The organism is Natronobacterium haloterrestre (assembly GCF_900112205.1).
In the GTDB taxonomy this organism is placed as follows: Archaea; Halobacteriota; Halobacteria; order Halobacteriales; family Natrialbaceae; genus Natronobacterium; species Natronobacterium haloterrestre.
The window spans coordinates 57057-113399 of sequence record NZ_FOKW01000012.1 but is presented as its reverse complement, the minus strand read 5'-3'; the positions used below and the strand labels follow the sequence as shown (position 1 = coordinate 113399).

Annotated in this window: 55 protein-coding genes, 1 tRNA gene and 2 pseudogenes (2 of these 58 running past the window's edge); 28 read left to right on the top strand and 30 right to left on the bottom strand. The window is 64.1% G+C overall.

Annotation, left to right across the window (positions count from 1 at the left end; translation table 11 throughout):
- The 3 genes and pseudogenes from BM113_RS19170 to BM113_RS19165 form a co-directional block, all read right to left on the bottom strand.
- Positions 1–1744, bottom strand: a pseudogene (locus tag BM113_RS19170) (Eco57I restriction-modification methylase domain-containing protein) (its annotated part extends 1160 nt beyond the left edge of the window); the annotation flags it as partial.
- Positions 1745–2371: 627 nt separating this feature from the next.
- Positions 2372–2518: a hypothetical protein gene (locus BM113_RS22450; RefSeq protein WP_177209227.1), complete on the bottom strand. Its 147-nt coding sequence runs from the start codon at positions 2516–2518 to the stop codon at positions 2372–2374.
- A 1056-nt stretch (positions 2519–3574) separates the two neighbouring features.
- On the bottom strand, positions 3575–3820 hold the full coding sequence (locus BM113_RS19165; RefSeq protein WP_089789613.1) for a helix-turn-helix domain-containing protein: 246 nt from the start codon (positions 3818–3820) through the stop codon (positions 3575–3577).
- 285 nt (positions 3821–4105) lie between these two features.
- Between BM113_RS19165 and BM113_RS19160 the strand changes: the two genes are divergently transcribed.
- Both BM113_RS19160 and BM113_RS22035 read left to right on the top strand, forming a co-directional pair.
- The gene (locus BM113_RS19160; protein WP_089789612.1) at positions 4106–4669 is read left to right on the top strand and encodes a hypothetical protein; all 564 of its coding nucleotides are present in this window, start codon (positions 4106–4108) and stop codon (positions 4667–4669) included.
- 95 nt (positions 4670–4764) lie between these two features.
- Complete coding sequence (locus tag BM113_RS22035) at positions 4765–5337, top strand: hypothetical protein (RefSeq protein ID WP_143095861.1); 573 nt, start codon at positions 4765–4767, stop codon at positions 5335–5337.
- Positions 5338–5391: 54 nt separating this feature from the next.
- On the opposite strand, the gene BM113_RS19155 is transcribed toward BM113_RS22035, so the two are convergent.
- From BM113_RS19155 to BM113_RS22445, 3 genes are all read right to left on the bottom strand, one after another.
- Complete coding sequence (locus BM113_RS19155; protein WP_089789611.1) at positions 5392–6558, bottom strand: tyrosine-type recombinase/integrase; 1167 nt, start codon at positions 6556–6558, stop codon at positions 5392–5394.
- Positions 6559–6614: 56 nt separating this feature from the next.
- A tRNA-Leu gene (locus BM113_RS19150) sits at positions 6615–6699 on the bottom strand.
- Positions 6700–6751: 52 nt separating this feature from the next.
- Entirely contained in the window at positions 6752–6925 is a 174-nt protein-coding gene (locus BM113_RS22445) for a hypothetical protein (protein ID WP_006674019.1), read from the bottom strand.
- A gap of 234 nt (positions 6926–7159) precedes the next feature.
- Here BM113_RS22445 and BM113_RS19145 point away from each other — a divergent pair, with 234 nt between their 5' ends.
- A complete protein-coding gene (locus BM113_RS19145; RefSeq protein ID WP_089789610.1) occupies positions 7160–7468 on the top strand; it encodes a transcription initiation factor IIB family protein in 309 nt (102 codons plus the stop codon).
- A gap of 128 nt (positions 7469–7596) precedes the next feature.
- On the opposite strand, the gene BM113_RS19140 is transcribed toward BM113_RS19145, so the two are convergent.
- Positions 7597–8067 carry a phosphopantetheine adenylyltransferase gene (locus BM113_RS19140; protein ID WP_089789609.1) on the bottom strand — a complete coding sequence of 157 codons (471 nt, stop codon included), beginning with the start codon at positions 8065–8067 and terminating at the stop codon, positions 7597–7599.
- A gap of 136 nt (positions 8068–8203) precedes the next feature.
- On the opposite strand from BM113_RS19140, the gene BM113_RS19135 reads away from it, so the two are divergent.
- The 3 genes from BM113_RS19135 (at position 8204) to BM113_RS19125 (ending at position 12538) form a co-directional block, all read left to right on the top strand.
- Entirely contained in the window at positions 8204–10459 is a 2256-nt protein-coding gene (locus BM113_RS19135; RefSeq protein ID WP_089789608.1) for an NADP-dependent malic enzyme, read from the top strand.
- An 85-nt stretch (positions 10460–10544) separates the two neighbouring features.
- Positions 10545–11963: an outer membrane protein assembly factor BamB family protein gene (locus BM113_RS19130; protein ID WP_089789607.1), complete on the top strand. Its 1419-nt coding sequence runs from the start codon at positions 10545–10547 to the stop codon at positions 11961–11963.
- Between the two features lie 197 nt (positions 11964–12160).
- On the top strand, positions 12161–12538 hold the full coding sequence (locus tag BM113_RS19125; RefSeq protein ID WP_089789606.1) for a 30S ribosomal protein S8e: 378 nt from the start codon (positions 12161–12163) through the stop codon (positions 12536–12538).
- A gap of 115 nt (positions 12539–12653) precedes the next feature.
- On the opposite strand, the gene BM113_RS19120 is transcribed toward BM113_RS19125, so the two are convergent.
- Together BM113_RS19120 and BM113_RS19115 are read right to left on the bottom strand one after the other, a co-directional pair.
- Positions 12654–13097 (bottom strand): hypothetical protein, encoded by a 444-nt coding sequence (locus BM113_RS19120; RefSeq protein WP_245758112.1) that lies wholly within the window; start codon positions 13095–13097, stop codon positions 12654–12656.
- A gap of 95 nt (positions 13098–13192) precedes the next feature.
- A complete protein-coding gene (locus BM113_RS19115) occupies positions 13193–14194 on the bottom strand; it encodes a phosphate signaling complex PhoU family protein (protein ID WP_089789604.1) in 1002 nt (333 codons plus the stop codon).
- 434 nt (positions 14195–14628) lie between these two features.
- Between BM113_RS19115 and pstB (BM113_RS19110) the strand changes: the two genes are divergently transcribed.
- The 6 genes from pstB (BM113_RS19110) (at position 14629) to BM113_RS19085 (ending at position 21977) form a co-directional block, all read left to right on the top strand.
- The gene (gene pstB, locus BM113_RS19110) at positions 14629–15495 is read left to right on the top strand and encodes a phosphate ABC transporter ATP-binding protein PstB (RefSeq protein ID WP_089789603.1); all 867 of its coding nucleotides are present in this window, start codon (positions 14629–14631) and stop codon (positions 15493–15495) included.
- 348 nt (positions 15496–15843) lie between these two features.
- Positions 15844–16821: a PstS family phosphate ABC transporter substrate-binding protein gene (locus BM113_RS19105; protein ID WP_089789602.1), complete on the top strand. Its 978-nt coding sequence runs from the start codon at positions 15844–15846 to the stop codon at positions 16819–16821.
- Positions 16818–17741, top strand: a complete 924-nt coding sequence (gene pstC / locus BM113_RS19100; protein ID WP_089789601.1) for a phosphate ABC transporter permease subunit PstC — start codon at positions 16818–16820, stop codon at positions 17739–17741. The genes BM113_RS19105 and pstC overlap by 4 nt, the downstream gene beginning before the upstream one ends.
- Entirely contained in the window at positions 17741–18691 is a 951-nt protein-coding gene (gene pstA, locus BM113_RS19095; protein WP_089789600.1) for a phosphate ABC transporter permease PstA, read from the top strand. Before pstC ends, pstA begins: the two co-directional genes overlap by 1 nt.
- Positions 18692–18698: 7 nt before the next feature.
- Complete coding sequence (pstB, locus tag BM113_RS19090; protein ID WP_089789599.1) at positions 18699–19562, top strand: phosphate ABC transporter ATP-binding protein PstB; 864 nt, start codon at positions 18699–18701, stop codon at positions 19560–19562.
- A gap of 138 nt (positions 19563–19700) precedes the next feature.
- Positions 19701–21977: a PAS domain S-box protein gene (locus tag BM113_RS19085; RefSeq protein WP_089789598.1), complete on the top strand. Its 2277-nt coding sequence runs from the start codon at positions 19701–19703 to the stop codon at positions 21975–21977.
- Positions 21978–22009: 32 nt separating this feature from the next.
- Here BM113_RS19085 and arsB read toward each other — a convergent pair whose 3' ends face one another.
- The 3 genes from arsB to BM113_RS19070 all read right to left on the bottom strand — a co-directional run bounded on the left by arsB (position 22010) and on the right by BM113_RS19070 (position 24367).
- Positions 22010–23212: an ACR3 family arsenite efflux transporter gene (gene arsB / locus BM113_RS19080; protein WP_089789597.1), complete on the bottom strand. Its 1203-nt coding sequence runs from the start codon at positions 23210–23212 to the stop codon at positions 22010–22012.
- Positions 23213–23324: 112 nt separating this feature from the next.
- Positions 23325–23783, bottom strand: coding sequence for a RidA family protein (locus BM113_RS19075; protein ID WP_089789596.1), 459 nt, complete (start codon positions 23781–23783; stop codon positions 23325–23327).
- A gap of 173 nt (positions 23784–23956) precedes the next feature.
- On the bottom strand, positions 23957–24367 hold the full coding sequence (locus BM113_RS19070; protein ID WP_089789595.1) for an ArsR/SmtB family transcription factor: 411 nt from the start codon (positions 24365–24367) through the stop codon (positions 23957–23959).
- A 161-nt stretch (positions 24368–24528) separates the two neighbouring features.
- On the opposite strand from BM113_RS19070, the gene phoU reads away from it, so the two are divergent.
- On the top strand, positions 24529–25200 hold the full coding sequence (gene phoU / locus BM113_RS19065) for a phosphate signaling complex protein PhoU (RefSeq protein ID WP_089789594.1): 672 nt from the start codon (positions 24529–24531) through the stop codon (positions 25198–25200).
- A 70-nt stretch (positions 25201–25270) separates the two neighbouring features.
- Here phoU and BM113_RS19060 read toward each other — a convergent pair whose 3' ends face one another.
- The 10 genes from BM113_RS19060 to BM113_RS19020 form a co-directional block, all read right to left on the bottom strand.
- A complete protein-coding gene (locus tag BM113_RS19060) occupies positions 25271–25579 on the bottom strand; it encodes a HalOD1 output domain-containing protein (protein ID WP_089789593.1) in 309 nt (102 codons plus the stop codon).
- 46 nt (positions 25580–25625) lie between these two features.
- Positions 25626–26279: a helix-turn-helix domain-containing protein gene (locus BM113_RS19055; RefSeq protein ID WP_089789592.1), complete on the bottom strand. Its 654-nt coding sequence runs from the start codon at positions 26277–26279 to the stop codon at positions 25626–25628.
- Between the two features lie 71 nt (positions 26280–26350).
- On the bottom strand, positions 26351–26740 hold the full coding sequence (locus BM113_RS19050; protein ID WP_089789591.1) for a DUF8055 family protein: 390 nt from the start codon (positions 26738–26740) through the stop codon (positions 26351–26353).
- Positions 26741–26746: 6 nt separating this feature from the next.
- Entirely contained in the window at positions 26747–28429 is a 1683-nt protein-coding gene (locus tag BM113_RS19045; protein ID WP_089789590.1) for an FAD-dependent monooxygenase, read from the bottom strand.
- On the bottom strand, positions 28426–30063 hold the full coding sequence (locus tag BM113_RS19040; protein WP_089789589.1) for an electron transfer flavoprotein subunit alpha/FixB family protein: 1638 nt from the start codon (positions 30061–30063) through the stop codon (positions 28426–28428). The genes BM113_RS19045 and BM113_RS19040 overlap by 4 nt, the downstream gene beginning before the upstream one ends.
- 2 nt (positions 30064–30065) lie before the next feature.
- Positions 30066–30950, bottom strand: coding sequence for an electron transfer flavoprotein subunit beta/FixA family protein (locus BM113_RS19035; protein WP_089789620.1), 885 nt, complete (start codon positions 30948–30950; stop codon positions 30066–30068).
- A gap of 244 nt (positions 30951–31194) precedes the next feature.
- Positions 31195–32721, bottom strand: coding sequence for a sensor histidine kinase (locus BM113_RS19030; protein ID WP_089789588.1), 1527 nt, complete (start codon positions 32719–32721; stop codon positions 31195–31197).
- 62 nt (positions 32722–32783) lie between these two features.
- Positions 32784–33644, bottom strand: coding sequence for a polymer-forming cytoskeletal protein (locus BM113_RS19025; protein ID WP_089789587.1), 861 nt, complete (start codon positions 33642–33644; stop codon positions 32784–32786).
- The gene (locus tag BM113_RS22715; protein ID WP_245758111.1) at positions 33572–33973 is read right to left on the bottom strand and encodes an alpha-glucosidase C-terminal domain-containing protein; all 402 of its coding nucleotides are present in this window, start codon (positions 33971–33973) and stop codon (positions 33572–33574) included. Before BM113_RS22715 ends, BM113_RS19025 begins: the two co-directional genes overlap by 73 nt.
- Positions 33921–34346, bottom strand: coding sequence for an alpha-amylase family glycosyl hydrolase (locus tag BM113_RS19020; protein ID WP_245758110.1), 426 nt, complete (start codon positions 34344–34346; stop codon positions 33921–33923). Before BM113_RS19020 ends, BM113_RS22715 begins: the two co-directional genes overlap by 53 nt.
- A 389-nt stretch (positions 34347–34735) precedes the next feature.
- Here BM113_RS19020 and BM113_RS19015 point away from each other — a divergent pair, with 389 nt between their 5' ends.
- Positions 34736–34933 (top strand): DUF5800 family protein, encoded by a 198-nt coding sequence (locus BM113_RS19015; RefSeq protein WP_089789586.1) that lies wholly within the window; start codon positions 34736–34738, stop codon positions 34931–34933.
- A 336-nt stretch (positions 34934–35269) separates the two neighbouring features.
- The gene (locus BM113_RS19010; RefSeq protein WP_089789585.1) at positions 35270–36058 is read left to right on the top strand and encodes an SRPBCC family protein; all 789 of its coding nucleotides are present in this window, start codon (positions 35270–35272) and stop codon (positions 36056–36058) included.
- 18 nt (positions 36059–36076) lie between these two features.
- On the opposite strand, the gene BM113_RS19005 is transcribed toward BM113_RS19010, so the two are convergent.
- Positions 36077–37219, bottom strand: coding sequence for a saccharopine dehydrogenase family protein (locus tag BM113_RS19005; protein ID WP_089789584.1), 1143 nt, complete (start codon positions 37217–37219; stop codon positions 36077–36079).
- Between the two features lie 68 nt (positions 37220–37287).
- On the bottom strand, positions 37288–37842 hold the full coding sequence (locus BM113_RS19000) for a DUF7097 family protein (RefSeq protein WP_089789619.1): 555 nt from the start codon (positions 37840–37842) through the stop codon (positions 37288–37290).
- A 135-nt stretch (positions 37843–37977) separates the two neighbouring features.
- Between BM113_RS19000 and BM113_RS18995 the strand changes: the two genes are divergently transcribed.
- From BM113_RS18995 to BM113_RS18985, 3 genes are all read left to right on the top strand, one after another.
- Positions 37978–40518: a methyl-accepting chemotaxis protein gene (locus tag BM113_RS18995; RefSeq protein ID WP_089789583.1), complete on the top strand. Its 2541-nt coding sequence runs from the start codon at positions 37978–37980 to the stop codon at positions 40516–40518.
- A 90-nt stretch (positions 40519–40608) separates the two neighbouring features.
- On the top strand, positions 40609–40962 hold the full coding sequence (locus BM113_RS18990) for a DUF192 domain-containing protein (RefSeq protein ID WP_007141644.1): 354 nt from the start codon (positions 40609–40611) through the stop codon (positions 40960–40962).
- Positions 40963–41170: 208 nt separating this feature from the next.
- Complete coding sequence (locus BM113_RS18985) at positions 41171–42703, top strand: (R)-citramalate synthase (protein ID WP_010546741.1); 1533 nt, start codon at positions 41171–41173, stop codon at positions 42701–42703.
- A gap of 109 nt (positions 42704–42812) precedes the next feature.
- On the opposite strand, the gene BM113_RS18980 is transcribed toward BM113_RS18985, so the two are convergent.
- The 4 genes from BM113_RS18980 to BM113_RS18965 form a co-directional block, all read right to left on the bottom strand.
- The gene (locus BM113_RS18980) at positions 42813–43010 is read right to left on the bottom strand and encodes a hypothetical protein (RefSeq protein WP_089789582.1); all 198 of its coding nucleotides are present in this window, start codon (positions 43008–43010) and stop codon (positions 42813–42815) included.
- Between the two features lie 155 nt (positions 43011–43165).
- The gene (locus BM113_RS18975) at positions 43166–44587 is read right to left on the bottom strand and encodes a 4Fe-4S ferredoxin N-terminal domain-containing protein (protein WP_089789581.1); all 1422 of its coding nucleotides are present in this window, start codon (positions 44585–44587) and stop codon (positions 43166–43168) included.
- Between the two features lie 735 nt (positions 44588–45322).
- The gene (locus BM113_RS18970) at positions 45323–45817 is read right to left on the bottom strand and encodes a hypothetical protein (protein WP_089789580.1); all 495 of its coding nucleotides are present in this window, start codon (positions 45815–45817) and stop codon (positions 45323–45325) included.
- Between the two features lie 453 nt (positions 45818–46270).
- Positions 46271–47098, bottom strand: coding sequence for an undecaprenyl-diphosphate phosphatase (locus BM113_RS18965; protein WP_089789579.1), 828 nt, complete (start codon positions 47096–47098; stop codon positions 46271–46273).
- Positions 47099–47475: 377 nt separating this feature from the next.
- Here BM113_RS18965 and BM113_RS22440 point away from each other — a divergent pair, with 377 nt between their 5' ends.
- The 10 genes and pseudogenes from BM113_RS22440 to BM113_RS18920 all read left to right on the top strand — a co-directional run bounded on the left by BM113_RS22440 (position 47476) and on the right by BM113_RS18920 (position 53881).
- Complete coding sequence (locus BM113_RS22440) at positions 47476–47652, top strand: hypothetical protein (RefSeq protein WP_177209226.1); 177 nt, start codon at positions 47476–47478, stop codon at positions 47650–47652.
- A gap of 326 nt (positions 47653–47978) precedes the next feature.
- Positions 47979–48980: a dihydroxyacetone kinase subunit DhaK gene (gene dhaK, locus BM113_RS18960; RefSeq protein ID WP_089789578.1), complete on the top strand. Its 1002-nt coding sequence runs from the start codon at positions 47979–47981 to the stop codon at positions 48978–48980.
- A gap of 38 nt (positions 48981–49018) precedes the next feature.
- Positions 49019–49747 carry a dihydroxyacetone kinase subunit DhaL gene (gene dhaL, locus BM113_RS18955; protein WP_089789577.1) on the top strand — a complete coding sequence of 243 codons (729 nt, stop codon included), beginning with the start codon at positions 49019–49021 and terminating at the stop codon, positions 49745–49747.
- Positions 49744–50124, top strand: coding sequence for a dihydroxyacetone kinase phosphoryl donor subunit DhaM (gene dhaM, locus BM113_RS18950; protein ID WP_089789576.1), 381 nt, complete (start codon positions 49744–49746; stop codon positions 50122–50124). Before dhaL ends, dhaM begins: the two co-directional genes overlap by 4 nt.
- Positions 50125–50447: 323 nt before the next feature.
- Positions 50448–50708, top strand: coding sequence for an HPr family phosphocarrier protein (locus BM113_RS18945; RefSeq protein WP_089789575.1), 261 nt, complete (start codon positions 50448–50450; stop codon positions 50706–50708).
- On the top strand, positions 50705–52390 hold the full coding sequence (gene ptsP / locus BM113_RS18940) for a phosphoenolpyruvate--protein phosphotransferase (protein ID WP_089789574.1): 1686 nt from the start codon (positions 50705–50707) through the stop codon (positions 52388–52390). The genes BM113_RS18945 and ptsP overlap by 4 nt, the downstream gene beginning before the upstream one ends.
- A gap of 220 nt (positions 52391–52610) precedes the next feature.
- Positions 52611–53009 carry a DUF7344 domain-containing protein gene (locus BM113_RS18935; RefSeq protein ID WP_245758109.1) on the top strand — a complete coding sequence of 133 codons (399 nt, stop codon included), beginning with the start codon at positions 52611–52613 and terminating at the stop codon, positions 53007–53009.
- Complete coding sequence (locus BM113_RS18930; RefSeq protein WP_089789618.1) at positions 52996–53247, top strand: HalOD1 output domain-containing protein; 252 nt, start codon at positions 52996–52998, stop codon at positions 53245–53247. Before BM113_RS18935 ends, BM113_RS18930 begins: the two co-directional genes overlap by 14 nt.
- A gap of 174 nt (positions 53248–53421) precedes the next feature.
- Entirely contained in the window at positions 53422–53601 is a 180-nt protein-coding gene (locus tag BM113_RS22030) for a hypothetical protein (RefSeq protein ID WP_143095860.1), read from the top strand.
- A gap of 71 nt (positions 53602–53672) precedes the next feature.
- Positions 53673–53881, top strand: a pseudogene (locus tag BM113_RS18920) (helix-turn-helix transcriptional regulator).
- 179 nt (positions 53882–54060) lie between these two features.
- Here the strand turns inward: BM113_RS18920 and BM113_RS18915 are convergent.
- Positions 54061–55401 (bottom strand): MATE family efflux transporter, encoded by a 1341-nt coding sequence (locus BM113_RS18915; protein ID WP_089789571.1) that lies wholly within the window; start codon positions 55399–55401, stop codon positions 54061–54063.
- A gap of 192 nt (positions 55402–55593) precedes the next feature.
- Positions 55594–56343 carry the 3' portion of a M28 family peptidase gene (locus BM113_RS18910; protein WP_089789570.1) on the bottom strand. 606 nt of this gene lie beyond the right edge of the window, so 750 of the gene's 1356 nt are visible here — the last part of the coding sequence; its start codon lies beyond the right edge, outside the window; it ends in the stop codon at positions 55594–55596.

The following is a 56343-nucleotide window of genomic DNA, read 5'->3' as shown; positions in this document are numbered from 1 at the left end:
CCGTCTCCGCGACCTCATCTTCGTCCACTTCGACCGGGAGCGGCACGGGAATCCGAACGTCCTGGTCGTCTTCGGTCATCGCGTCGAAGGTCATCTGACGCGTACTGTCGTCACCGATATCGACCCCAGTCAGTTCCCGCTCGTTACGGAGCGTGTCAGTGCGGTAGATTGGGAGCCGGCGAATGGTGTAGGAGGCATTCTGCTGCTTCGCTTTCCGATACGCCGGGAGAATCGCAACCACGAACCGAATCTGGGCCATCAACACGGCGAACGGGTGGATGTCCAGCCCGACGATTCGCGGTCGCGTACAGAGGTCACGCAGATGTTCTTCCCAGTCCGGGTCGTCCTCGTAGTTCTCAACGTCAGCGATGTATCGCTCGACGGCTTCCACGAGGAACGTGCCAGACCCACAGGACGGGTCGATAAGTCGCTCATTCGAGACACCGCGGTTGTAGTCCACACCGTCCATGATGTAGTCGATGACCGGCTGCGGCGTGTAGAACTCACCCAGAGCTTTGCGCGTCTCGGGGTCGAAGTATCGTTGATAGAGGTCACCGAGGAGGTCACCCTCTACGTCTGCGAAGTCGAACCGCAGGACGTTGAAGAAGACCTCGGCGACGGCTCGACTGAAGCGGTCCCGCGTGGCTTCGCTGATTCGCTCGACTTCGCCTGTCCCCTCTGCGACTGCCTCGAACTGGTTCGGACCGCTTTCGTGGCCACGCGACAGTTGCTCGACGTAGCCGTCGGTCCACCACACAAAGATGTCGTCCTGGAACAGCCCCTCGACCAACTTCTCCTGCATATCGTCGATGAGGTTGTCCGCCGCGACCGGGAACGCATCGAGGTTGATGCTGTCGCTGAAGCCCTGGAGGCCACGGAAGTAGTCGTCCATCCCGTTGTAGCCTGTTCCGGCGAAGAAGTCGTGGTCCTCGGTGGCTTTGGCCAGCAGGAGCCGAGCGAGGAGTGCGTGCCCACTCTCAAGACAGAACATGAAGTCTCGAAGCGATTGCTTGCCGTCGATGAACGGCTCCCACGAATCCGGGATGTTGTCATCATCGGGTACATCGGCGTAGGTTGCTTCCCAGAAGTCGTATGCACCTTTGACGAACTTCGCCTCCCGTTCATCACGGAGTTCCTGAAGCAAGTCCATCATCCCGATGACGAGGTCGGCGAAGGGACTGTCCTCCTCAAGCCGGAAGGTATCGAAGAAGTGTTCCTGGCCGAGTTCAGCCTGCTCGTCCAGCGGAATCGGTTCGAGCCGTTCCAGGAACTGATTCACGTCCTCGGGGTCGGTCAGCTCGAACTCTCGCTTCTGGAGGGCACTGACGAGGTCGCGAGCCTCGCTCTCGGTAACGGCCCCGAGAGAGACGGCGAGCATCGGACGGTCCTCACCGCGGCGATAGAGCCGAAGCGATTCCCCGTTGGTGAGGACACCGTACTCCGCTCGGAGATGGTCCATGTAGTGGAACAACTGGTCCTCGTGCGGCGGGAGGTCACGCCCGGTCGTCTTGAACTCGTAGACCGCGGTGACCGCCTCGTTGGTGTCAAGCGTGATGTAGTCTGGCCGGCGGTCGTCCGGGAGCGTAAACTCGCTCCGCAGGTCTGTTCCCGTTCCCTCGTAGTCGAGCGCGTCGTAGAACCCTTGCTCCAGAAATAGGTTCTCGACATCGCGCTCGCTCATATCCTCGTTCGCCTGGTCGGCAATAGCATGGAGAGAGTCGTGGACAGCGTCCGCGTCTGGCATTACCAGACCCAATTCAGTGACCCGTCAAAAAAGTACGCAAAGTACAACGTTCGGGTAGCTGTATCGTCGCGTTGCTCGTAAATCAGTACCGTCTCCGATGACGGCGGGAGTAGTACACGCAGTGTTCTACGCAACGGTATCGGTGAGTTCCGGGCTTCGCACTCCGCGCCTCATCGGCGCTGGAACTCAATCGTGTTGTAACTCGCGGTGTCAGTACCGCAGCCATCGCCCGCAAGCCGCCGCTGTTGCGACGACTCTAAACTGCCTACCAGAAGTGGTCGTGCGCTGAGAATCACTCTGGTAACTGCGTTGAGGTGGTTACCTTGGAGTGCTTCCTTGCAAGGAAGCTGCACTCTCCCCCCATATCTCAGGATTGTGTCCCTTGGCCGCACTTGCGTCGGGCTACTGCCGAAGGCCTGTCAGTCCCGCGTTGGAAACGCTCGCACATCGACGGCGTCCGTAGGTTGTGTTCCCTACTTCTGCCTCCATGCGAGGCCGGCCACCACCCAAAGCAGCGGTGCGAGAGCCGTACCCGTAGATACGGCCCTTGACCTAAGCGGACACGCTTGCTCAGTCGGATTTTCACCGACTGCTCCCGGAGGAGCCTCCGCGATTGCTTGTATCTCGTTACTCGTCGGTGTCAGTCACTTGTTCGACCAGTTCGCTTACCACGGCACCGTATGGTACTTCCTGGGTTCCGAACAGCTCGATTGCTGCTTCCTCAAGCAGTTCCTTCTCCTCGTGGCTGACGCTGATAGTGGTTTCTCGGAGCATGGACGAAGACGAGAGAACACGGACGGCTGTTTCCGTCTCGTCACTACTATGAAAGCACACGGGTTTATATAGGTAGGGGGGTGCCCTAACCGTACGTTGGTGGTCCTCAAATTCAGTAAAATCCGACTCGTTCTGTAATTTCGGGGTGCCCCTCGAACACCCCCGGTGGGGTCGTTCAGGATATCGGGTCGAGACGCCGACCGCCGAAATTCAGGTCAAATCTGCAAACTGCGCGAGCGGGGTTACCAAACAAATGGCGCACGAACCCCGCTCGTGTGCTAACCCCGAAGGGGTTTGGAAACCGACATTGACTTCATGACCTCAGATGGCTTTCATTGCTCCACTTCACTCATCTTCCAGACAATAGGCGTCACCGATTGGTCCCTCACTGCCATCAACTCGGCCGGTAGCAGTCTGGTCAGCTTACTGGTGGCTCTGAGGTGGCTCTGAGACGGCCCTGAGGCGCTTCTCTCAACAATTGTCCCAGTTCTAGGTGGTCTTGGTTGTCTTGCTGTTGGAAGGCGCTCAGCAGACTCTCAGCGCTGTCAGAGCGAACGGTGGTTACTGCGGTAGTTGGGCTACCGGAGAGGCTCCTTGTCGGTCCAGCAGAGCGGTGTAACGCCATGGTGTTGAACATCGAGAGTACAGCCAGTGGTTCTAATACCGTGGTTCTAACACCGATGAGCCGGTTGATGTTACACTCAATTAGTGTTGTACCTTAGGTACCACAGTAGGGGACAGCCCAACGGGGTTGAACCTCTTAGGTTACCTCCTCTGTAGGGTCATCCCCTATAGGTGGTCCCCGTAGGACATCCCCAGTTGGTCATCCCCAGTAGGGGGCAGGCCAGCATGAAGTCACGAACTGATACAAGTTCATGACCTCACGATGGCTTTCCACACATACCTACCATTCTACATAGTATTATTAAAATCTGCTAATTTTGTGTTGGGTGCCTCTCTGGTGTTGGCGTACTTGTCGGAGGTATTACTCTGGAGAATACCCTCCATAGGCTCAGTTTGATTTTCTATTGTATCTGTGAAATTCGAGCGGTTCGGTTACCCATTGGGCAGATACCATACGAGACTTTGACCCGCCTTCTTGGACTCGACTTTCCCAGCATCTTCTAAGGATTTCAGCCGACGATAGGCGTTATCCGAAGAACATCCGACCACTTCCCCGACCTCGCTTGTCGAAGCGAGTGACTGCTCCTTCACCGCCTGTATAAACGCCTCATCGGGATACTTCTGCGTGATTTTTCCAGTTTCTGAATCTTGGTTGAAGTAAGGTGAGTCCTCAGTCATGCGTAACACTACGTGAGCGACTCCTATCAGTTTGTCCCTACACTACGGAGAGAAGGGTAAAGTCTAAGTCCCTACACTATGTAGCGCAGGGTAGAAGGTCACAGTCCCTTGGGGCGTAGCTCTCCGAGAGAACGCCCGTGCGTTAGGGCCGCACGGACGGTGGCCTTCTGGGCACCAGAAGACCATGCGAACATCAGCAAGCCACCGACTTGAGCGTGTCGAACAGCACAACGTAAGCAACGCCGCTCCTCTCGCAGATACCGCCCGTCATCGGGGTGAGGGCCGATGACAGAGCGCGAGGAACACGAAAACGAGGAGCGAACGGTGAAGTGTCCGGTCGAGGGCTGTGACGAAGAAGTCCTGGCGCGAGGTATCCACCTCCACGTCCGCCAGAGTGCAGACGACGGACACGGACCGCAGGGCGAGGTCCCTGACGGCGTCACGTTCGACGGCCTCGAAACCGTTGGTAGTCAATCTGTACGGATGAAATACCCAACCGAGCGGGATAGTGAGGAAGTAGCGCGACTCTGTCCGTACTGCTCCGAGGTCTTCACCGGCAAGGAAGGAGTCCGCATCCACCTCGGGCAGACTGCTGGACGGAAGAACCATCCACCGAACGCCAACGAACTACACGAGCCGGAAGACTTCCCCCAAGTCACCGTTGACGCACACGGTAACGTAGAGGGAGTCCTGAGCAAGTGGGCTGATGACGGCGAAGACCTTCCGACAGGTCCCCGTCTACCAGCGACCAGGGTCTATCGGTACATCGCTCAACTTCTGGCAGAGGACAAGTACCAGGAAGCTCAGCGAGCGCGTCAGATGCTTCTCGGTAACAGCGAATACGAATAGTGACCTGAGGTCGGTGAGTAGGTCAAATTCGCACTCGTTAGTGTAAGGCGTTCTACTGCCATCAGGTATTTGCCACCACAGAACATGGCAATAATATGGAATTTAACCAGATAGTACCAATACTTGGCCTTCCGATGCTTCTGATGACGACTGGGGTGGCATATGATGCACACAAACGGAATAAGTACGCCACGCCCTGGTTTCTCCTCGTCAGTGTAATCGGACTGTTTGGGGTCCTATTTTATTATATCACAATACGGACAGAGGAAAGAGCTGAATCATTACCAGCACCGCCGAAGACAGTCCGGTATCTAACCCCCGGTCTTGCTGTACTTGGGGCTGTACTTCTGATTCCATCACTGGCAGTAATAGCAGCGGAGACAAGTGAGTCCGGTCTTGGATACCTACTATTCGTGTTTCCAGCGATTGCTATCGGGATAACGCTCTCTCTGGAACTCAACCACGAAGCACTGAAGAAACAACGGCTGTTCGCTGAGTTCGTTTATATCCTCTCACTGGGAGTTTTCACCCTGCTCGTTGCGATTCTCGCTATATTCAATCAACCAGCAGACTGGATGCTCCTCATCCCTGTCCTCATAGTGGTTGCGCTACTGATTGGATGGTATCGTTCTCGGACACCACGTATTCTCTCTACAATAGTTGATTAAGGGTTGTAACGCGACTAACTACGCGCCGCGCTTTTAGCAGTCTGGACCTTGCTGCTACCCCATCCTGTCGAGCGCGTCTTTTCGGTCTTCGACCGGCACAGCGTCGTACTTCATCGTAGTCTTCGGATTCTTGTGCCGGAGTTGGGCTTTTGCCGCGGCGAGGTCGCGCTCTTTCGTCATGTAGGTCCCGACGGAATGCCGAATCGTGTACCAGCTCATCTTCCTGTTCGCTGTCTCGATACCGGCCTCATCGCAGAGTCGGTGAAGGAGTCGGCGAAGGCTGTTCGAACCATACCGATTGCCGCGCGCGGTCAACCAGAGCGCATCTGTCTCCTCGTAGCGGTCGTAGCGGTCGCGCTCCTCAAGCCAGCGTTCGAGGTAGGCGACCGTCTCGTCTTTCAGACCAACCGTCCAGTTGCCGACGTTCTTCGAGGACTCCTCTTTCGGGATTCGGAGGACGCCGTTCTGTACGTCCACCCACTGTGTCGAGGCGCGGCGGACCTCATCGGGGCGAAGGCCGGCGTCGAGACTCACACTGACCAGGGACGGGACCTTCCACCCCTCGACTTGTTCCCAGTCGTCAGCGTTAATCGCGTCTCGGGGCTTGTTTAGCAGGTGGCCAATGTGGGTGAGCCACCCTTCCTTTTCCTCCCCGCGAACGTCGCCCGGTGATGGAATCTCACCGCGGCGAAGTGCAGCCTGTCGGATTTGCTGGCGCTCCTCGCGCGTGAGAAAGTCTTGAGGTTGGTGGTTCCCGCCGGAGCTGTCGAAGTTGTAGTCGAACTCCCACTCATCGCGGTTCTTCCGGTGTTGGAGCCACTTTCCGTAGCGTTGAACGCCCTCCTGTAGCTTCCCTTTCGCCGTTTCGGACTCCTCGTAGTCGAAGGCCAGCCACTCGATGAACGCCTTGGCTTCGTCCTCGGTCGGCGGCATCGAGTAGCCGCCGCAGTTCTCCCATCGCCACTTATCGAACTTCGCAGTCCGGTACGCAGTGCCGTAGACGGTGTGGGGAGAGTACCCTTTGGCCTTGGTTGGGTCCTTCCCAACGTTCAACAGCCATGACAAGAATTTCACTCGGTGTTCTTTGTAGTTGATAGATTGCTTGTCAGTCAGCACGTCGTCGTGCGTTTTCGGTATTACCACGATGCCACGGTTGAGGTCGATTTCCTCCCCCACGCTTTCGGTACAGCGTGAGAGTGTCAGCGGTAGCTCATATTCCATGTTTGACTTGCCGGGCAGAAAACGGACGAACGAGGCCGCAACGCGGCCGATGTGAGTGCGCGGGACCGGATTCGAACCGGCGGACCCCTACGGGACAGCGTCCTAAGCGCTGCGCCGTTGGCCTAGCTTGGCTACCCGCGCGCACTCCCGCCTTTTCACGAATCGAGTAAGAACCTGTCGATCCGACGCGTCGTCACTGGTGCTTGACCGGCTCCTCCGGTGACCAGTCGGGCGGGACGATAAACGTCACGTGCTCCGGATCGCGTAGCTGGTGGAGCTCCGCCGCTTGCTCGGCCAGCGAGCGGTCCCGGTACGGCATCTCGAGGCCGCAGCCGGTACAGACGAGTTTGCAGGTTGGTTCCTTCATGTAGTGGTCCCGATGAGACCGCCGGTCGGGAAGTCACGTCGACTGCTCGTTTGTCGTCCCCCCGCTTTAGTAGTTGTCTCCTAGTGAAACCGCGGGAGAACGGCCGGTTCGCATAGTCGTTCGTAGCTGTACGTTGGATCGAGTAGCACCGTATTGGCGATCCACCCTACGATCGTTGCGATCGTTTCCGGTCCGTGGCCGCGGGTTTATTTCCGATGAGGCGATAGTCCCGGTATGCACAGCGCGCGGGACCGGATCGAGTACCGATCGTGGCTCGAGGACCTCGAGCGGATCGCCGATCGGCTCGACCTCTCGACGGAAGCGCGATCCACGGCGACGGACCTCTTTCTGACCGACGTTCCGGACGACGATCGCTCGAAGCGGGCAGTCCTTGCCGCGAGCGTCTACGCAGGATCGCTCGTCGCCGGCGAGGGACGCACGCAGGGCGAGGTCGCCGAGGCCGCGGACGTCTCCCGGCTCTCGATCCAGTCGCGCTGGAAGGACGTCCTCGAGCGGGCCGGCCTCGAGCCGCCGGGCTGGTAGCTCGACCCAGAACCGATCACTGTCGTCGGTAACAATCGATTAGGGCGGTGTTATGTCCTGCTGACGATCGGGTAGCGGTCGAAAGACGATATTAGGCGGCGAAAACGGTGCGAAAACGGGACTGACCCTCACTCGGCGTCGTCCAGCACGTTGCCGTGTTCGTCGATCTCCCCCTGGACGATACGCGTGCTCGAGATGATGTCCCCGTCTTCCGCGCGAACGTGGGGGACGACGACGACCTCGAGTGGATCGTGCCCGTGGTCGCGACGAATCTCGTTGATCCGTTCGCCGCCCTCCCGGGTCTCCGGGGAGACGACCAGATAGTCGAACTGTGGTTCGGTTGCGATACCGGTCGGTTTCTCGAGGGTTCGGATCTCGAACTCGCGGTCGTACTCCTCGGCGAACGTCTCGAGGGTCGCCTCGAGATCGGCCTCGCGTTCCTCGTAGCTCCGTACGGGGCGATCCACCTGCCGCGTTTTCGGCGCGAGCTCGTCGCTCGTCAGTCCGACGGTCACGTCCCCGAGTTCGAACGCCCGTTCGAACAGCTTGCGGTGGCCGTCGTGAACGGGGTCGAACGTCCCACCAAGCGCGACGTCCATACCCGACCACACTTGCGCGCCCCGTATAAAACGGTCGAATCGGGGGACCGACCGGCCGACGGCCCGCAGAACGGTTCGACGTCCGTCGAAACGACCCTTCGCATTGTTTTTAGTGGTGGCCCGCACTGTCCTCCATATGGGACTCGACGAGGATTCACTGGACTACCACCGGACCGATCCACCCGGAAAGATCGAGATTTCGACGACGAAGCCGACGAATACACAGCGTGACCTCTCGCTCGCGTATTCGCCCGGCGTCGCCGCGCCGTGTATGGAAATCGACGAGGACGCCGACGAAGCCTACACTTACACTTCGAAAGGGAACCTCGTCGGTGTCGTCTCGAACGGGTCCGCCGTACTGGGGCTCGGTGACATCGGCGCACAGGCGTCCAAGCCCGTCATGGAGGGGAAAGGCGTCCTCTTCAAGCGGTTCGCGGACATCGACGTCTTCGACCTCGAACTCGACGAGTCCGATCCCCACAAGTTCGTCGAGGCCGTCAAGATGATGGAGCCGACGTTCGGCGGGATCAACCTGGAGGACATCAAGGCCCCCGAGTGTTTCACGATCGAGGAACGGCTCCGCGAGGAGATCGACATCCCGGTCTTCCACGACGACCAGCACGGGACCGCGATCATCTCCGGCGCGGCGCTGCTCAACGCCGCCGACATCGCCGACAAGGACCTCGAGGACCTCGAGATCGTCTTCTCCGGCGCGGGTGCGAGCGCAATCGCGACCGCGAAGTTCTACGTCTCGCTTGGCTGCAGGAAAGAGAACATCACGATGTGTGACTCCTCGGGGATCATCACCGAGGCCCGCGCCGAGCGTGGCGACGTCAACGAGTACAAACAACAGTTCGCCCGCGACGTGCCGGAGGGCGACCTCGCGGATGCGATGGAGGGAGCCGACGTTTTCGTCGGCCTGTCGATCGGCGGGATCGTCGACGGGGAGATGGTCCGGTCGATGGCCGAGGATCCGATCATCTTCGCGATGGCCAATCCCGACCCCGAGATCGGCTACGAGGAGGCCAAGGAGGCCCGCGACGACACCGTCATCATGGCGACGGGTCGGTCGGACTACCCGAACCAGGTCAACAACGTCCTCGGGTTCCCGTTCATCTTCCGCGGGGCGCTCGACGTCCGTGCAACCGAGATCAACGAGGCAATGAAAGTCGCCTGTGCCGAGGCGCTTGCGGACCTCGCCCGCCAGGACGTCCCCGACGCGGTCGTCAAGGCCTACGGCGACGAACCGCTCCAGTACGGTCCCGACTACATCATCCCCAAGCCGGTCGACCCGCGGGTGCTCTTCCGCGTTGCCCCGGCCGTCGCCGAAGCAGCGATGGAGTCCGGCGCCGCCCGAACCGAGATCGACCCCGACGCGTACGAGGAGGAACTCGAGGCCCGCCTCGGCAAGTCCCGCGAAATGATGCGGGTCGTTCTCAACAAGGCCAAGAGCGACCCCAAGACGGTCGCCCTGGCTGAGGGCGAAAACGAGAAGATGATCCGCGCGGCCTACCAGATCCAGGAGCAGGGGATCGCCGCTCCGATCCTCATCGGGGACGAAAGCGAGATCCGCCAGACTGCGGCGAACCTCGGACTGGACTTCGATCCGCAGGTCGCGGACCCCTCCGTCGGCGACTACGAGGAGTACGCCGCACGACTTCACGACCTCCGCCAGCGCAAGGGGATCACCCGGACCGAGGCCACCGATCTCATCGAGAACGACTCGAACTACTTCGGGAGCGTGATGGTCGAACAGGGCGACGCCGATGCCCTCCTGACCGGCCTCTCGCATCACTACCCCTCGGCACTGCGGCCGCCCCTGCAGGTCATCGGCACCGCAGACGACGTCGACTACGCCGCGGGTGTCTACATGCTGACGTTCAAGAACCGCGTCGTGTTCGTCGCGGACGCGACCGTCAACCAGGACCCCGACGAGGAAGTGCTCGCAGAGGTCACCAAACTGACCGGCGACCTCGCACGCCGGTTCAACGTCGAACCCCGCGCGGCCCTGCTGTCGTACTCGAACTTCGGCAGCGTCGACAACGAAGGCACCCGCAAACCGCGCCGCGCCGCGAGCATGCTGCAGGACGACCCCGAAGTCGACTTCCCGGTCGACGGCGAAATGCAGGCCGACACCGCCGTCGTCGAGGACATTCTCGAGGGAACCTACGGCTTCTCGGAACTCGACCAGCCCGCGAACGTGTTGGTCTTCCCGAACCTCGAGTCGGGTAACATCGGCTACAAACTGCTCCAGCGACTCGGCGGCGCGGACGCCATCGGTCCGATGCTCGTGGGCATGGACAAGCCGGTCCACGTGCTCCAGCGTGGCGACGAGGTCAAAGACATCGTGAACCTGGCGAGCGTGGCGGTCGTCGACGCCCAGCAGGACTGAGGACGTCGGCGGGCACCCGGCCGACCGCCGTCGAACATCGGGACCATTTTGAAGAACCGGTACGCGAGTTCCAGCAGACCCCCGCATGTCCGATCGATCCCCGACCTCGCGAACCGGAGACGGAACCGAGCGTAGCCGACGGCAGTTCATCCGTGCGGCCGGCGTCGCGTCGGCCGCCGGACTGGCCGGCTGTGCGACCCCGTGGACGTCGACCGACGGAGACGGATCCCCGTCCACGTCCATGTCCGACCGCGACGCGGCCGATACCGTCTCCGCGTACGCGAGCCACCCCGACGACGACGTGCGGATGTTCCAGCGCGGGCTTCGCCGACTCGGCTACTATCCCGACGAGGTCGTCCCGGACGAGGTCAGCGTCAACTGGTCGTTCCCGATCAACAACGTCGGTCACACCGCGGCCAAGTCCAGCCCCGTTCCGACGCCCGACGGCGACACGATGGTGATGGCGGGCGATACGGGCTGGGTTCACGGCGTCGAGCCGTCCGGTGAACCCCAATGGCTCACGGAGACCGGCGCGACCAAGCTCGGTTTCCACGGTTCTCCGGCTATCGTCGACGGAACCGCCTACATCGGGGGGTACGACGGCGACCTGTACGCGATCGACGTCGAGACGGGAGAACTCGTCTGGCGGACCCGCTCGAGCGAACTCGACGGCACGCTCGCGATCGGCTCGAGCCCCGCCTACTACGAGGGTACTCTCTACGTGATCGTCGAGTACGGGAGCCCGTCCTCCGGTGCACTCTGGACGTTCGACGCCGAAACCGGCGAACCGACCTGGAGCGACGATCGGATCTGGGGGCAGTCCCACCCATCGCCGACGATCGACCTCGAGACCGGGCGGATCTGCGCCGGGTCGAACGACGGCGCCGTCTACTGCTGGGAGTTCCCCTCCCTCGAGTTCGCCTGGAAGTTCCAGACCGGCGGCGAGGACGGACCCGACGGCGAATCGAAGGCGGACGGCGAGTTCAACCTCGGCGCGGAGATCAAAGGGACCATCGCGGCTCACGACGGCTACGGCTACTTCGGATCCTGGGACGAGCACTTCTACTGTCTGGACCTCGAGGACGGAACCGAGCAGTGGTCGTTCGAGACCGACGGCCGGATCATGGCGAACCCGGCGCTCGATCCGGAGGCGGACGTCGTCTACACCGGCAGCAACGACGGATACGTCTACGCCCTCGACTGCGACACCGGCGAGGAACTGTGGGCGACGGACGTCAACGGATCGATCATCGGGGCACTGACGGTCACCGCGGGATCGGTGCTGGTCGGCTCGTACGACTCGTATCTGTACGCGCTCGACGCCGAGACGGGAACCCGGCGGTGGCGCGTCGAGAACCGCGGCCACGTCACGAGCGCCCCGGTCCCCCACGACGGGCGGATCTACTACGCCGAACGCGGCGTCTTCTCGAACTACTGGGACGACGAGGAGGAGACGATCCTCGAGGAACCCGGCCACGCGTACTGTCTGGTTTCGGACGAGTGACTCGCTTCCTCCCACGGCTAAAGCCGGTGGGCTTCCGCGCTGTTACCGCTGTGACGCGTCCGGGGATCGCGACGACCGAAGCCGCAGTCGGAACCGGACCGGACCGGACCGCAACCGCCACGGCGGACCCCGAACGGGCCGTCGATCCGCCGGCGTGAAAGCGTGCATTCAAGTAGGCGCCGGGCTTTCTCCCGGATATGCAAGATCAGGGACGCTCTACGCGCAAGCGTACCGGCGGTCGACTGAAGAACGTTCGAAAGCGCCGAAAGAACGAACTCGGCCGACTCCCGACCGAGACGCAGGTCGGCGAGCCCCGGTTCCGGACCGTCGACGTTCGCGGGAACGATACCAAGACCCGCGCGCTGGCGACCAACGTCGCGAGCGTCAACAAAGGCGAGGAAACCGTCACGGCCGAGATCGAGGACGTCGTCGAGAACGAAGCCAACCCGAACTACGTCCGCCGAAACATCATCACGAAGGGCGCGGTCATCGAGACGTCCGAAGGCACGGCGCGCGTGACGTCCCGTCCCGGCCAGACCGGACAGGTCAACGCCGTCCTCGAAGCGGACGAGTAACGCCTCCCTTCCCCTTTTCCGACGTTCAGGGCCGCCCAGCCGACGGCTCGCTTCTCGAGGTGTCGTTCGGTTTCGCGGCGGTTCCGGCCGAACCGACGAACAAAACCCGATCCGTTCAGGTCGGAATGCGCGTCCGACGCTCGAACGCCGACGTCTTCCGGATCTCGTACTCCTCGAGCAGTGTGCGTTCGTCCGCTTCGAGGAACTCGGCGAGATCGGCCCGTTCGTACGCCGCCTCGTCGTCGAACTCGTTTTTCGCCTCGAGCTTGTTCCGGGCGGCTCTGGCATGGAGCCGGGCCAGTTCCCGGGCCTCGTAGCTGAACGTCTTCGCCTGTTCGGTCTCCGAGGCCTCGTAGGCCGCGTCGAATCGCTCGGCGGCTCGTTCGTACTCCTCGAGTGCACCCTCGAGGTCGCCGTTCGATCTGGCCTCTTCGGCAGCCTCGTACGCGTCGTCGCCCTTGATGTAGTAGTCGACCGCCTCCATATTCGCCGTCACACACCCGGCAAGGGAGAGAACGGTGGTGCCGGTCCACGCGAGAAACTGCCGCTTCGATAGCATGCGGATCACTTTCCACTACCCGCAAATCTACTTTCCGGCCCGGCGATTCACAGGTCGAATCGCCGACAGCTCTGTGCGACCCGCTCGAGGCGGGCTCAGGATCGCGGGCGAGGCGCTGCCTTCTGGAGCGCGGTTTCGGCGATGTTCCCGCCGTAGTCGGCGCTCCGGGACAGCGAGTCGACGATCAGCCCGAGCGACTGGGCCTGGACCGGCTCCTGCTCGCGGAGCATGTCGTCAATGTGACGTGTGTGTTCGTCGATCTCGAGGACCGCCTCGCGTGCGGCATGACCTAGGGCGTTTGCCTCGTCGGTCTCCTCGACGAACAGCGCGTCCATCGCCTTCTCGAGGACGTCGGCGGCGTCGTCTTGCAACGCGACGAGCGCCTCGGCGACGCTTTCGGGGATCTCCTCGAGTTTCAGCGCGAGCTGGCTGATCTTCGCGGCGTGGTCTGCGACGCGTTCCAGTTGGCGGGCACTCGAGTGGAAGTCGAAACAGTCCTCGCGGGAGACGCCGAGTTCCTCGGCCGCCCGCGGGGAGCGAAGCGTTGCCCGAAAGATCCGCGAGACCACGAGCCAGAGCCGGTCGACGTCGTCGTCGCGTTCGATGACGTCGTGAGCGATGTCGTCGTCGTTCTCGACCAGCGCCGTCACCGCGTCCTCGAGCATCGACGTCGCGATCAGGCGCATCCGGCGGACGGCGTTGACGATCGACAGCTCCGAAGAGTCGAGCAGATCCTGGATGACGACGCTGTCGGTCGTCTCCTCCAAGACTTCGACGCCGACCAGGCTCTGGGTTGCCGACCGAATCGCCCGCCGCTGGTCGGTCGTAATCCGGCCGGCCTCGAGTCGAATAATGTCGAAGCCGCTGACGTACATCGTCATCACGGCTCGCGTCAGACGTTCGCCCTCGAGATCCGAGACGTCGAGTGTCCCTTCCTCGCGTTCGCTCTCGCTGTGTGGTGTCAGCAGTAACGCTTCGTCCTCCGGGTACAGTTCCACCGTCGACCCGGAGCTGACGCCGTTCTCCGTCGCCCACTCCTTCGGGAGGGAGACAGTGTACGTCGATCCGCCCGTCACCTGTACCTTGCGCGTCTCCATGTCCGCGCGTTGACGGTCCGAACGTAAATCGGCTCCTATCTATAGACCCCCGATCCGACGGGTCGGTGACCGGTCGTCCAGTCAGGGAGACTCTGATTCGAGCGTTGCCGACCCGTTCTCCGTGCGACGGACGCGGCCCGATACGTAGTCCGCTCGAAACCGCCAGAGACGCCTGCCTCGAACGGGCTGTACGGTCCTCGCCTCGGCCCGGCTCGGCGATGGTGGCCGAGAAATACGTAGCGATATGTAGCCCACAGTTGGGAGACGTACCGCTCATAGCGGGCTACTTGTTCGCCGAGTTCGTTTCCCGAGTCAATGACGGAGCGTCTCCCGTCCTCGTACGGTCTCGAGACCAGCGCGAGCGACACGGTCCGAACCGCTCGAACGAATCCGGAACAGGTAACTGCCGGAGCCACAACGCCTAGGTACCTCGCATGACCGCGAACGGCGGCGGCCCAGGAACTGTATCGACGTCCGAGACCGGCCGTCCGGAATCCGGAATCGGGTCGGTTACCGACGAGGATTCTCGCCGCGACGCCGACCCGGCCGAGACGATCATCGAGTCGCGGGACCTGGACGTCTACTACGGCGACGACCAGGCGCTACAGAGTATCTCGATGGAAATCCCGGAACAGCAGGTGACGGCGCTGATCGGCCCGTCGGGCTGTGGGAAGTCGACGTTCCTGCGGTCGATCAACCGGATGAACGACCTCATCGACGTCGCCCGCGTCGAGGGCGACCTCTTCTTCCGCGGGAAAAACGTCTACGACGACGACGTCGATCCCGTCGCTCTGCGCCGGAAGATCGGCATGGTCTTCCAGAAACCCAACCCCTTCCCCAAGTCCATCTACGACAACGTCGCCTACGGCCTCCGCGTCCAGGGCGAAGACGACGGCGACCTCGACGAACAGGTCCACACCGCCCTCGAGCGGGCCGCCCTCCTCGACGAGGTCGAGGACCAACTCGAGACGAGCGGGCTAGACCTCTCCGGCGGGCAACAACAGCGCCTGTGCATCGCGCGAGCGATCGCACCGGACCCGGAAGTGATCCTGATGGATGAGCCGGCATCGGCGCTCGACCCCGTCGCGACCTCGAAGATCGAAGATCTGGTCGAGGAACTCGCCGAGGAGTACACGGTCATCATCGTCACGCACAACATGCAGCAGGCGGCCCGCATCTCGGACAAGACGGCCGTCTTCCTCACCGGCGGCCGCCTCGTCGAGTTCGACGACACGGACAAGATCTTCGAGAACCCCGAACACGACCGCGTCGAGGACTACATCACCGGCAAGTTCGGGTAACGCCGTCCTCGGTACGGTTCCGATCCGGCTACGTATCGTTACCTCGACGGACTGCGGGACCGGCGTTTCATCCGTCGAATACGACTGCAAGCGGAGGCTCTCCGTTTCCGTGATCGCTTTCCGAACGCGTTCGCCTTCTACGTACCCGTCACTCGAGCCCCTGGCCGGGCCAACGGCCTCGCGCTGATCGATCGATTCAGCGTCTTTTCTTCCCATAACGGGCAGTTCGTAGCCCATACCGAGAGATAACCGTTGGCTCCGTCTCGAGGTCGCGTTTTCCCATGTCTACGTACCACTATATATCCATCATAGTATGGTACTTATCCGGCAGTTGGCCATCCCCTAGTGATGTCGAAAGACTCCACTGGCGAACCGTCGTCCGGACTCGGACGGCGGAGTTTTTTGGCCGGGTCGGCCGCGGTGGCGTCGACCGGGCTCGCCGGCTGTGCCGGCACGCTCGCGGACAGGGCACGGGAGGTAAACGTCGCCGGGAGTTCGACCGTGTTCCCCATCACCGAGGTGGTCGCGTCCGAGTTCTCGAAGGAGCGAGACGACGTGACCGTCTCGATCAGTCAGACGGGGACCGGCGGCGGCTTCTCGAACTTCTTCTGCCCCGGAATGACGGATATCAACAACGCGAGCCGCGGAATCGCCGACGTCGAACGGGAACAGTGCGGAGAGAACGGAATCGATCCGATCGAGTTCACCGTCGCGACGGACGCGCTGACTGTCGTCGTGAGCCCGGACCTCGAGGAAGTCGACTGCCTCACCGTCGAGGAACTCCGGGAGCTCTGGCGCGAAGGCGGTGCCGATCGCTGGAGCGACGTCCGTGAGGAGTGGCCCGACGAAGAGATCGAGTTCTTCGGCGCGGACACGACCTCGGGGACCTTCGACTACTTCGCCGAGACGATCCTCGAGGAGGACGACACCCACCGGACCGACTACCACGCCACCGAACGTGATCGGACGATCGTCCAGGGGATCCAGGGCAACCGGTACGCCATGGGCTACTTCGGGTTCGCCTACTACGACGAGAACCCCGAGCAGGTAAAGGGCCTCGAGATCGACGACGGCGACGGCTGTGTCGGTCCATCGCTCGAAACGGCTCGCGAAGGCGAGTACACGCCGCTCTCGCGGCCGCTGTACATCTACGCCGCACGGGAGTCGCTGGAACGGCCCGAAGTGCGGGACTTCGTCCGGTTCTACCTCGAACGGAGTTCGACCGATCTCATCAACGAAGTCGGCTACGTCCCGGTCTCCGAGGAGGTACGCGACGAGAACCTCGAGAAGTTCGAGGAGGTCGTCGAGGAGGTGGTCGACGAATGAGTACTGACGCGCCCGATCTCACGAACGACGGCGCTCGCTCGTTCAGAGGCATCGCGTTCAAGACCTTCTTCGCGGTGTGTGCCTTCCTCTCGATTCTGACGACCCTGGCGATCATCGGCACGCTGCTGTACGACGCCGTCGACTTCTTCGCGGCCGTTCCCCCGCTCGAGTTCTTGACCGGGACCGAGTGGACACCCTCGAACGAAGTGTACGGTGTCTGGCCACTGATCTCCGGCACGCTGATCATTACCTTCGGCTCCGCCGCGATCGCCCTGCCGATCGGGCTGCTGACGGCGATCTACCTCTCGGAGTATGCCACCGAGCGGAGACGCGCGTACCTCAAGCCCGCGCTCGAGGTGCTCGCGGGTGTCCCGACAGTCGTCTACGGCTACTTCGCGCTCGTCTACGTGACGCCAGTACTCGACCGCATCCTCCCGCTGGGAACCTTCAACGCGCTGTCGGCGTCGATCATGGTCGGGATCATGATCATTCCGATGGTCTCCTCGATCAGCGAGGACGCGATGAGTTCGGTGCCGGACTCGCTGCGCCAGGCCAGTTACGGGCTCGGCGCGACGAAGTTCACCGTCTCGACGTCGGTCGTCGTCCCGGCCGCGCTGTCCGGGATCCTCTCGTCGTACATCCTCGCGCTCTCGCGGGCGATCGGCGAGACGATGATCGTCGCCATCGCTGCGGGGATGACCCCCCGGATGATCGACCTGACCGATCCCGGCGGGATGTTCCTCGAGTCGGTCCAGACGATGACCGCCGCGATGGTCCAGATCGGGGCCAGCGACGTCGTCGGACAGTCGACCGAGTACAAGAGCCTGTTCGCGGTCGGGTTGACGCTGTTCGTCATCACGTTCGCGATGAATCTCTTCAGCGAGTGGGTCTCCTCGCGCTACCGGGAGGTGTACCGCTAATGTCTTCGGAAACGGACTCGACAACGAAAACGGATCTCACTGACGCATCGGAATCGTCACGACAACCGTCGTTCGAACAGGTGAGTCGGACGAAAGACGTCGCGTTCCGCTGGCTCACGCTGGCGGCGGCGCTGGTCGGCATCGTCGCGCTCGCGGCGTTGCTCCTCAACGTGCTCGTCGACGCGCTGGCGATCTTCGACCCCGCGAACGGGCCGTGGGTCGACTGGCAGTTCCTCACGAACCCGCCGAGCTTCAGCAACCCGTACGACGCCGGCTTCTTCCCAGCGATCGTCGGCTCGATCGCGCTGATGATCCTGATCGCGCTGATCACCTTCCCGCTGGGCGTCGGCGCGGCGATCTACCTCGAGGAGTACGCAAGCGACGGGCCGCTGACCCGATTCATCCAGCTCAACATCGCGAACCTCGCCGGTGTCCCCTCGGTCGTCTACGGGCTGCTCGGGCTCGGCCTGTTCGTAGGGCTGCTCAATATCGGATTCGGGACGTTGCTGGTGGCCGGCTTCACCGTCTCCCTGCTCATCCTGCCGATCGTCATCATCTCGGCCCAGGAGGCGATCCGTTCGGTGCCCGACTCGCAGCGCCAGGCCAGCTACGGGATGGGCGCGACGAAGTGGCAGACGATCCGCAACGTCGTCCTCCCGCGAGCGATGCCCGGCATCCTGACAGGGACGATCCTCGCGCTCGGGCGGGCGATCGGCGAGACCGCGCCGCTTATCATGATCGGCGCACCCACGGCGGTCTTCGGCGTTCCGAACAGCCTCTTCAGCAAGATCAGCGCGATGCCCATGCAGATCTACACGTGGGCGGACCTCCCCGAGACGGAGTTCCAGTACGGCGTCGTCGCGGCCGGCGTGGTGACGCTGCTCGTCATCCTGCTGTCGATCAACTCGATCGCGATCGTCATCCGCAACCGATACCAGACCCAGGAGTGATCACCCGATGACCCAACGCACGACTACCCAGACTCCGACCGACCGTACCGACGACCGACCGACGAACGAGCAAGCGACGGACGCCGAACCCGCAACCGACCGTTCGGGTTCGGTCGCCGATCCAGTGATCGAGTCGCGGGACCTGGACGTCTACTACGGCGACGACCAGGCACTCCAGAACATCTCGTTCGAGATTCCGGAACAGCAGGTCACCGCGTTGATCGGCCCGTCGGGCTGTGGGAAGTCGACGTTCCTGCGGTCGATCAACCGGATGAACGACCTCATCGACGTCGCCCGCGTCGAGGGCGACCTCTTCTTCCGCGGGAAAAACGTCTACGACGACGACGTCGATCCCGTCGCTCTGCGCCGGAAGATCGGCATGGTCTTCCAGAAACCCAACCCCTTCCCCAAGTCCATCTACGACAACGTCGCCTACGGCCTCCGCGTCCAGGGCGAAGACGACGGCGACCTCGACGAACAGGTCCACACCGCCCTCGAGCGGGCCGCCCTCCTCGACGAGGTCGAAGGCCAGCTGGATACCAGCGGCCTCGAGCTGTCGGGCGGACAACAGCAGCGACTCTGTATCGCCCGTGCGATCGCACCGGACCCGGAAGTGATCCTGATGGACGAGCCGGCGTCGGCGCTCGACCCCGTCGCGACCTCGAAGATCGAAGATCTGGTCGAGGAACTCGCCGAGGAGTACACGGTCGTCATTGTCACGCACAACATGCAGCAGGCGGCCCGCATCTCGGACAAGACGGCCGTCTTCCTCACCGGCGGCCGCCTCGTCGAGTTCGACGACACGGACAAGATCTTCGAGAACCCCGAACACGACCGCGTCGAGGACTACATCACCGGCAAGTTCGGGTAACCCCGAAGATTCGGTTCGATCTACGGGCCGCCGGTTGACGGTCTCGGGTCCGTACGGCTCTATTGGGTGCGCACCGCTGTCACCTCGTTGTCACGGGCTACCACAAAGCATTACTGAGAAAAATCACAAGGCGGTGGTATGGCTGACCCGATTCGGGTCCTGCACGTCGACGACGATGCCGAATTCGCGGAGCTCGCGGCGACGTTTCTCGAGCGAGCGGACGATCGGCTCTCGGTCGTCACCGCGACGGACGTCGAGACGGGCCTGGATCGACTCGAGGCCGGCGGGATCGACTGCGTCGTCTCCGACTACGAGATGCCCGGTCGAAACGGTCTCGAGTTTCTCGAGGCCGTCCGAGCGGCGTATCCCGACTTGCCGTTCATCCTCTTTACCGCGCAAGGCACCGACGAGGTCGCAAGCGAGGCGATTTCGGCCGGCGCCACCGACTACTGTCGGAAGGAAACCGGGACCGCCCAGTACACAGTCCTCGCGAACCGGATCGAGAACGCGGTCGAACGGCGGCGAAGCGAGCGGGACGCAGATCGGTTTCGACGACGGTTGGCGGATCTCACCGAAAACATCCCGGACTGTGTCTGGATGTTCGACGCCGAGTGGGAGGAACTGGTGTTCGTCTCCGGCTACGAACGAGTCTGGGGACGCTCCCGGGAGGGCCTCGAGGACGACCCTCTGGACTTCCTGCAGGCCGTTCATCCGGCGGATCGGGACCTGGTCGAGGAGGTGATGGAAGCGGCCTCGAACGGCGAGGCGAACGACGTCGAGTACCGCATCCGCCGGAACGGGGAGACGGGCTGGGTCTGGGTGAAGTGCGAACCAGTCGTCGACGAGGAGGGGAACGTGGCCCGAATCGTCGGGTTCACCCGCGACATCACCGAGCGAAAGACCCAGGAACGGGAACTCGAGCGTCTCACCCGTCGCTACCGGGCCTATATCGAGAACGCGATGGACGTCATCACCGTCCTCGAAAAAGACGGAACGATATCGTACGAGAGTGCGGCCATCGAACGGGTGCTCGGCTACGAACCCGACGAACTGATCGGGGAGAACGCGTTCGAGTATATTCACCCCGACGACCGGGACCGAGTTCTGGAGACGTTCCGCTCGCTGACCGAGAAACCGGCCGACGCCGAACCCGACAGGAAGCGCATCGAATACCGGTTCCAGCACGCCGACGGCTCGTGGGTCTGGCTCGAGTCGGTCACCAGCGGCGTGATCGATACCGCCCTCGACGGCTACGTCGTCAACTCTCGAAAGATCTCGGAGCGCAAGGATCGCGAACGGACGCTGTCAGCGCTCCACGCCGCGGCCAGACGGATCGGCGGCGCGGACGAACCCGCGGCCGTCTACGAGGCGCTCACCGAGACGGCCGAACGGATCCTCGAGTTCGACCTCGTGGCGGTCGACGTCGAGCGGGACGGCCACCTGATCCAGGAGGCCTGGACGCTCGAGGTCGACGACCGCCAGTATCACGCCCGGACCTCACTAAAGGACGATACCTTCGCCACGAGGGCGTACAACCGCCAGGAGACGATCGTCGTCGACGACCTCCGCGAGAGCGAGATCACCCCGGCGGATCCGGAGTACCGCTCGGCACTGACGATCCCGATCGGCGAGTTCGGCACGTTCCAGACCGTCTCGAGCGACGTCGAGGCGTTCGACCGTCACGACCGCGAGTTCGCCGAACTCCTCGTCGGCCACGCGACGGTCAAACTCGCCCAACTGCAGGACAAGCGGGCGCTCCGCGAGCGAACCGACCAGCTAGAGCGACAGAACGAGCGGCTGGACGAGTTCGTCAGCGTCGTCTCCCACGACCTCCGTAACCCGGTTTCGGTCGCGAAGGGGAACCTCGAGTTGGCCCGTTCCGACGGACCAGAAACCGACGAGGAGCACCTCGAGGAAGTCGACTGGGCGCTCGACCGTATCGACGGACTGATCGAGGACCTGCTGTCGCTCGCGCGCAACGGGGAGGAGATCGGCGAACGGCAACGCATCGACCTCGAGTCACTGACCGAGCGCTGCTGGCGGAGCGTCGCCACGGCGGATGCGACCCTCGAGGTCGAGTGCGATCGGGAACTGGAGGCCGACGCCGGGCGACTCCAGCAACTCTTCGAGAACCTCGTCCGAAACGCGATCGATCACGGCGGTAACGACGTGACAGTCCGGATCGGCGATCTCGAGGACGAGGGGTTCTACATCGCCGACGACGGACCGGGAATTCCGGAATCCGATCGGGACAGCGTGTTCGACGTCGGCTACTCGACGTCCAGCGACGGAACCGGGTTCGGCCTGTACATCGTGAAACAGATCGTCGACGCCCACGGCTGGGACCTGCGCGTGACCGACAGCGCCGACGGCGGCGCCCGGTTCGAGATAACGGACGTGGAGTTCGCCGGCTAGCTCGCTTGACCCTCGACGAGGACCGACGACGCTCAGTCGTCGGTTTCGGTCGTCCGGTCGGGGTCGAGGTCCGTGCCGACGTCGGGTTCGGTCGGTCCCAGGGAACCGGTCTCGTAGCCCGCCCAGTCGAACCGTTCCTGGAGGCGGATCGCGACGTGGACCAGCGCCAGCAGGACCGGGACCTCGATCAGCGGGCCGACGACCGTCGCGAAGGCGACCCCGGAGCCGACGCCGAAGACGGCGACGGCGACCGCGATCGCGAGTTCGAAGTTGTTCGACGCGGCGGTAAAGCCGATCGCCGTCGTCGTCGAGTAGTCCGCACCGATACCACGGCCCATCGCGAAGCTTACCAGAAACATCACGACGAAGTAGATCGTCAGCGGGACTGCGATCCAGAGGACGTCGGTCGGCTGTGCGAGGATGTTGTCGCCCTGTGTGGCGAACATGACGACCACCGTAAACAGCAGTGCGATCAGGGTGAGCGGGCTAATTGTCGGGACGAACTCCTCGTTGTACCACTCCGCACCCCTGGTGCGAACCCCGCCCAGGCGGGTGAGGACGCCCGCGGCGAACGGAACGCCGAGGAAGAGCGCGATCGCGCGGAAGACCTGTTCGACGGTGATTTCGAACGCACCGATCCCAGCCACGAGAGCGTCCATTCCCAACAGTGGCGGGAGAAACAGTGCGAAGAACCAGACGTACACCCCGTAGGTGAGGATCTGAAACACGCTGTTGAACGCCACCAGCCCGGCGGCGTACTCGCTCGAGCCATCCGCAAGGTCGTTCCAGACGAGTACCATGGCGATACAGCGGGCCATGCCGATGAAGACCAGCCCGAGGAAGTACTCGGGATGAGCCGGAAACGGTGGGACCAGTCCGCTGAAGAATATCACCGCGAGCAGGAACATCAGGGTCGGACCGATGAGCCAGTTCTGGAGCAGGCTGAGACTGAGCACCCGCCACTTCCGGAAGACGGTCGGCAGCCGCCGGTAATCGACTTTCGCCAGCGGCGGGTACATCATCAGGATCAGCCCGATCTCGACGAGATGGTACTCCTGGATCGGCGCGACGACGCCGGGCGCGACGTAGCCGAGTCCGACGCCGACCGTCATCGCTGCGAAGATCCAGACGGTCAGGTACTTGTCGAGAACGTCCATCGACCGCGGATCACCGCAGTTCGGACAATCACAGTCCGGTCCGTGATCGTGCTCGTCGTCACCTTCGCGGCCGGTCATCGATGCCGCCCCGCCTTTCGGCCGGTCGTCAGTCCAGCGCGCTTTCCTGCCGATCCGACGCCTCGTGTCGTGTATATCGAGTTCATGGAACGAAATCTCCGTCTCCGGCGTCTCATTCGTCGGCCGCGATCGCCTCGAGCTGAATCCGGGCGTCGCCCGGCAGTTCACAGACTCCCTCCACCGTCCGCGGCGGGAATTCGCAGTCGAACCGCCCGACGTAGGCGTCGTCGACCCGCTGGCGAGTCTCCGCGTCCAGGTCCGTTATCGCGACCCTGACACGCACCAGATCCTCCAGGCCGAGGCCGTATCCCGCGAGGACCTCCTCGAGCCGATCGAGGCAGCGTTCGGTCTGGCGCTCGATCGGTTCCTCGCCGACGCGTCCGGCCGCGGCGGGGAGGACCCCCTCGAGAAAGAGGAGATCCGACCGCCCGGTTCGCTGGCCGAACGCGCCGGTCGAGTCCGTCGACTCGCGTTGCCGGCAGGCGGCGGAACTCGGTCGGCTTCTGTCGGTGCCAGGCCCCTCCTGTGATTCGTCCGGTTCGGTCCGTCGACCGACATTCGATTCAACCATAGCTCAAATGAGAAAGACCAGATATGTATATCTACTCATTCCTGAGAGTTAAATACGTGTTACAACGGCCCGTCTGGGGGCAGGGACGGAACGGTGAGCTAGACTGGGGTCAGATACGAATGAATGGTTCGTGTTCTGTATCGGCCCCGCAACGAGTCGGGACGGCCGGGCGACTACGATCGAGTACGGCTCCGACGGCGCGTCCCGTCCAGCGCGGTGACGAGGGCGATCGCTCGCTGTGTCGGCCCGTACTTGCGCCACTTCCCGTCTTTCTCCCGGGAGACCAGCCCCGCATCGTGGAGCTGGGAGAGCGCGTGACTGATCGCGCTCTGGCTGACGTCGAGCAACGGCGACAGTTCACAGACACAGAGTTCGCTATCGGCTTCGACCAGCAGCCGAACGATCCGGTACCGGGTCCCGTTCGCCAACGCGGAAAGGACTGTGACGTCGTGATCGAGCGTCGATCTCTCGACCGCATCGTCGAGGGACTCGAGTTCGTCGAGTCGCTTCTCGAGGTCGTCGTCGCGACACTCGCCCAGTTCGTCGGCCAGGTATCGCTCGAGCCGACCCGTAGCGTCGGTCATTGCCCCTCGTTTTAGCACCTGGTCAATTAATGCTTTCGCAGACGGAATCGCATCGAGACGGGTGGAACGGTCGCGAGAGCGGACCGCGACGAGGGCGACGACCGCCCCCGCCAAATACGGTGAGCACAAGCTATATTTCCGCCCGGGAAGGTGAATTGACCATGGCTCGGAAATCTTATCAGGAGCAACTCGCGGAACTCCGCGAGGACATCCTCTACATGAGCGAAGTCGTGATGGAACGGTTGCGGATGGGGCTCGACGCCCTAGAACAGAAAAACGAGGACCTCGCCCGGGAAGTGATCGAGGGCGACGGCGAGATCAATCGCATGTATCTCGACCTCGAACAGGAGTGTATCGACCTGCTCGCGCTTCAACAACCCGTCGCGAGCGACCTCCGATTTATCGCCGCCTCGTTCAAGATCATCACCGACCTCGAGCGGATCGGCGACCTCGCGGTCAATCTCGGGGAGTACACCCTCGACGCGACGCGGGATCTCTTCCCCGACGTCGACGTTCAGTCGATGGGCGAAATCACCCTCGAGATGGTCGAGGACGCGATGAACGCCTACGACACCGAAAACACCGACAGGTGTCGGGAACTCGCCGATCGCGACGACGACCTCGACGAACTCGCCGAACGGGCCAGCGAGATCGTCGTCCGGGACCTGATCGAGCGCGAACTCGAGGCCGCCGACGAGGTCGAACAGCTCCTCCAGGACGTCTCGCGGCTCCTGTTGACGGTCCGGGATCTTGAACGGGTCGGCGATCACGCGGTCAACATCGCCGCACGGACACTGTACATGGTCGAGAACGACGACGAGCTGATCTACTGACGAAAGACGGCTCCGTTACCTTCGGCTGACGAGGTTCGTTCGGCGCGCTCGAGCGGTCTCGAGCGAGAACTTAGGCGCGAGAACGGAGAACGACGCGTCCGGTCGAGTCGACCTCGACGCGGCGATTCGCATAGCTAAAGGAGACGCTCCCGCTCCGGTCCGGCGTTCCGGAGGAATCGAACAGCGAATCCAGCGCACCGGGATCGATCGCGTCGTATAGCGGGCCGTACTCCCGGGCGACGGCCGTTACGTCGTCTGTCCCGTCGTCCGCCGCGACCGCGGCGACGACGGCCTCGCTGAGCGGCCGGTCGTCGTCCCCTCGGTAGACGAATCGCCCGTCGTTCGGTTCCGGCTCCGTCGACAACTGTTCGGTACTCATGTTTTCAGGAACGGGAACGAACGGGGAAAGGAACCGGGTTGGCTGCTCAACCCTTCATATCGGGTCCGCTTTCTCGTATGGTGTGCTCCAGAAGGTTCGCCTGGCCCCGACGGAGCCGCGCGGACAGCGCCTGGTCCGAGATGCCGAGTTCGGTCGCCAGTTCCGAGAGGGTCGTTCCGCGCGGGACCTCGAAGTAGCCCGCCTCGAGCGCGGCCTCGAGGGCCTCCCATTGTCGGTTCGTGATGCCGTAGCGGTCGGTCGTCCAGTCGTCCTCGCGGTAGATGCGTTTGAGTCGGAGTTCGATCCCCCGGTTCGCACACTCCTCGCGGTACGAGAACAGGGCCGTACGGTTCGGTGCCCTCGCCCGGACGACCGTCGAGTCGGTAACGACGGCCTCGAGTAACACGACGTCGTGCTCGGCCGCGACGGGGTAGGTGAATCCCTCTTCCGCCTCCTCGGTCATGACGACGCTGTACAGCCGCCGCTCGTCGGCATCGTCCAGCAGGGAGACGCTCGCGACGTTCGGGTCGTCCGCCAGGGCGTCCCGCAACGACTCCAAGCCTTCGCCGGTCGCCCAGAAGAGGAGTTTCAGTCGGTCGGCGTCGGTGCGATAGATCTCCTCGAGTCGGATCCGTGCGGGAGCTGTCTCGACCGTGGCGAGTACCGGCGTCCGGAGTTCGTACTCGACGATCAGTGCCACGTGTTCGGTACGGGACGAGTGAGGATTACTGTTCGGGACGGTTGCCGTTCGACGGCGCCAGCGGCGATCGTCTACGTTCTCGCCGGAACCTGCGTCAACAACTGCGCCGTGTGGATCACGTTTCGCGTCTCGAGTAGCAGTTCCGCCGCTTCCCTAACGGTGAACTCGGCGTCGATCTCGACGCCGTGACACAGCGCGTAACACTCGAACCAGTCGTTCATCGCCGACTCGAGGGCCGCGAGTTCGGCAGGCGAGAACTGGACGAATCGCCCGCCGGTTCGCCCCTCGACGTAGAGCCAGATCGCCGGGCCGGCACCCTCCCGGAGGTACTCGCTGGGCTCGTCGGGCCGGAGCACGTCGTCGCCTCGGCCGACGGTCGGGGAATCGGCGCGCTCGAGTCGCCGCCGCTCCCGTTCGGCCCGGCGCTCGAGCGCGGCGATTCGGGGTCCATAGCGGCTCACGCGCGATCACCCCTCGCGGTACTCCACACCCTTCCCCCCGCGGGGGTGTTCCCACGTCGTGTCGGCAACGATCGCGCAGGTCCCACATTCGACGCAGGGCTGGGTGTCGAGGCTGACGACCGTCTCCTCGGAACCGTTGTGTGTGACCTCCTCCGAGCGGTAGCAGCCGCCGCCGAAGTCCTCCGCGCTGACCGGGCAGGCGTAGACCGCCGCCCCGCTCGCGTCGAAGGACTCGTCCTCGAGTTCGATATGGGGGTTGCCGACGTCCGTATCGTAGGTCAACTCGCCGATCCGCTCCTCGAGGGTCGGCGGTTCGATGTCGGTCTCCCACTGGATGGTGCGGCCGTGTTGCTCGCCGATGATCGACGGGACCGTCACGTAGCCCGTCCGCGTGTCCGGCAACATCGAGACCAGGAACGGCGAGTTGTACGCCCGCTCGAGCAGCCGGTTCGAGATCGGGTTCCCGAGCGCGACGCGGCCGACCGGCGAGTCGAGGACGCGTTCGACGGCGTTCGTCACGGTCTCGCGCTCGCCGACTGCGCGGGCGAGTTCGTACCGTCGGGGCCGGAGTTTGTCCATCGTACCCGAGTCCTCGAGTAGCTTGGCGTAGCGGCGGCCGGCGGCCTCGGGATCGGCGTTGCCCCGCGTGACGGCGAAGGCGTCGGCTGCCAGCGCTCCGGCGGTGACGGCGTGGTTCATCCCCTTGATGATCGGTCCCTGGGCCTGCATCTGGCCGGCAGCGTCGCCGACGAGGACGAGCCGATCCTGGTAGGGCTCGGGGTGGGCGACCTTCTTCGAGTCGGGAACGAGCTTCGCGGCGTACTCGCGTTCCGCGTACTCGTCGCCGAGCCACCGGGCCATCATCGGGTGTGTTAGCAGGGCGTCGAGCAGTTGATGGGGCTCTGCCTGCTGCTCGACGAGGCTGTCGAGGTGGAAGACGGTCCCGATCGAAAGCGAGTCCTCGTTCGTATAGAGGAAGCCGCCGCCGCGGACGTCCTCGAACAGGTCCCCCGAGAAGAGGTGAGCGGCCCCTTCGTCCTCCCCCAGGTCGAACCGGTCGTCGATGACGGCGGGGTCCATATCGACGACGGCTTTGACGCCCTGGAACCACTCCTCGGGTTCTTCCCAGTCCATCAGACCCGCATCGCGGGCGAGTTCGGAGTTGACGCCGTCGGCGGCGACGATCAGGTCCGCCCCGATCGGGTCGAGTTCGTCGCAGGTGACGCCGACGATTTCCCCGTCTTCGCGAAGGAGGCCGTTCACCCGGACGTTCGTCAGCACGCCGCCGCCCGTCTCGCTCGTCTTCTCGTGGACGCGCTGCTCGAGCCACGAGTCCATCCGTCGCCGGAGGACCGCCTCACACCAGTCGGTATCGTGCTCGTGGAGGTCCCTGAGGTCGTAGGTCTTGACGCTGTTGCCCGCGACGTTGTGAATCCGATAGTCGGTGACCGGCCGCTCGGCGGCTTCCTCGCGGAAGCCGTCGAAGAGGTCGTCGATCGTGTACGGCGCCGAGTCTTCGGCGTAGATCAGCCCGCCGGAGACGTTCTTCGAGCCGGCCTCCGTGCCCCGTTCCAGGACGAGCGTCTCGACGCCGTGTTCCGCGAGCCGTGCTGCGGCCGCCGCGCCGCCCGGTCCGCAGCCGACGACGACGGCCTCGTAGTGTTCGCGATCGGCGGTGTCGGTGCTCATCGGCTCTCACCCCCGTTTTCGCTCTCCTCGCCGCTGCCGTCCGCGATCGCCTCGAGTTCGGTCCGGCCGGACTCGATCGCCTCGGTCAGTTCCGGGAGCACCTCGAACAGGTCGCCCTCGATGAAGTAGTCCGAGAAGTCCCGGATCCGGGCGTCGGTGTCCGTGTTGATCGCGACGATCGTATCCGACTCGTCCATCCCGACCTTGTGCTGGACCGCGCCGGAGACGCCGGCGGCGATGTAGAGATCGGGTGCGACGACCTGGCCGGTCTCGCCGATCTGTCGTTCTTCCTTCGAGTACTCCTCGACGTGGCCCTCGAACTGGTAGGAGGAGGTGACGATGCCCCGGGTGATGCCCAGTTCCGCGTCCTCGAACGCGTCGACCAGGTCCAGCCCGAGTTCCATCCCCTCGGTGGGATCCTCCGCGATACCCCGCCCGAGACAGACGATCACCTCGTGACCCGTGAGGTCGATGCCCGCTTCGAGCCGGTCGTGTTCGGTGATCTCGACGCGGAACCAGTCGTCCTCGAGGGCCATCTCGTGTTCGACGACCAGCCCGTCCCGATCGTAATCCGGCTCGATCGGCTCGAAACTCCCAGGAATCACGGACGCGCCCTGCGGGTGGAACTCCCGACCCGGGTTGTCGAGACAGAGGATGGTCGAATACTCGAAGCCCGAGAAGTCCGGACGCTTCATATGAAGGACCTTCTCGAACGTTTTCTTGACGCCGGGTTCGCCCGTCTTGACGGGGTTCGAGACCTCGTTCTCCTCGATGAACAGGTCCGAACAGTCCGAGGCGAGCCCGGAGTCGAGTTCGGCCTGCACCTTCGCCGAGAGGTCCCGGCCGTTGTTCGTCGCCGGGAACAGGATGTAACGGGGCTGGTCGTAGTCGCGCCACTCCGTGCTCTCGATCGACCCTTCGCCGCGGGCCATGTGAGCCGAGATTTCGGTGTAGGGCTTGTGCAAGAACCGCTCGAGTCTGTCGTCGTCGTGGTAGACCGCGACGTCGGCCCCGTAGGCGATACACTCCTCCGCCAGCCCCTCGCAGTCGTCGCCCATCAGGAAGGCGACGACGTTCTCCTCGTCGCCGGAAGCCGTCCCGTCTTCCGAGCCTCCGCTCTCTTCGCTCGCGGAGACCCCATACTCCTCCGCGAACTCGTCCATCAGGCGACGGGCCTTTCCGAGCATCTCCTTCGAGACGTCGATGAGTTCGCCCCCCTGGGTCTCGCAGAACACCCACATGTCGGCGTAGTCGCCGTCCTCGAGGGCGCGGACGTGTCGTTTGTCGCGAGTGGGGTGGGAGAGTTCGTCGTCTTCCTCCTCTTCCTCTCCCGCTTCGTCTTCTGCTTCGGCTACCTCCTCTACCTCTTCGCCCTCCGCCTCCTCGCCGACCGTCTCCTCCGTCTCCTCGTACTCGCCTTCCGTCTCGGTGTCGCCCTCGAGTCCCTCGCTCTCGCTTTCCTCGTCGACCGCACCGACGGCCTCGAGCCGCCGGTGGACCGCCTCGCGGGCCGTCTTTCGGTCCCGGCCCGCCTGCTCGGCTTCCAGGATCGACTGGAGTACGTCCTCGTCGTCGATCGATTCCAGTTCGTCCTCGAGTTCGTCGACCGTGTGTTCGTTCGGATCCATGGTCATGGTCAATCACCTGCCCCCGTGCCGGCGTCCCCTCCCGCGGCGAACGGGTGCATCTCTTCGAGGACTTCGCCCATGTCGTCCTCGCCCGGATCGATCATCGTCGCCTCCCGCTCGGACGGCGCTTTGGGGATCGGGTCGACCGAGGAGACGATCGTCGGCGAGCCGTCGAGCCCGATGTAGTCGGGGTCGAGGTTCAGGTCGACGTGGTCCCACGTGGTCAGGTGCTCCTCGTGGTTGGCCGCCCGCTCCTGGGTCTCCGCGCGGAGTTGCTTGTGGGTCAGCCGGTGAGACGCTTTCCGGTAGGTGGGCTCGAACTCGGGATCGGTGACGACGAAACACGGCAGGGGCGCTTCGACCGTCTCGATCTCGTCGACGTCGCCCTCCACGAGTCGCTTCGCCCGCAGTCGCCGCTCCTCGGAATCGACGTCCAGCGCGATCACGTGGGTGACGATCGGCCAGTCCATCCCCCAACAGGTCTGTGGACCGGTCTGGCCCGTCTCGCCGTCGGCCGTCTTGAACCCCGCGAACACGAGGTCGATCTCCGCGACCTGCTCCTGGTACGTCTCGAGGCCCGCGTTCAGGGTGATCGCCGTCGCCCACGTGTCCGAGGCCGCGAGTTCCCGATCCGAGAGGAGGTAGCTGTCGTCGAGATAGACCGATTCCATCGCCTCCTCGAGTACCTCCGCGTACCCCGGTGGCCCCATGCTCATCCCGCTGACGTGCCCGCCGTGGCGGACCTTCGTCTGGAGCGCCGCCTGGACCGCGAACTCGTCGTTCGGGTTCATCACCGTCGGCGTCTTCCCCCGCTCCAGGTGGCCGTCCTCGTCGAACGACACCGCCCCCTCCGAGAAGTCCGGGACGCCTTTCGTCAGTACGATCGATCGCATGGATACCTCCATCCGCGAAGTGTGTCTTTTATTACCATGCTCGTCTTTCCCTATCGCATTTATCAGTATTAAGAATAGGGGTAAAAATCGCCAGTAGAAACTCGCGCCGATAGCCACGACCCGCCTCGAAAACCTATTTCGGCTATAGTAGCCACTGAAAGTCAATGCACACCCGATCGCACGACAGCTGTGCGATCGGTGTGTAAATCGTTTCAGTTGTGGCCACAGATCCGGAGGGCGGGCGTCACCGACGCGGCCACGAGAGCCAGCGGGAGACGACTCCGTAGAATCCCCCGAGGACCGTCCCCCAGAGAACGTGGGAAACCAGTCCGGCCCGGCTGAGGTTCGGTAGCGGCGCCTCGAGACCGACCAGCGACAGCCAGACCGGCATCACGAAGCCGGCGGCGACCAGCCAGAGGACGACCCCCCAGCCGGCACCGAGCGCGATCCGCTTGCCGACGCCGTCGTGGGACCGGAACGTCGGTCGAACCATTCCGGCGGCGAACAGCAAACCGAAGACGAGGCTGTGGAACAGGTGCGTGACCCACCCGACCGTGGGGTTCTCGACGCCGTACAGCGCGCCGATGACCGGCAACAGCCCCTGGACGACGTCGAGGTACAGCCCCATGGTGACACCAGCGACGATCGAGGCGATGCCCGCGACGAAGAGGTCCCGACGGCCGACCTCGAGCGGCGAGGTCGGCTCCCCGACCGGCGTCGCGCGCGGAAGCGAGACGGTCACCGTCGTTCCGTCGTCGACCTCGACCGAGACGGTCCCCTCGTACCGCTCGACGAGCAGCCGCACCTGCTGGAGACCGAACCCGGAGGAGGGATCGTCGTACTCGGGCAGCGTCCCTTCCTCCAGAAGCCCCCGCGGCCGGGCCGGCAGTCCAGGTCCGTCGTCGATGACCCGGAGATGTACGACCGATTCGCTGGCATCGATGGCCACCCGAACCGGAGGGTTCCCGTCGGTTTCTCCAGCGTCAGTCTTCGTCCCGTGAACGAACGCGTTCTCGAGGAGTTCCCCCACGACGATCCCCAGCCGTTCGTCGGCGACGACGCGAACTGACTCGAGGTCCGTTTCGGCGGGGAGCCCCCGCCCGGCGAGTTCGGCTCGGACGACCTCCTCGATGTCGACAGCCCCGAGGTCCGAGACCGATGGATCCGCGAACTCGCCGATCTCCTCGATCGTGGCCTCGATCCGGTCTGCCGCCTCGCGGATCGCGTCGACCGAGTCGTCGTCCGATCGCTGGGGGAGCAGTTCCGAGTAGCCGCGAACGATCGTGGCGCTGTTGAGGACCTCGTGACGAAGCACGCGATTGATGAGCACTGCCTGGTCGACCTGCCGCTCGACCTCCCGTCGCCGGTGGCGGTTCGCGGCCGATCGGTCGCCCGTGAGCGCACCGCCGACGGCGCCGCCCAGGAGGACGTTCGCGACGAGCACGCTGTTTTCAGAGACGATGACGACGGGGTCGCCCCGAAGCGCGGCCTCGGCGGCGGTCAATCCCAGGACGACCGTCATCGCCGCCGTGCCGAGGACCGTCCAGCCGGCGACGGTGCGAACGTACGAGCGGCGGAACGCACCGACTGCGAGCACGACGCCGAATACTGCGAGGCCGAGGCCGACCACCAGCGGGACGGTTCCGACCACGAGAAACGGAACCGCCGTTTCAGTCCGTAGCGTCTCGGCGACGACGAGTCGCGTGAGTCCGAACCCGAGCAGAGCGACGAGGAGTCCTTCCAGCCGTATCTCGCCGCTCCGGAGTGGCATGTCCGATAATTAAATCCACCCTACAAATGGTTTGTCGCCGATCCGCTTCCGGGCGGTCGGCGCTACTCCCGCTCGCGTTCGGTCGTCTCCATGGTGATCTCGCCGGTCGCCCGAATCGTGCCGTCGACCTCCGCTCCGGGGGCGAGCCGCAGGTTCTCACAGGAGACGTCGCCGAGCACGCGGGCGTCGTCCTCGAGGACGACGTCCCCGTCGCGGGTCGTCAGGTCGCCGTGAATGCGGGTCCCCTCGCCGACCGAGACGTCGTTTCGAGCCCGCAGACTGCCGAAGACGTTGCACTCACGGCCGACCTCGAGGCGCTCGGCGCGGACGTTGCCGTGGAGCCGGCAGTTCGAACCGATGGTCGCGGGCGTCGAGACGCGCCAGGCGTCGTCGCCGAGGGTCGCGTTCCGCGGGATCACGAGCGGGTCGGCGTCGGGTTCGTCGTCGTCCTCCTCCTCGACGAGTTCCGAGATGAGCCGCTGGGCCGTGTCCTCCTCGCCGATCAGCAGGAGGTGTTTGAGGTAGACGAAAAGCAGGACGATCGTCGGCATGGGGTTCCGGATGACGATCCAGCCGTTGGCCTCGAACCCCTCCTCGATGTCGACGTCGTCGCCGATGTCTAGGTCGCCGGCGACTTTCAGTTCGCCGCCGATGTGGACCCGCTCGCCGATGTAGGCGTCTTCGCCGACCAGGACGTTTTCGGCGACGTCACACCACATGTCCAGCCGGCAGTCGCCCTCGGCTTCGATCTCGCCGTCGACCTCGACGCTCTCGCCCGCGAGAACGTTCCGTCCCCGGACGCCGAACTCGATCGTCGCTCTGCTACCGACGAGGACGTCTCCAGCCGTCTCTACGGCGACTTCCTTGACCTCGGTCCCGTCGGGGACGACGAGTTCGTCGAGCGGATCCCTGCTGAAGGCCACACTCGCATCCAATGTGACCCCCCAGTAATAAAGCTCGCGCGTCGTCTGACGCACAGCAGACGGGCACCGGCGGCCCGTCGCGACTCGCGACGAACCGACCGGCTACAGTTCGTACACGCGGGCCTCGTAGGGGCGCAACTCGAGTGCCGCTCCCGGCTCCGATCGTCGCCGGCCCCCTTCTCGTCGCCGTGCCCGTGGGTCCCGAGCAGGAGGTCGGGCGACTCCTCCGTCTCCGCCAGCGCCGGGAGTTCGACCGTCGGCTCGCCGTCGGAGAAGTTACAGGCGACGACCAGCGTCTCGTCCTCGAGCGTCCGCCGGTACGCGAACACCTCGGGGTGGTCCGGCGCCAGCAGTTCGTAGTCGCCGTAAACGAAGACGTCCCGGCTCCCGGAGGTCGATCAACTCCCGGTAGTAGTGCCAGATCGAGTCCCCGTCGGCCCGCGCGGCCGCGACGTTGACCGACTCGTAGTCGTCGTTGACCGGGAGCCAGGGCTCGCCGTCGCCCTCCTCGCCGGTGAATCCGGCGTGTGGCTCGTCGGACCACTGCATCGGCGTCCGGGCGTTGTCCCGGCTCCGGGCCTCGACGACCGACCGGACCTCCTCGTAGGAGTCGTACTCGCCGGACTCGAGGACCGCTTCGACGAAGTTCGCGGCCTCGACGTCCCGAATCTCGTCTGGCGTCTCGAACGTGGTATTCGTCATCCCGATCTCCTGCCCCTGGTGAACCGCCTCGGGGTCAAGTGGTTCGAGACGCGGAGCGTCTCGTCATCACGGAAGACGAAGTCTTCCGTACGACCCCGAGGCACTCGGCCTGCTCAGCCTGTAGACGACAGCTTCCTTCCACCACCGGCGCTCGGGGTCGCGGACGGGGTCACCGGTCGACTCCCTCCCCGAGTCGCTTCGCTTGCTTCGCTCATACGCTCCCTCGGTCGCCCCTCGTCAAAATAATGATGACCTGTTTCCTCAAACTACCCGGTCGGCGCGGTCCGGCTCCCTCCTCGAGTCCAGGACTATCAGAACGCCCGCAGGGAACCGGGGCGGTTGCGTTCCCAGCCGCCCCGTTTTTATTATCCCACCTCGTACGGCCGTTCATGACGACTCTCGCGTTCGACGACGACGGCGTCGACGTCGTGTACGAAGGGACCGAGTTCCGCCTCGAGCGGGACCTCATCGAGGAGGCGACCGAGAAATCCTACCACGACGTCACCGATCACGAAGTGTTGAAGATCGTCGCCGAGCAGTCGAACCTGCAGGGCGAACCGCGCCGGATCGGCGACATCCTCGACTGACGGGGGCTCGCGGCTACCGGGCGTCCTCCCGACTTCCCGACTGGGTTCCCTCCAGCAGTGCGTCCTCCTCGCCCTCGGTGACGGCCGTGGAACCGTGCCGCGGTCGACGATAGCCCTGCGTCTCCATCTGGCTGCTCCCCCGAGCGTGCACTCGCAGCCCCAACCACCATTGGTGATGTTCGCTCGAGTACGTCACGAACCACTAATGCAACCCAACACCCGCTCCCGACGTGTGCGCATGTCGCAGCGTCCGGTGCTCGAGGCGTCGACCGTCGCGACTCCCGGTCACGGCCGGCCTCGCGTCGAACCGACCCGCCGTCCCATCCGGGTCCGACCATGACGGCCGACTCGAGCGAAACCGCGTTCGACGAGCGGACCGCCCCCGCGGATCGGCGCTCCCGGGCCGCCGACGAACCGAACGTCGGCCGGTGGGAGCGCGTCGCGTCGGCGGCGGTCGGCGGCACGCTCGTCGTGCGCGGCCTCCGGGATCGATCGCTCTCCGGCGCGGCGACGGCGGCGGTCGGCGGGGCCCTGGTCGCCCGCGGGCTGACCGGTCACAGCCGCCTGTATCGGCTGCTCGACGCGGACGCTGGCTCCATGGAGGCCATCCCGATCGTGGACGAGGGGCAAGCGCCGACCGTCGAGCGATCGATCATCGTGGGGCGGCCCGCCGAGGAACTCGCCGAGTACTGGCGGGATCCCGGCCACCTCGACCGGATCGCCGGTCGGTTCGCCGACGTCTCCGGCGATCCGGCGGCCGAGGAGCGCCACCACTGGCGTGCAGACGCCCCGCTCGGCCGCTCCCTCGAGTGGGAAGCCCTGCTGGTCGAGGACGAGCCCGGCGACCGGCTCCGCTGGCAGTCGCTCGAGGGCGCGCCGATCGGCTACGAGTGTACGATCTCGTTCGAGCCGGCACCGGGGGATCGCGGCACGCTGGTCGACCTCGAGGTCGAGTACGATCCGCCGGGCGGCGCGCTCGGCGACGCGGTACTGTCGCGCTTTGGCACGCCCGTAGAACTGGTCGCCGGCGAGAGCCTCCGGCGGTTCAAGAGCCTCGCCGAGACGGGCGAGATCCCGTCGACCGAGGCGAACCCGTCGGGTCGGGGGCGCGGCGACCTGGTGTAAGCCGACCGCCGGCGCCGCTCAGGGCGAGGAAACGTCGACCGGCGGCGTCCCGGATTCGGGCGTCGATTCGTCGAAGAACCCTTCGACGCCCTCGAGTTCGAGGACGAACTCGGGGCCGAACGCGCCTGCTGGGGTTCGAAAGCCGGGGTCGACGTCCCCCTCGAGGACGCGTTCGACCGCGGCCACGGCGGCGTCACCGGTCACGACGTAGGCGTCAGGGGTCTGGAGCCGTGAGACCGCACGGGTTTCGGGCTCGTTCTCGTCGGGGTCGCCACCCTCCCCGGCCTCGCTATCGACCCGCGCTTCGCCCCAGACGTACACCGAGCCGCGCTTTCGGGACCACGAGGCCGGCCCCTCCCGGACGTAGCCCGCGAGTTGCTTCAGCGTCTCGCGGACCGGCGGAGCCGTGACGACCGGCGCGAGGTAGCGGTGGGCTTTCAGCGCCGTCGTGACCGGCGGCGGCGCGAGGACGTAGACGGTCACGTCCGGCACGCCGGTCGTGTAGTGGGCCGTCGAGACGTCGCCCGTCGGCATCGTCACCGCCGGTCTGGTTCCCCGGCCGAAGTCGATCCGTCGCGTCCGCCACGCGGCCGGCACGCGCTCGAGGGTTCCGTCCCGATAGACGGCCCCGCCGTCCTCCGCCCCCTCGAGGACGGTCCGGACGGTGCCGATCGAGGGCGGGCGCAGCGAGTCCGCGCCGAGTGCGAGCGCGTCGGCTTCGGGGAGTCGCCGGTCGAGGTGTGCCGCGAGACAGTCCATCGCGACGACCGAGAAGCCGACGGCCGGGAGCAACGAGACGCCGGCGTCGATCGCCGCCGCGTCGCGGTCGGCGATCCCCTCGATGACGGGGATTTCGCCGGTGATGTCGACGTAGTCGGTGCCCGTCCGGAGACAGCCCTCGACGAGGTGGTCGGCCGTGTTCGAGAAGGGGCCGGCGCAGTTCAGCACGCAGTCGACGTCCGCGCCGTCGATCGCTTCGGCGACGACCTCCGGGTCCTCGAGCGCGAACCGCCGGCCCGGCCGCTCGAGGTCGTCGACCTGTTCCCGGAGCCGGTCGCCGTCGCGACCGGCGAGGACGACCTCGAGCCCCCGGTCGATCGCCTCGCGGGCGATCAGGGAGCCGACGAACCCGTACGAGCCGTAGACGAGTACCTGGGACACGTCGGCGGTTCGGGAGGCCGGCAGTTAAGGAGTCTCCCGGCGAGCGCCACCGAACGGGCCGGAACCGGTCACTCGTCGGTCGTCCCGGCGTCGTCGCCCGCGCCCGGATCGTACCGATCCGCCGCCGACTCGAAGCCCAGTTCGTCCTGCTCGCGGCTCCGGCGGCCCTCGAGTTCCGCGATGGCTTCGGGCTCCGGGGCGGCGTCGTCGGTGATCCGCGCCCACGAGTCGTGGACCTTCGAGTGACACCAGCGACAGAGATAGATCGTGATCTCGTGGGAGAGTTCCTCGCCGTCACGGGCGTAGGAGAGGTGGTGTTCCTCGAGCAGCGGCCGCTCGTCGTCGTGGGCCATCCGCTTTTCCTCGAGGCCACAGCGGACGCACTCCCGGTCGCGGTTGCGCGAGCGAAAGTGCGGGCAGTCGGCCCACGTCTCCTCGCGCTCGGGGTCGACCACGGGACACTCGTAGTCCTCCTGAGCGCGCTCGCGCGCGAACTCGGGGTCGTGCTCGTAGTGGTCGAACGCGTACCGGCACGTCCCCTCGCCGGTCAGGTGATCGCAGACGCCCGCGAACTCGTAGGGGTCGTCGACTCCGACCGGCGTCCCCTGGGGCGTTTTTTCCATCCGGCCCGGGATTGGGGCCGCGAGGAATTGAATCCTCCGTCCGTTCGTCGCCATACCTATCAGTAATTATCAGTGATAGAATCCGGAGAAAGATTTTTGAGGTTATCAGAGACAGGAGAATTATACTTCGAACTCATGATCGGGAAGATGCGAGGTCTGGTTCCGGCGGTCATCAGGCGCAGTTACGCGCTCAAGTTCGGCATCGTGCTGTTACTGTTGGCGCTCTCGGTGGGGGCGATCGGCCTGGTCGCGACAGCGAGCGTTACCGACAGCGTCGAGGCGAACGCCCTCGAGGACCAGGAAGCGTTCGCGAGACAGGAGGCGATCACGATCGACAACTGGAACGAGCAAAACGAGCGACGGACCGCGAGTACCGCCAACACGCCCGTCGTCGAGGACGGCGAGGTCGACGAGATCCAGTCGTACCTCAACGACCTGCAACTGGATCTCTCCGGACAGGTCGTCGACGTCCACTACGTCGACCAGGAGACGGGTGATCTCCTCGCGACGACCGCTGACGACGCCGAGACGCTCGAGGACGTCGACTTCCCCGACCGCGATCGGATCGACTCCGAACTGTCCGCGGTCGAGGTCCAGCGCACCGACGCCTACGAAACCGACGGTTCGGCGGCCGTCTCCTACTACGTCAGCACCAGCGGCTCCGACCGGACGGCGATCGTGATGACGTTCGACCTCGAGGACGTGATGACGGACCTCGGCGGGGGCGAGGAGCGAGATTCCGTCACGTTCGCGGTCGATCGCGACGGCCGACTGGTTCTCGACGGCACGTTCACCGGGACCGGGCAGGACGCGCTCCAGGGCGATTTCGTCGGGGACCGTTTCCTCGAGGGGTACGAGAACGACCACGGCCTGCTCGAGGAGGCCCTCGCGAGTCAGAGCCCCACCCACTCCGACGCCATCGCGTACGAGGGGGCGCCCGGCGGCTCGCTCGCGGACGAGCCCTACGAGTTCACACCGGACGGCTACGTCGCGGCCTACCACGGCACGGAGATGGGGCTGATCGTGCTGACCCACACGTCGGCCGAGGACGCCTACGGGTTCGTCGACACGGTCAACCAGTACGGCACGCTGGCCACGGTCGGCGGAGTCCTCCTGATCGGTCTCGTCGGGGCGGTTCTCGGCCGCAATACAGCCGCTTCGATCGACCGGCTCACCCAAAAAGCCGCCCGAATGGAGGAGGGCGACCTCGACGTCGACCTCGAGTCCGAGCGCATCGACAATATCGGGCGACTCTACGACGGCTTCGACTCGATGCGGGCCGAACTCAAGGACACGATCCACGAGGCCGAGCGGGCCCGCGCCGAGGCCGAAGCCGAGCGCGAGGAAGTCGAGCGGATCAACGACCACCTCGAGCGGAAGGCCACCGACTACAGCGACGTGATGCAGTCGGCCGCCGACGGCGACCTGACCGTTCGGATGGACGCCGACGGCGAACACGAGGCGATGACCGAGATCGCCGAGGAGTTCAACGAGATGCTCGCCGAGATCGAGGCGACGATCGACCGGCTCACCCAGTTCGCGACCGACGTCGCGACCGCCAGCGAGCAGGTTACCGCCTCGAGCGAGGAGGTCCGCTCCGCGAGCCGGGAGGTCAGCAGTTCGATCCAGGAGATCTCCGATGGCGCCGAACGGCAACACCAGTCGCTGCAGTCGGTCGATACCCAGATGAACAACCTGTCGACGACGACCCAGCAGATCGCGGCCTCCTCGAACGACGTCGCCGACATCGCCGAACGAACCGCCCGCACCAGCCGCGACGGGCGCGAGGCCGCCCAGGAGGCGATCGACGCCTGTGACGACCTCGAGGACGAGTACCGCGACGTCGTCGCCGAGTTCGACGAACTGCGCGAGCAGGTCGACCAGATCGACGAACTGGCCGATACGATCGCCGAGATCGCCGAGCAGACGAACATGCTCGCGCTGAACGCCAATATCGAGGCCTCCCGCTCCGCAAGCGGCAGCGACACGGAAGGGTTCAGCACGGTCGCCGCGGAGGTCAAGGAACTCTCCCAGGACGTCAAGGGTGCCGCAAAGCAGATCGGCGACCGCCTCGAGGCGGTCCAGACCCAGACCGAACGATCGGCGACCGAGGTCGATCAGACCAGCGAGGAGATCGAACGGGTCAACGACCTGGTCTCCGACGTCGTCACGGCGCTCGAGGACATCGCCGACTACGCCGGCCAGACGAACGACGGCGTTCAGGAGATCTCGGCGGCGACCGAACAGCAGGCCGCCTCGACCCAGGAGGTCGTGGCGATGGTCGACGAAGTGGCGACGATTTCGGAGGAGACGACCGCCGAAGCCGAAACGGTTGCCGCGGCCGCCGAGGAGCAGACCTCCGCGCTGACCGAGGTGTCGAACTCCGCGGACGAGTTGAGCCAGCAGGCGACGGTCCTCTCCGAGGCGCTGGATCGGTTCGATACGGACGCCGACGGCGACCGCGAGGCCGCGTCGCTCGACGACGTCGATGGACTCGAGGGGATCACCGAAGCCGAAGCCGAACCCGAAGGGGACGGAAACGGCGATGAGCCCGGAACGAGCGGAGCGAACTCGACTGCGGGCGACTCCGAGGCCGACACCGATGCCGCCTTCGAGTTCGACGAGGACGGCGACGTGACCCGGATCGAGGACGCCGATCCTGGGTCGCCGGAGTAGTTCCTCGTCGCCGTCGCCGTTGCGTGTCGACGACCGTCATCTCGGTCGGCGGACGTGAGCTTTTTGAGGTCCCGGGATCCACTCGAGGTCGTGCGCGTACGTCACGAACCGGCCGACGGCGAGCCGACGACCCTTGCATCGACGGTCGACCTCGCGGATTCGATCGTCAGCCAGACCCGCGGACTCATGTTCCGCCGATCGCTTCCCGACGACTACGCGCTCGCGTTCCGGTTCGACGCGGCGAAGACCCGGGACGTTCACATGCTGTTCGTCTTCGTTCCGCTCGACGTCGTCTGGCTCGTCGACGGCGTCGTCGAACGGGTCGAACGGCTCCGCCCCTGGCGCGGCTTCGAGCGTGCCCGGGCCGACACCATCCTCGAGTTGCCCGCGGGAACGGCGGCGGGCGTCGACCCCGGCGACCGGGTCGTCCTCGAGGGTGAGTGACCGAACGTTCACTCCTTCCGGAACGTTGCCGTCTCGAGTCCGTGATCGTAAACGCTGCCATAATACGTGGGTTTAAGTCAGGTGGGTTCGATAGGACGAGACACGATGGCACGAGATCCATTCTCATCGCCTGACGAGGATAGAGGAAGTCGGGGCAACCCGGCTGGGCGCGAAATTCCGCGACGAACGTAGTCGCAGTTCATCACTCTTGTCCGTAGATCACACCCCCGAAGAGACGATTCCGTCCGATCGTACCGTCCGCCTGCTCGACACGACGCTCAGAGATGGCGAACAAGCTCCCGGCGTCTCGCTGTCGCCCGACGAGAAAGTCGACGTGGCCCGCTCGCTCGAGCGTGCTGGCGTCTCGGTCGTCGAGGCCGGCAGCGCGTGTACGGGCGCGGGCGAACGCCGCGCGATCTCGCGCGTCACGGATCTGGACCTGGACGCCCGCGTCACGAGTTTCTGCCGTGGGCTGGAACGCGACGTCGACCTCGCGCTCGAGTGTGACGTCGACGGCGTCCACGTCGTCGTCCCCGCAAGCGATCGCCACGTCGAATCGAAGGTGGGCACCTCGCTCGAGGACAACCTCGCGACGACGGCCGAACTCGTCGAGTACGCCACGGACCACGACCTGTGGGTCGAGGTCATCGGCGAGGACGGTTCGCGAGCGGACCTCGACTACCTCGAGGCCCTGGGCGAGCGGGCCCTCGAGGCGGGCGCGGACCGGTTCTGTTTCGCCGACACGGTCGGGCACGCAGGACCGGAACGCACCGCGACGGCGGTAGCCCGGCTCGCGGAACTGGGACCGGTCAGCGCACACACCCACGACGACCTCGGACTCGGCGTGGCGAACGCGCTGGCGGCCGTCTCCGCGGGGGCCGATCTGGTCCACTGTACGGTCGACGGGCTCGGCGAGCGCGCCGGTAACGTCGCCCTCGAGGAGGTCGCGATCGCCCTCGAGCACGTCTACGGCGTCGAGACAGTCGACCTCGAACAGCTGTACGACCTCGCGCAGGTCGTCTCGCGGGCGACCGGCGTCCAGTTGCCGCCGAACAAGGCCGTCGTCGGCGAGAACGCCTTCACCCACGAGAGCGGGATCCACACCGACGGCACGCTGAAAGACGACAAGATGTACGAGCCGTACCCGCCCGAGACGGTCGGCCGCGAACGACGCCTCGCGCTCGGCAAACACACCGGCCGGGCGGGCGTCGAGGCCGCCCTCGAGGAACACGGCGTCGAGGCGACCGACGACGAGGTCGCCGAGATCGCCACCCGCGTGACCGAACTCGGTGATCGCGGCCGCCGGGTTACCGACGCCGATCTGCTGGCGATCGCCGAGGACGTGACGGGTGACGACCGCGAGCGCGTCGTCGAACTGTGCGACCTCAACGCAACCAGCGGCGGGGCGGTTCCCACGGCGAGCGTCCGCCTCGACGTCGACGGCGAGGAGCGGGTCGCCAGCGGTACCGGTTCGGGGCCGGTCGACGCCGCAGTGTCGGCCGTCCGGGAGGCGCTCGGCTCGCAGGCCGACGCGGAACTCGAGTCCTACCACGTCGACGCGGTCACCGGCGGCACCGACGCCGTCGTTACCGTCGAGGTGACGATGGTCCGGAACGACCGCTCGGTGACGGTGGCCCGGAGCGAAGCCGACATCACCCGCGCGAGCGTCGAGGCGATGGTCGACGCGCTCGACCGGCTGCTCGCGAGCGAATCACAGCCGCTCGCGCCGGCAGACGACTGAGACGGGTTACTGTCCGTCAGCTCCGGCGCAACCGTGACCCGGACGGCGGTCGCGCCGGTAACTCGGGATAACGACCCGTCTGAGGTGACGACCACCAGTAGCCGTCAGTTCAATGGAACTGGCGGTTGCTGATCACGTTCCAGGGATCGAACAGGTAGAGTACCGCCAGAAACAGTGCGAGAGCGACCACGAACAGCTGTACGACGCCGACCGCGGAGTCCGGCACGGCCGACTCGAGCGTCGTCGCCATCAGCGCGGCGACGGCGATCCACAGCGTTCCGACGATCATTCGGTCCCGGGTGTCCATACCGGAGCTACGCCTCCGGGGGCAAGAAACGTCCGCATCGCTCCCGGGAGGGGTGGCGCGTGAAAGGCGGACTGCGGATCGACTCGAGTCTCACGACCTCGGTCCGGAGTGAGAACGACGCCCGATCCGGTGGTCGACACGTCGGCCGCCGCCGATCAGAGTCCGAGTTCGCCCCCGACCGTCTTCTCGTCGAGTTCGTCCTTGCGGACGTCGGTCATCCCCACGTCGTCGTAGGCGACCGGTCCCGGGACCTGTTCGGCGTGGGGGCCCGGCTCGTTGCCGATGTAGGTGACGTTCGGGTTGGTGTTGTACTCCTCGAGGAGTTTGAACCGACCGGTGCCGTCGCCGTACTCGTCCTCGAGGAGCCCCTGGGCCTCGTCTTCGGTCATCCCATCGGCGTCCTCGCTCTCGGCGGGTTCCTCCTCGCCCTCGAGGATCGCGATTGCGTCCTGGAGCTCTTCGTCTTCGGGGTCGTGCTCTCTCGCGCGGGCGAGCGCGACGTTCTCGAGGTACTGCTGGGGATCGCTCTCGGGGTCGTGCATGTCGCCGAACTGGATAGCGCCCGGGGGACAGGCTTCTTCGCAGGCCGTAGTCCCGACCATGTCCTCACCCATCTGTCCGTCCTGTCTCGGCGGATCGAAAACGCATTTCTCCATGACCCCCCGGGGACCGGCGCCGCTGACCCAGCGGTCGCGCTTGTCGAACTGCATGTCGCTGTCCATCTCCTGGGCAGTCTCGTTCGGATCGTCCCACTTGAAGTAGTTGACGCCGTACGGACAGGCGACCTGACAGTACCGACAGCCGATACAGACGTCGTAGTCGGTCAGGACGAGTCCGCCGTCGTCGCGGGTGTGGCGGGCAGTCGTCGGACAGACCTTCTCGCAGGGCGCGTCGGTACAGTGCTGGCAGGGCCGGATCAGGTAGTTGAAATCGCGGGTCGACTCGTAGTCCTCGGCCTCCGGGGACTCGACGAGCCCGTCATCGTAGGCCAGGATGTACATCCAGTTTGCCCCCTGGTTCCAGTTGTGTTCGGCGTTACAGGCCACGACACAGGAGAGACAGCCGTCACAGACCTCGAGGTCGAGCGCCATTCCCCACTGGGTGCCCTCCGCCTCGGCGTCGCCGCCCCCGCCGTGGCCGTCGTCTTCCTCTTCCTGGGTCACGCTCGCCGGCGGATCCGGAGACTTGCTGGCCCCGAACGCACCGAGTCCGACGGCGCTGGCACCGGCGCCCATCTTCTTCATCATCTTCCGCCGTGACTCGTCGCCGCCGATCGTCGAGAGCAACTCGCCGACGGCACCGGGGTCGTCCGGCTCCTCCCGGGCCGCCTCGATCCGATCGGCCATCGGCCGTTCGTCCTCGCCGAACTCCTCGAGGACGTCCTCGTGGTAGCGGTCGTAGAACTCCTCCTCGGTGATCTCCCCCTTCGTGAGCCGCATCGCGTCTTTCGCCATCTCCATTCCGAGTTCCGCGTCGTACTCGGTCTCCTCCAGCATCGCCTCGAAATCCGCTTCGGCGGTTTCACCGAGCGGATGGAACGCATCGTCGTCGGTAGCGTCGTCGGGTGCGTCACTCATCGACCGGCCTCACCTCGCGCTCGGCTCCGAACTCGATCGCGATCTCGAGTGCGGGCGGACACAGGCGACACGCGCGCACAGAACGGAGCATTGACAGTCACACCCATGCCGACCACACCCATATCGAAAAACGACAAGCCTGCGAATGACGGGTGGTCGTCAAGAGGAGAAACGACCGCCTGCAGTGCTCGAGAAGGTCGGTCTCGATGAATTGACTCCGCCGTTACAAGTCGCGGCGACCGATCGGTTCGCGTCGGCACGCGTGGCTCGTCGGTTAGTACGCTGCAAAGCGCCGAGAGGGAGAGCGGGAAATTGAACCACGATCGGACGATCTCGCTCACTTCGTTCGCGAACGTGTGACCCCCTGATTCAAATCTCCGGCCTTGTCGAAACTCTCACGCGGTGATAGGTTTCAGTAGCCGTGATGAATACAGGGCGCGAACTTTTTCCGCGTCGGGTTCGCCGGAGGCGAACCACTCGCGCAAAAACTTCGATGAAAAAGGCGGGCTGCTCGGCCTTCGGCCTCGCCGCCCGAGAACCGCGCTCGCTTCGCTCGCGCGGAAACTGGTGCTGAATCTATACTCTGTATCTTGTACGCACTTTCTACCAGTTACTGAATAGGTTGAGCGAAGCGTGTGAAATACTGGGCGCGAACGAGGCACGATGAGATGGGGGGGACATGGGGCAAGACCGGATCAATCATTGGAGGGGACGTCCCGAGCACTAACCCCGCTATCAGTCGGAGATATCGTTTCTGTCTCGGATGTGTCCTGACGTGGAGCGGTTCTGGCGGTGGTCGTAATACTCGACCAGCGTTCGCAGTACCACCGCACCGAATGCGAGCAGGCCGAAGCCAACCCCGTATAACAGCAACCCGATCGCACCCGGGCCGGCGACCTCGCTACCGACCTCGACGATGAGGACGTAGAACGTCCCGGGCGCACCGATAGTGGCGACGACCTCGAGAACCCGGATTGCCGTGTAGAAGGGCCGGCTTCGTAATCGGCCCCTCGAGTCGTCGGCACGGGCGAGACGATAGCCCGCGAGGAGTGTCTCGGTACCCACCACGAGGGCGAGAATCATCGGAAAGAAGGCGATAATAAGGAGGCTGTCAAGTCCCCCGTCAGGGAACAAACCGGCGACTCCGGCGATTCCGAACCCGAGGACTCCGAGGATAGCTCCGAGTTTGAGCGCTTGGAGAGGCTTGGCGTGGACGAACGGTTGGACCATAAGGGCGGATTACGTTTCTAGAGGAACCCCAATAAGCCCCCATGGTTCATTGACAAGTAACATCCCGTATAAGAGCTCCCCCCTCACACGATACAACTCGAGATTGGTCTGTTCACAGACGACGGAACGGATGACTCGTTGGTTTCAGCAGGAAACAAACGGGGCCGTTATGCCTGACTCATCCGCTGGCTGTTGCACGCGTTTTCTCCCAACTGCTGGACAGGATGAACGAACCGTGTGAGATACGGGCCGGGGATGTGGTGCGAAATATGATTCGGGCTACGAAGGCAGTGATCGGTCAGTACAGGGCAAGCACTGAACCAGTAGGACCGATATGCGACCCCCTCTACTGCACTGTGCCTAGGCTCAGTTACGTCTCGACCGGGATTATGACTCGGTACTGGAAACCGTCTCCCCGCAGCGATCCCCGGGAACATGCTACACTGATCCGTGTCAAACGATTACAGTGACGGCACCCCCGCCGACGAGAGCGAGCGCACCCAGTCCGAAACAGACGACCGAAAACGGGATTCGATCGACGATTCGCATCAGAGTTCCGATCGTCAGGTAACCCACCATCGCGCTCACAAGGACCGCGGTGATCGCGGGACCGAGACCGATCCCGGGTAGGCCACCGGCGCCGACGACAGTGAGGGCAGCGGCTCCCAGGCTCGCCGGAATCGAGAGTAGAAACGAGAGTCGAAATGCAGCGGGCGGCTCGTAGCTTCTGAACAGGAGGACACTCGTCGTCACGCCCGACCGAGAGATTCCGGGCAGGATAGCAATCCCCTGGACGGCACCGACAACGATCGAGTCGAATGCCGTTGGAACGTTTCGTCGCCCCATCGAGAGCGACTCCGATGTGCGCTGGAGCACTCCGGTAAGGATGAGCAACAATCCGATCGTCGCGATGAATAGTCCACCGGAAACCTGCCCGGCGAGATCGACCGCAAACACGTAAATCGGGATGCCGACGAGTCCGGTCACAGCACAGGCGACGACGAGGTAAGACGTCACCGCATGATCTTCGCGGTACGCCGAACCCGGACGCCAACTCGAGACCGAGTCGAAAAGCGTCGCGATGTCATCGCGGTAGTACGCCACTGCCGAGAGCGTCGTTCCGACCTGAAAGAACAGTGCGAGCTGGAGCGCCGTTTCCGGGCGAACCCCCATTAGCGTCAACGCGAGCGAGAGGTTTCCCTGACTCGAAACTGGTAACCACTCGACGATCCCCTGTACGATTCCGGCGACGATCGCGATTACGTACTCGGTTACCGACATTCGATGGAGGGAACTCCTCTTGGCACATCTTCCCGCTTTATATGAACGGTATGGCCCGGTACATAGCCATCAGTACGCGAGCGATCCGGTGATCGCCGACGTCCTGGACTGTGGCGGTGACACCTTTCAGCACACATGCCAGCGGTCTACTGAACGGGTGGTCCCTGGCCCTGGTGTGAACCAAACCAAGTCGTCGTGCTGCACTGATCCTCTGTATCTTGCAGGTGCGTTCTGCCAGCTCTACTGAATAGGTCGAGTGAAGCGTGCAAGATACACAGCACGAATGTAGCAGGGACTGAAGACGGATCACTCAGCATAGGCCAACGATCGCTCATGCCAAAAAGAAACAATATTGGAATAATGACGAACAAACGATGATGAACACGAACAACTCGTGGCTCGCCTTCACGGTGATTGGTCTGGTTTTACTCGTCTTTGGACTATTCTTTTTGGCAGAAACACCGTGGTACGTCCAGTATCCTGTACTGATCGGTGCCGTTTTTCTCTCCATAGTTGGTGTTAGCTACGCGAACTCGAATTCGGCGCCATCGTGACGCTCGTAGCTCTACGGATCGGCTGACTCAGCACGAGTCGCTCGTGAGAAATGACGTCAGTTTGCTGCACCCATCCGCTGGATTCAGCAGGCCGCACTTACGACCAGTTCGTCAGTTCCGAATTGGTCTACCCAATACAGGACGTATTCCGCAGGTATTCCGGTCCAGACCAGCCGATTCCCGTCGACACTCGGTGCAGTCATTTTGTGCCAACTGACGCCTCATACCCAGCAATCAAGACCGCCGCCTACGGGCCCGAACAAGACTGGCGAGAGCTAATACCCGTGCTAGTTTAAATACCCAAGACACGAAAGAAAGGATGAGTCATGAAGAAGCTCATCAACGAACCAGAAGACGTCGTCGACGAGATGTTGGATGGCATGGTGGCGGCTTACCCCGACCGACTTCGCCGGCTCGACGATGCGGAAGTGCTCGTACGGAAGGACGCTCCGATCGACGGGAAAGTCGGAATCGTCTCCGGTGGTGGAAGCGGCCACGAACCGACCCACGGCGGCTATATCGGCGAGGGGATGCTCGACGGCGCTGCGGCCGGCGAGGTGTTCACGTCACCGACTGCAGATCAGCTCGAATCGATGATCGAGGCCTGCGACGGCGGCGAGGGCGTCCTCTGTGTCGTGAAAAACTACGAGGGTGACGTGATGAACTTCGATACCGCGGCCGAGATGGCCGAGATGCAAGACGTCGAGGTCTCGCAGGTCGTCGTCAACGACGACGTTGCCGTCCAGGACTCGCTGTACACGACGGGTCGCCGCGGCGTCGCGGGAACGATCCTCGTCCACAAGGCCGCTGGCGCGAAAGCAGCCGACGGTGCCGACCTCGAGGAAGTGACACGCGTCGCCGAAAAAGTAGTCGACAACGTCGGCACGATGGGTATGGCGCTGACCTCCTGTATCACGCCGGACAAAGGCGAGCCGACGTTCGACCTCGGAGCGGACGAGATCGAGCTCGGGATCGGTATCCACGGCGAACCGGGAACGGAGCGAACGGAGAAAGCGAGTGCCGACGAGATCACCGAACACCTCACCGAGCAGGTGCTTGAAGATCTCGAGCTCGACGACGGCCAGGAGGTCCTGACTATCGTCAACGGGATGGGCGGCACCCCGCTAATGGAACTGTTCGTCGTCAACAACCGCCTGCAGGAACTGATGGACGAGCACGGACTGGAGACCTGGGACGCGTGGGTCGGCGACTACATGACGTCGCTGGACATGGAGGGAGCGTCGATCACCGTCTGTGCCCTCGACGACGAACTCAAAGAGCTGTTGTTAGCTCCGGCCGACACGCCGGGGCTGACGGTGACGGAATAAACCTTGCAAACGCTTTGCGTTCTTCTACCCCAATTCAAATGAGCGAAACGGAGCGACAACGAGAGGCGATTGTACAGGCACTCGAAAACGTCACTGTGCGACTCGAGGAGGAGAAGGCCCACCTGACAGAGCTAGATTCGGCGATCGGCGACGCCGACCACGGGACGAACATGGCCCGCGGGTTCAGCGGGGCGAACGAGAAAGTCAAGGATATGGACGAAGCAGAGCCCGCAGAGCTTGTGAAGACGATCGGCGTCACGCTCGTCTCGGAGGTCGGCGGCGCATCCGGACCGCTGTACGGCGGCTCGATTATGTCCGCCAGTCAGGAGTTCGCCGACGAGGGGATCACCGCCGAGACCAGCGTCGCCTTCGCCGAGGCGTATCTGGAAAAGGTTCAGGACCGCGGCGGGGCCGAGGTCGGCGCGAAGACGATGGTTGACGCGCTGACACCGGCCGTCCACACCTACAAGAAATCGATCGAGACTGACGATCTGGCACCCCTCGAAGCGCTGGCGAAGGCGGTCGACGCGGCCGAGCGTGGCGTCGGGTTCACCACGCCCATCCGAGCGAAGAAGGGGCGCGCGTCCTACCTCGGCTGGCGGTCGGTTGGTCATCAGGACCCCGGCGCGACGTCGACGCTTTTCATCGTGGAAGAACTGCTTGCGACCGCACAGACGTATCTCGACGGCGAAGTCGAGGCCACTGCGGAGGCCGAGGAAGCACCCGAGGAGATGCCCGACGAGGTCTCGGAGGGCGAGGGAGAATGATCGGCCTCGTCGTCGTCTCACACAGCGCTCGCGCCGCGGAAGGGATCTGTGAGGTCGCCCTGGAGATGGCCGCTGACGCACAGATCGAGCCCGCGGGCGGCGAGGACGGAGGCCTCGGTACCGACGCGGAACGAATTCGGGACGCTATCGAGGCCGCGGACGACGGAGACGGGGTCGTCGTCCTCGTCGATCTCGGGAGCGCCGTCATGAACGCCGAGCTGGCGATCGAGATGAGCGATGCCGACACGGCAATCGCCGATGCACCAGTGTTAGAGGGTACGGTCAACGCTGGCGTCGAGACGACCAGCGGGAAAGCGACGCTCGATTCGGTCGTCGAACGGGCTGAAGAAGCACGCGAATATCGGAAACTGGACTGATCCGAATCCCGAATAGTAATCGGCGGAGAAGTGAACGACGTAACCGATTCCTGGCCCCTCCCCGAGGGTGATCGGGTAGTGCCGTTCGTCCGACGATACGCGTACACGCTGGAGTGTGGAACCGATCGGCGGAGCGGACGGCGACAGCAGGGAGACGACGCTGTTCGACCGTACGGTCTGTACGACGATACACCTGTCAACAAGAGTATACTGTGGTCACCGTGCTACGAAAGGGTATTACTCTGATCCGGCCTCCTTGAATTAGGGAGTATAGCTGATTGAGTCTCCAGAACGCGATAATTCACCCAACGAAACGATACAGTATGATTCAACGCACCGTAACGATCGTTCCGGAAGACGGCTTGCACGCACGGCCGGCCTCGAGATTCGTCGAGACGGCAAACGAGTACGACAGCGAGGTCACGGTCGCGCCAGTCGATGGTGATCCGGTCAACGCTGCGAGTATGCTCGCAGTGACCGGCCTGAACGCCCCGTCGGGCGAAGACGTCGTTATCACTGCCGACGGCCCCGACGAAGAGGCCGCGCTGGAAGCGCTCGAAGCAGTGCTCACCACGCCAGAATGACCTTTCGAGTATCAGGCGTCGCCGTCACGCCGCTGTCCGGTCTCGGAACGGTTCGCTGGTACCGAACCGGGGGGATACCCGGCGCAGAATCCGTCGAGGCCGACGACCCGGAGACCGAACTGGAGCGCTTCGAGGAGGCCAGAGGGAGCGCCCGTGAGGAGTTACAGCGTGAACGCGAACGGACGGCCGAACGCGTCGGTCGAGAGGAAGCGGCAGTGTTCGACGCCCACCTGCAGTTCCTGGACGATCCACAGATCACCGACAGTATCGAGGAAGCGATCGAAGAGGGGGACGCCGCAGAAGTCGGCGTAGACAGGGCGTTCGGGGACGCTATCGACCAGTTCGAGGGGATGGATGGAATGATGGCCGAGCGTGCCGACGACATGCGGGATATCCGAGACAGGCTCCGCAGGCTGCTCGCGGGCGACGAGCGGATCGACCTATCAGCGGTCCCGGAGGGAACGGTAATTCTCGCCGAACGTCTCACCCCGAGCGATACGGCCCAGCTCGATCCTGCCCGAGTTGCCGGGTTCGCGACGGTGACCGGTGGACGGACGTCCCACGCCGCCATCTTCGCACGATCGCTTGGCATTCCCGCGGTCGTCGGCGTTGGCGAGGAATTGCTGGAAATCGAGGAACAAACGACTGTCGCTATCGATGCCGAGAAGGACGCGGTGATCGTCGACCCTGACGAAGGGACTCGCGAGCGCGTTTCTGCTACTCGAGACGTCGAAATCCGGACGGAGCCCGTCGAGACGACAGACGGCACGGAGATCGAAGTCGCTGCAAACGTGGGTACCAGTGCGGAACTCCAGGGAGCGACCCGGCAGGGGGCTGACGGAATCGGCCTCTACCGGACCGAGTTCCTGTTTCTCGACCGCGAGCAGCCGCCCGACGAGGACGAACAGCTCGAGGTATACACTGACGCACTCGACGCGTTCCCGGACGGTCGGATCGTCGTCCGCACGCTCGATATCGGCGGTGACAAACCGATTCCGTATCTCGACGCTGACGAAGAGGAGAATCCGTTCCTCGGCGACCGTGGGATCCGCCGCTCGCTCGATGCGGACGCGGACCTCTTCGAGTCCCAACTCCGGGCGCTTTTGCGCGCTGCTACGGAAGGGGCCGGTCGTCTCTCGGTGATGTTCCCGCTCGTTACGACCGTCGAAGAACTCGATGGCGCCCTCGACACGGTCGATCAGGTCGCGACGACCCTCGAGAAAGAAGGTATTCCCTACGCCGTCCCCGAGATCGGGGTGATGATCGAAACGCCAGCGGCCGTTACGATGGCCGAAGAACTCGCCGAGCGCGTCGACTTTTTCAGTATCGGTACGAACGACCTGGCCCAGTACGTGATGGCTGCCTCCCGGGAGAGCGACGCCGTCGCCGACCTGCACGACCCCTTGCATCCGGCGGTCCTGCGTTCGATTCGTCGGAGCGTCGAGGCTGCTCACGACACCGACGCCTGGATCGGAATGTGCGGCGAGATGGCTGGCGACCCTGATCTGACCGAACTGCTCGTCGGTCTCGGCCTGGACGAGTTGAGTATGAGTGCGGTGACGATTCCGACGGTCAAAGCCGAGGTGACAGCCACCGAGAGCGAAACCGCTCGAGAACTGGCGGACCGCGTACTCAGTGCCAGTACGAAAGCGGAAGTTCACGAGTATCTCGAAGGCGAGTAAGCCCGTGCGTGTTCAGTTCGGATCAGGCCGGCGAACATGTTCACTGCCGTCGTCGTGGGACAACCGAGGCTCTCGTGACGAACTCATCCGCTGTATTCCGCAGGGGTCTTCTGACGGAGTCTGAGGAAGACGGTCGCTTTCTGCTGAATACAGATAGTTGGTCTTTCAAGATAGCCTGGCTGCTATAATGTTTAACTTACCTCACACCCCTATGGAGGACATGGAAACCGATCCATCCAGCCCGGAGGGATCCGCAATCGATCGATGGGATCAACTCCACGAGATCCTTGCCTCACAGGAACGCCGAATGATAATCTACTCGCTAAAGGACGCACCAGAGGAGAGGAGACTTCCACTTCCGGAAGCCGCGAAGGCACCCGACTCGTCGTGGGATTCAGAGAGAGCGGCCATGCGACTTGAGCACAGCCACCTCCCGAAACTGGCCGACGCTGGCTACGTCCGATGGGAGCGCGACCCGTTTTGCGTCCAGCGTGGCCACCACTTCGAGGAGGTCGAAGTTATGTTCAATCTTATAGAGGAATCGATTGATCGGTTTCCCAAGTCGCTGATCACTGGTTGTGATATCTATGAGGAACTGTATCACGATGTCAGACAATGATATTGTCGGCGAGGTGATCGAAGCGATAGCCCAATCGGATAATATGGATGCATCAGAGGTGGATTTCATCCTAGCGGACTATATCGATCCCGTAGTGTTGGAGAAGTTAGAGAACATGGACGACGGCGTCTGGGAATTTACCTTTCGTGTCAGCGACCACCAGGTGCGTCTAACGCACGGTGGAACGATATTTATCGATGGCATGAAATATGAGGCCTGTTCCGGAAGACAAAAATGACTCTTTGATGACTGATCTAGCAGAACCTACCGGCACACACAGCATCTTCACGAGTGGGAGTTCGACTCGCGGTGTATGCCGGTGCAACTGATCGGGAGAGGAAACGGCCCTGTCTACCTGGTCCGCCCTTGTTACATTCTCTGGCTGTTGTACGCGTTTTCTACGGGCTACTGGATGGCTGCCGGAATCGTGATTCCGTATCTCTCGGACTACACGATGTTCGACGAGCACGATGACGCGATCCGACAGCAGGCAAGCGGTGTCACCCTCGCAGTGTTCGGGTGGCTCGCGGCCATCGGGTTCCCGTCGCTGGGAGCGCTATCGACGACCACGTACCTCGAGTGGGGTCCGTGACGGCCACCCTCGGGACCACGACCGCCATCGTGTCTCACGTCTGCATCCCGCCTCGACTACTACCGATAGTATTGGACTCGAAAATCCGCGAGGAACGTCAAACACGCAACGAGAGTCAGACGGACCTTGCGGAGACAGTCGGTCTCCCGCCAGACGATCAATGCTATCGAACCTGACCGGTACGACCTCACTGGAACTCGCGTTCAAACTCGCAGCGTACGTCGATTGTGCAGTCGAAGATCCCTTCGATCCCGAACTCGACGACGTCGAGGAGTCGTGACCCCTCTATCGGTAGCGACTCTTGAGCGATTGCACGGTGACCTCATCACGAGAGAGACGTATTGCCTATTCGACGACCATCTTCAAGCCATCAGTGAAGGCGATCGTTTCACCGGTTCCCGTTTTCGGACGCCAGGGAGAGTTCTACTCGCCACTCCGAAACCGCCCTCTCGACGATTGTCAATCGTCCTGAGAACTCCCCTCGAGGCTGCCTCGCTCGGTCATCATCGACGTCCCGCGGTCGACCCACCGGCGACGGTAGTAGACGACCGCGAGGTAGGCGACCCGGAAGACGAAATCCAGGATGACAGCGAGGTAGGCCGCGACGACGCCGTAGCCGAGTTCGACGCCGACGACGTACGTGAACCCGAGCAGGAAGACGAAGGTCCCGACGAGGCGGGCGATGAACGGCGTGAGCGTCTCGCTGCCGCCCCGAAGCGACCCCGCGAGGACGATGTACGCGGCGATCAGCAGCGCCGCAATCGCGTACGCCTGCGCGAACCCGGTCGCGTACTCGACGGTCGCGGGGTCGCGGGTGAAAAGCAGGACGAACCGCTCGGCGAACACGAAAAGCGCTGCACAGAGCCCACCCACCGTGAGCACGCTCAGTCCGGTCGCCGCGAGCCCGTAGTAGTACGCCACACTCGAGTCGCCCTCGCCGAGCGACTGGCCGACCAGGATGTTGGCGGCGACGCCGTACCCCCGGCCCAGCGGCGAGGCGACCTGCTGGTACATCCGGCGGCCGATGTGGTAGGCGGCGTTGACCTCGGTCCCGAACGCGAGCAGGATCGCGTTGAACGGGAACTCGGCGATCATCTCGGAGACGCCCTCGGCGATGCGGGGCCAGCTGATGAGTACGAGTTGTTTGGCGATGACGAACCGCCGCGGCCGGACGTACTGGATGTCGCTTGCCGAACTGCCGATGATCGCCAGGAAGGTGACTGCGCCGAGTCCGTCGGCAAGCGCCGTCGCCGCGGCGATGCCGATCACGCTCAGTTCCGGCAGCGGTCCGACGCCGAACGCGAGCCCGACCGTCAGGAGGATGTTGAGCGCGTTGACCGCGCCGTTGACGTACATCGGCGTCTTCGTGTCGCCGGTCCCCTGGATCGACCGGGCGGCGATGAAGTTGACGTGGATAGCCGGAGCCGACACCATGACGAGCAGCAGGTAGGTGCTGCCGTACTCGATCACCTGGGCCATCGCGCCGTCCTCGGCGAGGGCCCCGAGCACGGCGATGGCCGACTCGTTGAGCAGTAGGCCGAAGAGAACGAACGGAATCCCGCCGAGCAGCCCGAGCAAAAGCGCCTGTGTCACCGCCTGGTCGCGGTTCGCAGTCGCGTCGGCGCCGGTGTCCTGGCTCGAGAGCGCGATCGCGCCGTCACCGATGCCGATTCCGAACCGGAGCGGAAACCGGGCGTAGATGTCCGCGAGGCCGACCGCGGCGACCGCCGCGGGGGAGAAGAAGCCGGCGACGATCAGGTCGGTCGTCCGCATCAGCGTCCGCAACACCTGTTCGGCCATGACGGGCCAGGAGAGGTCGAACACGCGGCGCCAGGCGCGCCACAGCCGACTCCCGACGAGAGCGAGGACTACCGACAGCACTGGCGATGAATGCCTGCCGGCGTGGTTAAAAACTGAGTTTGCGGAAGCGCTGGGGGTGTTTCGACGGCGCGGAACGGATACCTCCCGTTCGAACCGCTCGAGGCCGGTGTTCTACTCGTCTTCGACCTCGTCGTACGGCCACCGACCGCCGATCTTCAGCTCCTGGACGTACCCCTCGTCGAGCAACGCCTTCGTCTCCTCGCGGGAGCGCTGCGGGAACTCCCGGTCCGCCTCGGCCGCGGTGAACGCCGCGGAGGCGACGAGCACGGACAGTTCCCGGAGGTCGCGGACGTCGAGTTTGTCCAGCGTGTCGGCGTGGGTGTGACCCCAGCCGCGGCCGCTCGAGTCCGACGTCGAGGAGGTCATCGACGCGGGGACGCCCTCCTGGACGAACGCCCACTGGTCCCCGTGGGGGCTGATGGTGTCGTCCGTCTCGAGGGGCACGTCGTACTCGTCGGCGATCTCCTCGAAGAGGGTCGCGACGGCGTCGAACTCGTTGGCGTTGACCCGGAGGGTACGGGAGTTGCCCGCGCCGTCGAGGTTGATGACGCACTTCACGTTCTCGAGATCGAGCGTCGCCGCGGCGTGGGAGGCTCCCTGGAGGCCAATCTCCTCGGAGCCGAAGGGGACGAACCGGACCCGGGTCTCGAGGTCGTCCTCGACCCGTTTCAGCAGGCGGGCGATCTCACAGACCAGCGCGGTGCCAGCGCCGTTGTCGTTTGCCCCCTCGGCGATGTCGTGGGCGTCGACGTGGGAGGTCACCAGCACGACCTCGTCGGTGTCGGGCCCGAGTTCGCCGACGACGTTCACCGAGTCGGTGGGTTCGTTCCGGGCGTCGACCGCGAGTTCGACCGTCAGTTC

What these genes read in the sequence shown, in the direction of transcription:
- BM113_RS22450 (WP_177209227.1), bottom strand. Translation starts at nt 2,518, where the DNA reads ATGCTCCGAGAAACCACTATCAGCGTCAGCCACGAGGAGAAGGAACTG.
- BM113_RS19165 (WP_089789613.1), bottom strand. Translation starts at nt 3,820, where the DNA reads ATGACTGAGGACTCACCTTACTTCAACCAAGATTCAGAAACTGGAAAA.
- BM113_RS19160 (WP_089789612.1), top strand. Translation starts at nt 4,106, where the DNA reads ATGACAGAGCGCGAGGAACACGAAAACGAGGAGCGAACGGTGAAGTGT.
- BM113_RS22035 (WP_143095861.1), top strand. Translation starts at nt 4,765, where the DNA reads ATGGAATTTAACCAGATAGTACCAATACTTGGCCTTCCGATGCTTCTG.
- BM113_RS19155 (WP_089789611.1), bottom strand. Translation starts at nt 6,558, where the DNA reads ATGGAATATGAGCTACCGCTGACACTCTCACGCTGTACCGAAAGCGTG.
- BM113_RS22445 (WP_006674019.1), bottom strand. Translation starts at nt 6,925, where the DNA reads ATGAAGGAACCAACCTGCAAACTCGTCTGTACCGGCTGCGGCCTCGAG.
- BM113_RS19145 (WP_089789610.1), top strand. Translation starts at nt 7,160, where the DNA reads ATGCACAGCGCGCGGGACCGGATCGAGTACCGATCGTGGCTCGAGGAC.
- BM113_RS19140 (WP_089789609.1), bottom strand. Translation starts at nt 8,067, where the DNA reads ATGGACGTCGCGCTTGGTGGGACGTTCGACCCCGTTCACGACGGCCAC.
- BM113_RS19135 (WP_089789608.1), top strand. Translation starts at nt 8,204, where the DNA reads ATGGGACTCGACGAGGATTCACTGGACTACCACCGGACCGATCCACCC.
- BM113_RS19130 (WP_089789607.1), top strand. Translation starts at nt 10,545, where the DNA reads ATGTCCGATCGATCCCCGACCTCGCGAACCGGAGACGGAACCGAGCGT.
- BM113_RS19125 (WP_089789606.1), top strand. Translation starts at nt 12,161, where the DNA reads ATGCAAGATCAGGGACGCTCTACGCGCAAGCGTACCGGCGGTCGACTG.
- BM113_RS19120 (WP_245758112.1), bottom strand. Translation starts at nt 13,097, where the DNA reads ATGCTATCGAAGCGGCAGTTTCTCGCGTGGACCGGCACCACCGTTCTC.
- BM113_RS19115 (WP_089789604.1), bottom strand. Translation starts at nt 14,194, where the DNA reads ATGGAGACGCGCAAGGTACAGGTGACGGGCGGATCGACGTACACTGTC.
- pstB (WP_089789603.1), top strand. Translation starts at nt 14,629, where the DNA reads ATGACCGCGAACGGCGGCGGCCCAGGAACTGTATCGACGTCCGAGACC.
- BM113_RS19105 (WP_089789602.1), top strand. Translation starts at nt 15,844, where the DNA reads ATGTCGAAAGACTCCACTGGCGAACCGTCGTCCGGACTCGGACGGCGG.
- pstC (WP_089789601.1), top strand. Translation starts at nt 16,818, where the DNA reads ATGAGTACTGACGCGCCCGATCTCACGAACGACGGCGCTCGCTCGTTC.
- pstA (WP_089789600.1), top strand. Translation starts at nt 17,741, where the DNA reads ATGTCTTCGGAAACGGACTCGACAACGAAAACGGATCTCACTGACGCA.
- pstB (WP_089789599.1), top strand. Translation starts at nt 18,699, where the DNA reads ATGACCCAACGCACGACTACCCAGACTCCGACCGACCGTACCGACGAC.
- BM113_RS19085 (WP_089789598.1), top strand. Translation starts at nt 19,701, where the DNA reads ATGGCTGACCCGATTCGGGTCCTGCACGTCGACGACGATGCCGAATTC.
- arsB (WP_089789597.1), bottom strand. Translation starts at nt 23,212, where the DNA reads ATGACCGGCCGCGAAGGTGACGACGAGCACGATCACGGACCGGACTGT.
- BM113_RS19075 (WP_089789596.1), bottom strand. Translation starts at nt 23,783, where the DNA reads ATGGTTGAATCGAATGTCGGTCGACGGACCGAACCGGACGAATCACAG.
- BM113_RS19070 (WP_089789595.1), bottom strand. Translation starts at nt 24,367, where the DNA reads ATGACCGACGCTACGGGTCGGCTCGAGCGATACCTGGCCGACGAACTG.
- phoU (WP_089789594.1), top strand. Translation starts at nt 24,529, where the DNA reads ATGGCTCGGAAATCTTATCAGGAGCAACTCGCGGAACTCCGCGAGGAC.
- BM113_RS19060 (WP_089789593.1), bottom strand. Translation starts at nt 25,579, where the DNA reads ATGAGTACCGAACAGTTGTCGACGGAGCCGGAACCGAACGACGGGCGA.
- BM113_RS19045 (WP_089789590.1), bottom strand. Translation starts at nt 28,429, where the DNA reads ATGAGCACCGACACCGCCGATCGCGAACACTACGAGGCCGTCGTCGTC.
- BM113_RS19040 (WP_089789589.1), bottom strand. Translation starts at nt 30,063, where the DNA reads ATGACCATGGATCCGAACGAACACACGGTCGACGAACTCGAGGACGAA.
- BM113_RS19035 (WP_089789620.1), bottom strand. Translation starts at nt 30,950, where the DNA reads ATGCGATCGATCGTACTGACGAAAGGCGTCCCGGACTTCTCGGAGGGG.
- BM113_RS19030 (WP_089789588.1), bottom strand. Translation starts at nt 32,721, where the DNA reads ATGCCACTCCGGAGCGGCGAGATACGGCTGGAAGGACTCCTCGTCGCT.
- BM113_RS19020 (WP_245758110.1), bottom strand. Translation starts at nt 34,346, where the DNA reads ATGACGAATACCACGTTCGAGACGCCAGACGAGATTCGGGACGTCGAG.
- BM113_RS19015 (WP_089789586.1), top strand. Translation starts at nt 34,736, where the DNA reads ATGACGACTCTCGCGTTCGACGACGACGGCGTCGACGTCGTGTACGAA.
- BM113_RS19010 (WP_089789585.1), top strand. Translation starts at nt 35,270, where the DNA reads ATGACGGCCGACTCGAGCGAAACCGCGTTCGACGAGCGGACCGCCCCC.
- BM113_RS19000 (WP_089789619.1), bottom strand. Translation starts at nt 37,842, where the DNA reads ATGGAAAAAACGCCCCAGGGGACGCCGGTCGGAGTCGACGACCCCTAC.
- BM113_RS18995 (WP_089789583.1), top strand. Translation starts at nt 37,978, where the DNA reads ATGATCGGGAAGATGCGAGGTCTGGTTCCGGCGGTCATCAGGCGCAGT.
- BM113_RS18980 (WP_089789582.1), bottom strand. Translation starts at nt 43,010, where the DNA reads ATGGACACCCGGGACCGAATGATCGTCGGAACGCTGTGGATCGCCGTC.
- BM113_RS18975 (WP_089789581.1), bottom strand. Translation starts at nt 44,587, where the DNA reads ATGAGTGACGCACCCGACGACGCTACCGACGACGATGCGTTCCATCCG.
- BM113_RS18970 (WP_089789580.1), bottom strand. Translation starts at nt 45,817, where the DNA reads ATGGTCCAACCGTTCGTCCACGCCAAGCCTCTCCAAGCGCTCAAACTC.
- BM113_RS18965 (WP_089789579.1), bottom strand. Translation starts at nt 47,098, where the DNA reads ATGTCGGTAACCGAGTACGTAATCGCGATCGTCGCCGGAATCGTACAG.
- BM113_RS22440 (WP_177209226.1), top strand. Translation starts at nt 47,476, where the DNA reads ATGAACACGAACAACTCGTGGCTCGCCTTCACGGTGATTGGTCTGGTT.
- dhaK (WP_089789578.1), top strand. Translation starts at nt 47,979, where the DNA reads ATGAAGAAGCTCATCAACGAACCAGAAGACGTCGTCGACGAGATGTTG.
- dhaL (WP_089789577.1), top strand. Translation starts at nt 49,019, where the DNA reads ATGAGCGAAACGGAGCGACAACGAGAGGCGATTGTACAGGCACTCGAA.
- dhaM (WP_089789576.1), top strand. Translation starts at nt 49,744, where the DNA reads ATGATCGGCCTCGTCGTCGTCTCACACAGCGCTCGCGCCGCGGAAGGG.
- BM113_RS18945 (WP_089789575.1), top strand. Translation starts at nt 50,448, where the DNA reads ATGATTCAACGCACCGTAACGATCGTTCCGGAAGACGGCTTGCACGCA.
- ptsP (WP_089789574.1), top strand. Translation starts at nt 50,705, where the DNA reads ATGACCTTTCGAGTATCAGGCGTCGCCGTCACGCCGCTGTCCGGTCTC.
- BM113_RS18935 (WP_245758109.1), top strand. Translation starts at nt 52,611, where the DNA reads ATGGAAACCGATCCATCCAGCCCGGAGGGATCCGCAATCGATCGATGG.
- BM113_RS18930 (WP_089789618.1), top strand. Translation starts at nt 52,996, where the DNA reads ATGTCAGACAATGATATTGTCGGCGAGGTGATCGAAGCGATAGCCCAA.
- BM113_RS22030 (WP_143095860.1), top strand. Translation starts at nt 53,422, where the DNA reads ATGGCTGCCGGAATCGTGATTCCGTATCTCTCGGACTACACGATGTTC.
- BM113_RS18915 (WP_089789571.1), bottom strand. Translation starts at nt 55,401, where the DNA reads ATGGCCGAACAGGTGTTGCGGACGCTGATGCGGACGACCGACCTGATC.